Annotated in this window: 47 protein-coding genes (2 of these 47 running past the window's edge); 20 read left to right on the top strand and 27 right to left on the bottom strand. The window is 72.4% G+C overall.

The window, feature by feature from the left end:
• The 4 genes from ACIQUQ_RS05945 to sigK form a co-directional block, all read right to left on the bottom strand.
• Nucleotides 1-741, bottom strand: partial view of a TIGR03619 family F420-dependent LLM class oxidoreductase gene (locus ACIQUQ_RS05945; RefSeq protein ID WP_403971764.1) — the 5' portion only. 189 nt of this gene lie to the left of the window's left edge; only the first 741 of its 930 coding nucleotides appear in the window; it begins with the start codon at nucleotides 739-741; the stop codon falls past the left edge of the window.
• Between the two features lie 60 nt (nucleotides 742-801).
• Nucleotides 802-1,485, bottom strand: coding sequence for a hemerythrin domain-containing protein (locus tag ACIQUQ_RS05940; protein WP_403971761.1), 684 nt, complete (start codon nucleotides 1,483-1,485; stop codon nucleotides 802-804).
• 227 nt (nucleotides 1,486-1,712) lie between these two features.
• Nucleotides 1,713-2,462 (bottom strand): anti-sigma factor domain-containing protein, encoded by a 750-nt coding sequence (locus tag ACIQUQ_RS05935; RefSeq protein ID WP_403971759.1) that lies wholly within the window; start codon nucleotides 2,460-2,462, stop codon nucleotides 1,713-1,715.
• Nucleotides 2,459-3,046 carry an ECF RNA polymerase sigma factor SigK gene (gene sigK, locus ACIQUQ_RS05930; RefSeq protein ID WP_403971757.1) on the bottom strand — a complete coding sequence of 196 codons (588 nt, stop codon included), beginning with the start codon at nucleotides 3,044-3,046 and terminating at the stop codon, nucleotides 2,459-2,461. The genes ACIQUQ_RS05935 and sigK overlap by 4 nt, the downstream gene beginning before the upstream one ends.
• A gap of 312 nt (nucleotides 3,047-3,358) precedes the next feature.
• Between sigK and ACIQUQ_RS05925 the strand changes: the two genes are divergently transcribed.
• From ACIQUQ_RS05925 to ACIQUQ_RS05900, 6 genes are all read left to right on the top strand, one after another.
• Complete coding sequence (locus tag ACIQUQ_RS05925) at nucleotides 3,359-5,059, top strand: molybdopterin-dependent oxidoreductase (RefSeq protein WP_403971755.1); 1,701 nt, start codon at nucleotides 3,359-3,361, stop codon at nucleotides 5,057-5,059.
• The gene (locus ACIQUQ_RS05920; protein WP_403971753.1) at nucleotides 5,056-5,703 is read left to right on the top strand and encodes a fasciclin domain-containing protein; all 648 of its coding nucleotides are present in this window, start codon (nucleotides 5,056-5,058) and stop codon (nucleotides 5,701-5,703) included. Before ACIQUQ_RS05925 ends, ACIQUQ_RS05920 begins: the two co-directional genes overlap by 4 nt.
• A 263-nt stretch (nucleotides 5,704-5,966) precedes the next feature.
• The gene (locus ACIQUQ_RS05915; RefSeq protein ID WP_403971751.1) at nucleotides 5,967-7,223 is read left to right on the top strand and encodes an NAD(P)/FAD-dependent oxidoreductase; all 1,257 of its coding nucleotides are present in this window, start codon (nucleotides 5,967-5,969) and stop codon (nucleotides 7,221-7,223) included.
• Nucleotides 7,220-7,990, top strand: coding sequence for a DUF1365 domain-containing protein (locus ACIQUQ_RS05910; RefSeq protein ID WP_403971749.1), 771 nt, complete (start codon nucleotides 7,220-7,222; stop codon nucleotides 7,988-7,990). The genes ACIQUQ_RS05915 and ACIQUQ_RS05910 overlap by 4 nt, the downstream gene beginning before the upstream one ends.
• Nucleotides 7,987-9,300, top strand: a complete 1,314-nt coding sequence (locus ACIQUQ_RS05905) for a class I SAM-dependent methyltransferase (protein WP_403971747.1) — start codon at nucleotides 7,987-7,989, stop codon at nucleotides 9,298-9,300. The genes ACIQUQ_RS05910 and ACIQUQ_RS05905 overlap by 4 nt, the downstream gene beginning before the upstream one ends.
• Nucleotides 9,301-9,331: 31 nt before the next feature.
• Nucleotides 9,332-10,156, top strand: a complete 825-nt coding sequence (locus ACIQUQ_RS05900; RefSeq protein WP_403971745.1) for a DUF1295 domain-containing protein — start codon at nucleotides 9,332-9,334, stop codon at nucleotides 10,154-10,156.
• A 22-nt stretch (nucleotides 10,157-10,178) separates the two neighbouring features.
• On the opposite strand, the gene ACIQUQ_RS05895 is transcribed toward ACIQUQ_RS05900, so the two are convergent.
• From ACIQUQ_RS05895 to ACIQUQ_RS05880, 4 genes are all read right to left on the bottom strand, one after another.
• A complete protein-coding gene (locus tag ACIQUQ_RS05895) occupies nucleotides 10,179-11,240 on the bottom strand; it encodes a MerR family transcriptional regulator (protein WP_403971743.1) in 1,062 nt (353 codons plus the stop codon).
• A gap of 81 nt (nucleotides 11,241-11,321) precedes the next feature.
• Complete coding sequence (locus tag ACIQUQ_RS05890) at nucleotides 11,322-11,501, bottom strand: DUF6480 family protein (RefSeq protein WP_403971741.1); 180 nt, start codon at nucleotides 11,499-11,501, stop codon at nucleotides 11,322-11,324.
• Between the two features lie 17 nt (nucleotides 11,502-11,518).
• On the bottom strand, nucleotides 11,519-12,070 hold the full coding sequence (locus tag ACIQUQ_RS05885; RefSeq protein WP_403971739.1) for a DUF4383 domain-containing protein: 552 nt from the start codon (nucleotides 12,068-12,070) through the stop codon (nucleotides 11,519-11,521).
• Between the two features lie 174 nt (nucleotides 12,071-12,244).
• On the bottom strand, nucleotides 12,245-12,424 hold the full coding sequence (locus ACIQUQ_RS05880; protein ID WP_403971737.1) for a hypothetical protein: 180 nt from the start codon (nucleotides 12,422-12,424) through the stop codon (nucleotides 12,245-12,247).
• Between the two features lie 307 nt (nucleotides 12,425-12,731).
• Here ACIQUQ_RS05880 and ACIQUQ_RS05875 point away from each other — a divergent pair, with 307 nt between their 5' ends.
• From ACIQUQ_RS05875 to ACIQUQ_RS05850, 6 genes are all read left to right on the top strand, one after another.
• On the top strand, nucleotides 12,732-13,688 hold the full coding sequence (locus ACIQUQ_RS05875) for an ABC transporter substrate-binding protein (RefSeq protein ID WP_403971735.1): 957 nt from the start codon (nucleotides 12,732-12,734) through the stop codon (nucleotides 13,686-13,688).
• Complete coding sequence (locus ACIQUQ_RS05870; RefSeq protein ID WP_403971733.1) at nucleotides 13,685-14,650, top strand: amino acid ABC transporter permease; 966 nt, start codon at nucleotides 13,685-13,687, stop codon at nucleotides 14,648-14,650. Before ACIQUQ_RS05875 ends, ACIQUQ_RS05870 begins: the two co-directional genes overlap by 4 nt.
• A gap of 8 nt (nucleotides 14,651-14,658) precedes the next feature.
• Entirely contained in the window at nucleotides 14,659-15,411 is a 753-nt protein-coding gene (locus ACIQUQ_RS05865; RefSeq protein ID WP_403971814.1) for an amino acid ABC transporter ATP-binding protein, read from the top strand.
• Nucleotides 15,408-16,622 carry a M20 family metallopeptidase gene (locus ACIQUQ_RS05860; RefSeq protein ID WP_403971731.1) on the top strand — a complete coding sequence of 405 codons (1,215 nt, stop codon included), beginning with the start codon at nucleotides 15,408-15,410 and terminating at the stop codon, nucleotides 16,620-16,622. Before ACIQUQ_RS05865 ends, ACIQUQ_RS05860 begins: the two co-directional genes overlap by 4 nt.
• Nucleotides 16,623-16,663: 41 nt before the next feature.
• The gene (locus ACIQUQ_RS05855) at nucleotides 16,664-17,917 is read left to right on the top strand and encodes a cyanophycinase (protein ID WP_403971729.1); all 1,254 of its coding nucleotides are present in this window, start codon (nucleotides 16,664-16,666) and stop codon (nucleotides 17,915-17,917) included.
• A gap of 100 nt (nucleotides 17,918-18,017) precedes the next feature.
• The gene (locus tag ACIQUQ_RS05850) at nucleotides 18,018-18,887 is read left to right on the top strand and encodes a MurR/RpiR family transcriptional regulator (RefSeq protein WP_403971727.1); all 870 of its coding nucleotides are present in this window, start codon (nucleotides 18,018-18,020) and stop codon (nucleotides 18,885-18,887) included.
• A 158-nt stretch (nucleotides 18,888-19,045) separates the two neighbouring features.
• Here the strand turns inward: ACIQUQ_RS05850 and ACIQUQ_RS05845 are convergent, their stop codons facing one another.
• From ACIQUQ_RS05845 to ACIQUQ_RS05810, 8 genes are all read right to left on the bottom strand, one after another.
• The gene (locus ACIQUQ_RS05845; RefSeq protein WP_403971725.1) at nucleotides 19,046-19,936 is read right to left on the bottom strand and encodes an ABC transporter ATP-binding protein; all 891 of its coding nucleotides are present in this window, start codon (nucleotides 19,934-19,936) and stop codon (nucleotides 19,046-19,048) included.
• Complete coding sequence (locus ACIQUQ_RS05840; RefSeq protein ID WP_403971812.1) at nucleotides 19,936-20,964, bottom strand: FecCD family ABC transporter permease; 1,029 nt, start codon at nucleotides 20,962-20,964, stop codon at nucleotides 19,936-19,938. Before ACIQUQ_RS05840 ends, ACIQUQ_RS05845 begins: the two co-directional genes overlap by 1 nt.
• An 82-nt stretch (nucleotides 20,965-21,046) precedes the next feature.
• Nucleotides 21,047-22,054 carry an ABC transporter substrate-binding protein gene (locus tag ACIQUQ_RS05835; protein WP_403971723.1) on the bottom strand — a complete coding sequence of 336 codons (1,008 nt, stop codon included), beginning with the start codon at nucleotides 22,052-22,054 and terminating at the stop codon, nucleotides 21,047-21,049.
• A 104-nt stretch (nucleotides 22,055-22,158) separates the two neighbouring features.
• Complete coding sequence (locus ACIQUQ_RS05830; RefSeq protein WP_403971721.1) at nucleotides 22,159-23,142, bottom strand: PLP-dependent cysteine synthase family protein; 984 nt, start codon at nucleotides 23,140-23,142, stop codon at nucleotides 22,159-22,161.
• Entirely contained in the window at nucleotides 23,139-24,281 is a 1,143-nt protein-coding gene (gene hisC, locus ACIQUQ_RS05825; RefSeq protein WP_403971717.1) for a histidinol-phosphate transaminase, read from the bottom strand. The genes ACIQUQ_RS05830 and hisC overlap by 4 nt, the downstream gene beginning before the upstream one ends.
• The gene (locus tag ACIQUQ_RS05820; RefSeq protein WP_403971715.1) at nucleotides 24,278-25,717 is read right to left on the bottom strand and encodes an MATE family efflux transporter; all 1,440 of its coding nucleotides are present in this window, start codon (nucleotides 25,715-25,717) and stop codon (nucleotides 24,278-24,280) included. The genes hisC and ACIQUQ_RS05820 overlap by 4 nt, the downstream gene beginning before the upstream one ends.
• Nucleotides 25,717-26,697: an ornithine cyclodeaminase gene (locus tag ACIQUQ_RS05815; protein WP_403971713.1), complete on the bottom strand. Its 981-nt coding sequence runs from the start codon at nucleotides 26,695-26,697 to the stop codon at nucleotides 25,717-25,719. Before ACIQUQ_RS05815 ends, ACIQUQ_RS05820 begins: the two co-directional genes overlap by 1 nt.
• A 50-nt stretch (nucleotides 26,698-26,747) precedes the next feature.
• A complete protein-coding gene (locus ACIQUQ_RS05810; RefSeq protein WP_403971711.1) occupies nucleotides 26,748-28,142 on the bottom strand; it encodes an alanine racemase in 1,395 nt (464 codons plus the stop codon).
• 326 nt (nucleotides 28,143-28,468) lie between these two features.
• Here ACIQUQ_RS05810 and ACIQUQ_RS05805 point away from each other — a divergent pair, with 326 nt between their 5' ends.
• The 3 genes from ACIQUQ_RS05805 (at nucleotide 28,469) to ACIQUQ_RS05795 (ending at nucleotide 31,834) form a co-directional block, all read left to right on the top strand.
• A complete protein-coding gene (locus tag ACIQUQ_RS05805; protein ID WP_403971709.1) occupies nucleotides 28,469-29,968 on the top strand; it encodes a cytochrome ubiquinol oxidase subunit I in 1,500 nt (499 codons plus the stop codon).
• Nucleotides 29,965-31,032 carry a cytochrome d ubiquinol oxidase subunit II gene (locus tag ACIQUQ_RS05800; RefSeq protein ID WP_403971707.1) on the top strand — a complete coding sequence of 356 codons (1,068 nt, stop codon included), beginning with the start codon at nucleotides 29,965-29,967 and terminating at the stop codon, nucleotides 31,030-31,032. Before ACIQUQ_RS05805 ends, ACIQUQ_RS05800 begins: the two co-directional genes overlap by 4 nt.
• 193 nt (nucleotides 31,033-31,225) lie before the next feature.
• Nucleotides 31,226-31,834, top strand: coding sequence for a VanZ family protein (locus ACIQUQ_RS05795; RefSeq protein ID WP_403971705.1), 609 nt, complete (start codon nucleotides 31,226-31,228; stop codon nucleotides 31,832-31,834).
• An 88-nt stretch (nucleotides 31,835-31,922) separates the two neighbouring features.
• Here ACIQUQ_RS05795 and ACIQUQ_RS05790 read toward each other — a convergent pair whose 3' ends face one another.
• Complete coding sequence (locus ACIQUQ_RS05790; RefSeq protein ID WP_403971703.1) at nucleotides 31,923-32,204, bottom strand: WhiB family transcriptional regulator; 282 nt, start codon at nucleotides 32,202-32,204, stop codon at nucleotides 31,923-31,925.
• Between the two features lie 541 nt (nucleotides 32,205-32,745).
• Nucleotides 32,746-35,412 (bottom strand): rifamycin-inactivating phosphotransferase, encoded by a 2,667-nt coding sequence (gene rph, locus ACIQUQ_RS05785; protein WP_403971701.1) that lies wholly within the window; start codon nucleotides 35,410-35,412, stop codon nucleotides 32,746-32,748.
• A 423-nt stretch (nucleotides 35,413-35,835) separates the two neighbouring features.
• Here rph and ACIQUQ_RS05780 point away from each other — a divergent pair, with 423 nt between their 5' ends.
• Both ACIQUQ_RS05780 and ACIQUQ_RS05775 read left to right on the top strand, forming a co-directional pair.
• Nucleotides 35,836-36,849, top strand: coding sequence for an SPFH domain-containing protein (locus tag ACIQUQ_RS05780; RefSeq protein WP_403971699.1), 1,014 nt, complete (start codon nucleotides 35,836-35,838; stop codon nucleotides 36,847-36,849).
• Nucleotides 36,846-37,742, top strand: coding sequence for a hypothetical protein (locus ACIQUQ_RS05775; RefSeq protein ID WP_403971697.1), 897 nt, complete (start codon nucleotides 36,846-36,848; stop codon nucleotides 37,740-37,742). Before ACIQUQ_RS05780 ends, ACIQUQ_RS05775 begins: the two co-directional genes overlap by 4 nt.
• Nucleotides 37,743-37,758: 16 nt before the next feature.
• On the opposite strand, the gene ACIQUQ_RS05770 is transcribed toward ACIQUQ_RS05775, so the two are convergent.
• Complete coding sequence (locus tag ACIQUQ_RS05770; protein ID WP_403971695.1) at nucleotides 37,759-39,321, bottom strand: hypothetical protein; 1,563 nt, start codon at nucleotides 39,319-39,321, stop codon at nucleotides 37,759-37,761.
• Between the two features lie 115 nt (nucleotides 39,322-39,436).
• On the opposite strand from ACIQUQ_RS05770, the gene ACIQUQ_RS05765 reads away from it, so the two are divergent.
• Together ACIQUQ_RS05765 and ACIQUQ_RS05760 are read left to right on the top strand one after the other, a co-directional pair.
• Entirely contained in the window at nucleotides 39,437-40,615 is a 1,179-nt protein-coding gene (locus ACIQUQ_RS05765) for a sensor histidine kinase (protein WP_403971693.1), read from the top strand.
• Nucleotides 40,612-41,283, top strand: a complete 672-nt coding sequence (locus tag ACIQUQ_RS05760) for a response regulator transcription factor (protein ID WP_403971691.1) — start codon at nucleotides 40,612-40,614, stop codon at nucleotides 41,281-41,283. Before ACIQUQ_RS05765 ends, ACIQUQ_RS05760 begins: the two co-directional genes overlap by 4 nt.
• A gap of 36 nt (nucleotides 41,284-41,319) precedes the next feature.
• Here ACIQUQ_RS05760 and ACIQUQ_RS05755 read toward each other — a convergent pair whose 3' ends face one another.
• From ACIQUQ_RS05755 to ACIQUQ_RS05730, 6 genes are all read right to left on the bottom strand, one after another.
• Complete coding sequence (locus ACIQUQ_RS05755) at nucleotides 41,320-42,831, bottom strand: serine/threonine-protein kinase (RefSeq protein WP_403971689.1); 1,512 nt, start codon at nucleotides 42,829-42,831, stop codon at nucleotides 41,320-41,322.
• A gap of 80 nt (nucleotides 42,832-42,911) precedes the next feature.
• Nucleotides 42,912-43,652 (bottom strand): VOC family protein, encoded by a 741-nt coding sequence (locus ACIQUQ_RS05750; protein ID WP_403971687.1) that lies wholly within the window; start codon nucleotides 43,650-43,652, stop codon nucleotides 42,912-42,914.
• Between the two features lie 48 nt (nucleotides 43,653-43,700).
• Nucleotides 43,701-45,008, bottom strand: a complete 1,308-nt coding sequence (locus ACIQUQ_RS05745; protein ID WP_403971685.1) for a lipase — start codon at nucleotides 45,006-45,008, stop codon at nucleotides 43,701-43,703.
• Nucleotides 45,009-45,112: 104 nt separating this feature from the next.
• Nucleotides 45,113-45,718 carry a Fic family protein gene (locus ACIQUQ_RS05740; RefSeq protein WP_403971683.1) on the bottom strand — a complete coding sequence of 202 codons (606 nt, stop codon included), beginning with the start codon at nucleotides 45,716-45,718 and terminating at the stop codon, nucleotides 45,113-45,115.
• Nucleotides 45,705-46,427, bottom strand: a complete 723-nt coding sequence (locus tag ACIQUQ_RS05735) for a hypothetical protein (RefSeq protein WP_403971681.1) — start codon at nucleotides 46,425-46,427, stop codon at nucleotides 45,705-45,707. Before ACIQUQ_RS05735 ends, ACIQUQ_RS05740 begins: the two co-directional genes overlap by 14 nt.
• 218 nt (nucleotides 46,428-46,645) lie before the next feature.
• Nucleotides 46,646-48,115 (bottom strand): phosphatidylinositol-specific phospholipase C domain-containing protein, encoded by a 1,470-nt coding sequence (locus tag ACIQUQ_RS05730; protein ID WP_403971679.1) that lies wholly within the window; start codon nucleotides 48,113-48,115, stop codon nucleotides 46,646-46,648.
• Between the two features lie 354 nt (nucleotides 48,116-48,469).
• Between ACIQUQ_RS05730 and ACIQUQ_RS05725 the strand changes: the two genes are divergently transcribed.
• Entirely contained in the window at nucleotides 48,470-50,875 is a 2,406-nt protein-coding gene (locus ACIQUQ_RS05725) for an ATP-binding protein (protein WP_403971677.1), read from the top strand.
• A 141-nt stretch (nucleotides 50,876-51,016) separates the two neighbouring features.
• On the opposite strand, the gene ACIQUQ_RS05720 is transcribed toward ACIQUQ_RS05725, so the two are convergent.
• Nucleotides 51,017-51,541 carry an RDD family protein gene (locus tag ACIQUQ_RS05720; protein ID WP_403971675.1) on the bottom strand — a complete coding sequence of 175 codons (525 nt, stop codon included), beginning with the start codon at nucleotides 51,539-51,541 and terminating at the stop codon, nucleotides 51,017-51,019.
• Nucleotides 51,542-51,711: 170 nt separating this feature from the next.
• Nucleotides 51,712-56,977, bottom strand: the 3' portion of a protein-coding gene (locus tag ACIQUQ_RS05715; protein WP_403971810.1) for a DNRLRE domain-containing protein. 3,275 nt of this gene lie beyond the right edge of the window; only the last 5,266 of its 8,541 coding nucleotides appear in the window; its start codon lies off the right edge, out of view; it ends in the stop codon at nucleotides 51,712-51,714.

Below are 56,977 nucleotides of genomic sequence, written 5' to 3'. Positions count from 1 at the left end.
TGCCTCGGCGGTGGTGACCTGGGGATTCACCCGGAACACCCGGCGCAGGGCGGCCGGGTCCCGGCCCGCCGACTCGGCGGCCTCGACGGCGACCGACCACAGCGCCTGGAAGTAGGGCAGCGGCATCGAGGCCGCCAGCCAGCCGTCGGCACGCCGGCCGACCCGCTCCAACGCGTACGGGGTGAAGCCGCCCAGCAGGACGGGCGGCCTCGGGCCCTGGCGGGGTTTGGGCAGGACGGTCGACTCGGCGATCGTCCACAGGGAGCCGGTGTGCACGACCGGGTCGCGGCGCCACACGGCGTCGAGGACGTCGAGGGTCTCCTCCAGCCGGGCGCCGCGGCCCTGCCAGGGCACCCCGACGGCCTCGTACTCCTCCCGCATCCAGCCCAGCCCGATGCCGACGTCCAGGCGCCCGTGGCTGATCAGGTCGAGGGTGGTGAGTGCCCGGGCGAGCACGAGGGGCGGCTGCCACAGGGCGTTGAGCGTGCTGCTGCCGAGCCGGACCCGCTCGGTCGCGGTGGCCGCCACGGCCAGGGCGAGCAGCGGGTCGAGGTGGGTGCCGTACCGGACGGGCATCCGCCCTCCGCCGGCGTAGCCGTCGGGCGGGTCGAGCGGGGACAGCAGCCGGTCACCCACCCAGAGGCTGTGGCAGCCCAGGCCTTCCAGCGCCGCGCACATCCCGGCAGCGCGGTCGGGGTCGGCGAACGGACCGAACTGGGGGACGGAGAATCCAATGCGCATCGGGTGGAGTTCCTCGATCGGGACGGGACGGGGGCGGGGACGGGGGGCGGGGACGGCACGTCAGGCGGTGGCACGCCGGCCACGGACGCGGGCGGTTTCTCGGCGGTACTGCCGCTGCCCGAGGAGCTTCCACAGGACCCGGGCGGGGAGGGGCAGCCGGGCGAGGAACTCCTCGCGCTCCTCGGGCGAGGCGTCCTCCAGGATCGCGCCCAGAGCGATCATCAACCGGTCGCGGGGCGTCTCGGCGAGGCCGCGCTCTCCCACCGCGTGCCACTCCTCCGCGCTCACGTGGAGCGCGACCAGCGGCATCACCTCCCGTTCCTCCTCGTCGAGGTGGGCGCACAGCTGCCGGTGGTGCGTGCGCAGCGCCTCGGCGAGTTCGTCACGGTCCTCGGGCAGGGCCCGGGCCTGCCACCGGTCCATGAGCCGCTGGACCTCGGCGATCCCTTCGGTGAGGGCGTGGTGCTGGGTCTCCATCGCCAGAACCTGTTCGGCATCGAGGTCCAGGTGGGGCAGCAGCGCCGGCCACAGCATCTCGTCCTCGCCGGTGTGGTGGGTGTGCAGGCCGACGGAGTACAGCCGCCAGTGTTCGGCGAGGACCCGGGCGCGGGCGGTGTCGGCGGGGCGGACGTCCTGGACGAGTTCGGCCAGCAGGCGCGACTCGCGGCGGAACACCCGGTGGATCATTGCCATCTCGCGGGTGTAGGGATGGACGGTGGTGTCGGAAGGGTTGCTCGCGTTCATGGCTCCCAGTCTCCGGAGCCCGGTTGCAGGCCACTTGCAGTTGACTTGCCACCGTCTCCCCCTGCCTGACCGGCCCGCGTCCCCGCCGACCGGCGCGTGACGTACGTCCGCCGCCCCCGCCCCGCGCGGCCCCGACCCGTCACCGGACGGGACGGCGGGGGCGGGGCGCGGGCGCAGGGTGCTGCGACGCTCTTCCGTGCGGGCTCGACGGCCTGGGCGGGTGCCGGTCAGGTGGGAAGGGTCATCAGCAGCAGGGGGTCGGTGGTGGGCTGGGGCGAGCCCCCCGCGGGTTCGAGGGTGAGGCCGACCGCGCCCGCGTCGGCCGGGTTTCCGGTCAGCAGGACGGTGCCGTCGTGGTCGACGAAGCCGGCCGGGCGCATCGTGCCGTCGTGGTCGAGCCACAGCTGGTACGTCTTGCCCGTGCCGGGTGTGGGCAGGTTGGCGGCGGCGAAGACGGCCCGGTTCTGGCGGGCGGAGGTGACGACGGTGGTCAACGCGCCGTTGGCGGCGCGTCCGTGAACGGTGCGGGCGTCCGGCGCGGCGAGGACGGCGGTGACCGCGTCGAGCTGCTGCTGGGCCTGGCGGGCCTCCTGCGAGAGGTCACGGCTGTGGTACGCCTGCCACACCGTGACGCCGCCCAGCACGGCGACGGCCGCGCTGGCGGCCAGGGCCAGCGGCAGCGCCGCGCGGCGCAGCCGGCCGACGGCGGCGGGTGCGGACGGGGGGACCGGGATCCGCGGCGGGAGTTGACGCACCCCGTCGATGGCGGCCATGACCTGGTGCTTGGCCGACGCGGGCGGCGGCTCGGAAACCGCTGCGGCGAGCCGCGCCGCGGTCGCCTCGAGCTCCGCGGCTTCCTGCCGGCAGGCCTCGCACGCCCGCAGGTGGGCTTCGAAGGCGTCGCGTTCCCCCGCTTCGAGTGCGCCGAGGACGTAGGCGGCCGCGAGGGTGTGGACATCGGATGCGTGGTGTTTCACGTGGTCACCCCCATGCAGTCGCGGAGCCGGATGAGCCCGTCGCGCATGCGTGTCTTGATGGTGGGAAGCGGTGTGCGCAGGGCTTCGGCGACTTCACGGTAGGTCAGTCCCCGGTAGTAGGCCAGGGTCACCGCCTGCCGCTGGAGTTCGGTCAGGCCGCGCAGGCAGCGCCGGACCTGCTCCGACTCCAGGCGGGTCTCGACCTGTTCGGCGACCTCGTCGAAGGCGGTGGTGTGTTCGCGGGCGGCCTGGGCCTGTTCACGGTCGGAGGCGGCCTGGGCGGAGCGGACCCGGTCCACGGCCCGCCGGTGGGCGATGGTGGCGGCCCAGGTGGTCACCGCGCCGGCGTCCGGACGGTAGCGGGCGGCCTGCCGCCACAGGTCGATCATGACCTCCTGGGCCACCTCCTCGGACTGCGCCCGGTCGCGTACGACCTTCACCACGATCCCGAACACCAGGGGCGCGAGCGCGTCGTAGAGAGTGGAGAAGGCCTGTTTGTCGCCACGGGCGACCTTCTGCATGATCTCGGCGAGGTCGGCCCGGCCTGTGGCGGGTCCGCCGCGGAAGGGGAGTGGTTGGTTCACGTGCGGGTCTCCGGCCGTGGCGAGACGGCGAAGGCGCGGCCGGGCGGGGCCGTCGGGGGGCGGGGTGTCCATCGCATGCCGGTCCTTGGCTTCCTGGGGCTCGCGGGCGCGGTCCGGACCGCCGTGGCGGTCGGTCCGTTCACCGGAGCGGGTGGACGTCTCAGGAGTTCTTCGTAGCGGACGGGCATCCGGATGGGGGCGCATTTCGCCGCTCGCGCCGTCCGGCCGCTCCTGCTGCGGCGGGGAGCGGCAACAGGGATGACCGGTTCACTCTTTCGAGGGCGCACCAATCCACCGGGCGGGTGCCGGCGAATGACGGGTGTGAGCAGCTTCCGCAGCATCCTCTCCCGCGCCGGGTCGGGCGCCCTGGCCGGAGTTCTGGCCGCTTTCACCGCGCTCGGCGTGGCCGAGCTGGTCGCCGGCCTGGTGCGGCCCGCCGCGAGCCCGGTGACGGTGGTGGGCGGAGCGGCGATCGACCGCACTCCGGCCGCAGTGAAGGACTTCGCGATCCGGACGTTCGGGGAGAGCGACAAGGCCGTCCTGCAACTCGGGATCCTCGTGGTGCTCGCGGTCGCCGCCGTCGCCCTGGGCCTGCTCGGCCTGCGGCACCGGCTCTACGGCATCGCCGGCGTGCTGGCGTTCGGGATCCTCGGAGCCGCCGCAGCCCTCAGCCGTCCCGACTCCACCGGCATCGGTGACGCACTCCCCTCGGTCGCCGGTGCCTGCGCAGGGGCCTGCGTCCTTCACCTCCTGGTGTCGGCGGCAACTCCCGTACCCACCCGGGCGGATGGCGGGAGCGACGGCTCCGCATCCCGGTGGAGCAGGCGCGGGTTCCTGACCGCGGCGGCCGTGACCGCCTCGGCGGCGACCGCCGCGGCCGTCTCGGGGCGCTTCCTCTCCCGCCGCCACGGCCGGGCGGCGCTCGCCTCCCGGGAGGGCCTGGTCCTCCCCGCGCCCGCCTCCCCCGCGCCGCCCGTCCCGGCCGGTGCCCGGCTGCCCGTGCCCGGCATCACCCCGTTCACCACGCCCAGCCGGGAGTTCTACCGCGTCGACACCGCACTGAGCGTGCCCAGGGTCGACGCCGGAACGTGGCGGCTGCTCATCGGGGGCAAGGGCGTCACGCGGCCTCGTACCCACACCTTCGACCAGCTCCTCGCACGCCCGCTCATTCAACGCGACATCACCCTGACCTGTGTGTCCAACGAGGTCGGCGGGCCCTACGTCGGCAACGCCCGCTGGCTCGGCGTCCCGCTGGCGGACCTCCTGCGCGAGGCCGGCGTCCGTCCGCCGTCGCAGGGCGGCGAGGCCGACCAGTTGGTGGCCCGCTCGACCGACGGCATGACCCTGGGCTGCCCGGTCGAGGACGTGATGGACGGACGCGACGCCCTCCTCGCGGTCGGCATGAACGGCGAGCCGCTGCCCTTCGAGCACGGCTTCCCGGTCCGCATGCTCGTCCCGGGCCTGTACGGCTACGTCGGGGCCTGCAAGTGGATCGCGGAGCTCGAACTCACCACCTTCGATGCGTACGACGCCTACTGGGTCAGGCGCAAGTGGGCCCGTACGGCCCCGGTCAAGACCCAGGCCCGAATCGACACCCCCAGGCCCTTCGCACGCCCCGCGGCCGGGACCGTCACCGTCGCCGGCGTGGCCTGGGCCCAGCGCCGTGGCATCCGCCGCGTCGAAGTGCGCGTCGACGACGGGCCCTGGCAGGAGGCCGACCTGGCCGCGCAGGACACCGTCGACACCTGGCGCCAGTGGTCCTACCGCTGGCAGGCCACCCCCGGCGGGCACACGATCGCCGTCCGCGCCACCGACGGCACCGGCCGGGTGCAGACGGAACGGCGCACCCGGACCATCCCCGACGGAGCGAGCGGCCGGCACAGCGTCTTCGTCACCGTCCCCCAGACCCCCGGGCCGCCCCCACGGGGCGGATCCGGCAACACCACCGCATCACGCACCACGCATCCCACATCACGAATCACGCATCACAGCGCAAGGAGCACACGACCATGAACAGCATCACGATCCGCCGCACCGCCATCGCCGTCGCCGCGGCAGCCCTGCTCCCCCTCTCCCTGGCCGCGTGCTCCGACTCCGGCAGCGAGACCAAGGCCGCGCCCACCGCTGCCGGCGCCGCCGCGGGGACCGGGGAGAGCAGCCCCGCCGGCGACACGACGACCGGTGACGAGCCGTTCGGACCGGCCTGTGCCGGTGTTCCGAAGGAAGGCGCGGGCTCCTTCGACGGCATGGCCAAGGACCCGGTCGCGACCGCCGCGTCCAACAACCCGGCCCTGTCCACCCTGGTCGCCGCGGTCAAGCAGGCGGGGCTGGTCGACACGCTGAACAACGCGAAGGACATCACGGTCTTCGCCCCGACCAACGAGGCCTTCGCGAAGATCCCCAAGGCCGACCTCGACAAGGTCCTCGCCGACAAGGCCGCCCTCACCAACATCCTCACGTACCACGTGGTGGGGCAGCGGCTCACCCCGCAGCAGCTGGAGAACGGCACGTTCGAGACCCTGCAGAAGGGCATGATCACCACCGCCGGCTCCGGCGAGTCCTACACGGTCAACGACACCGCCAAGGTGGTCTGCGGCAACGTCAAGACCGCCAACGCCAACGTCTACATCATCGACACCGTGCTGATGCCGAAGTAGCCGGCCCGCCCGGGGCGGGCGCGTACGGCGGCCCTGCCGCCCTTCCGCGGAGGGAGGAGCACAGGGCCGCCGCTCGTGACGTTCCGGTTTTCGCTGCGCAAACGCTGCGAGTTGTTCCGGGCGGTGCGCCGCGCGGAATCTGACCACGTCGCGTCCCCGTCCGGCAGCGGCGCGGCGCCGAAGAACCGGTGCGGAACCAGCAGTGAAGGCCCGGGCCTCGGGAGGACCTCTTCCCGGCCCGTCGAGATCAGGGGGTAGAGGGCATGGGCAGCAAGAGCATCGCCGTCGTGGGTGCGGGAATTTCCGGGCTCACGGCCGCCCATGTCCTGTCGCGCACCCACGAGGTGGTGCTCTACGAGGCCGACGAGCGCCTCGGAGGGCACGCGCACACCCACCAGGTGCCGACGGCCGGGGGCGGGACGGTCGGCGTCGACACCGGGTTCATCGTCCACAACGAGCGGACCTACCCCCACCTCCTGCGGCTCTTCCGTGAACTGGGCGTGACCACGCAGGACTCCGAGATGAGCATGTCGGTCCGGTGCGACGGCTGCGGCCTGGAGTACGCGGGTGCCCGCGGCCCGCGCGGGCTGCTGGGCGGGGGCAACCTGCTGCGCGGCCGCCACCTGCTCATGCTGGCCGACGTACCGCGGTTCCACCGCGCCGCCCGCCGGCTCCTCGCGGACGGCGACACCACCCGCACCTTCGGTGACTTCCTCCGCGACCACCGCTTCCCGGCGTACTTCGTCAGCCACTTCGCCCTGCCCCTGGTCGCGGCCGTCTGGTCCTGCGCCCCGGACACCGCCCTGCAGTACCCGGCCGGCTACCTCTTCCGCTTCCTCGACCACCACGGACTGCTCTCGGTCACCGGATCCCCGCAGTGGAAGACCGTCACCGGAGGGTCCGCGGCCTACGTCGAGAAGGCAGCCAAGTCCGCGTCCCGCGTCCAGACCTCCACGCCCGTCCGCAGGATCGTGCGCGGCGCCGGCCACGTGCGCATCCTCACCGACGACGGGGAGACGGCCGAGCACGCCGCCGTCGTCATCGCCGTCCACCCCCACCAGGCGCTGCGCCTGCTGGACGGCCCCACCGACCTGGAGCGGCGCGTTCTGGGTGCCTTCACCTACTCGCGCAACCCGACGGTGCTGCACCGGGACACCTCGCAGCTGCCGCGCGGCGGCCACGCCCGGGCCTCCTGGAACTACCGGCTCCCCTCCTGCTCCGCCCGCCCCGGGTCCGTCCAGGTCAGCTACGACATGAACCGGCTGCAACGCCTGCCCGCCCACGAGCCGCACATCGTCACGCTCAACCCCGGTGACCGCATCGACGAGACGATGGTGCTGGCCCGGATGGAGTACGAGCACCCGGTCTACACGACCGCCTCGGTCGCGGCGCAGCGCCTGCTGCCCGCCCTGAACGACCGCGTGACCGCGTACGCCGGCGCCTACCACGGGTGGGGGTTCCACGAGGACGGCTGCCGCTCGGGCGCAGAGGCGGCCAGAGCGCTGGGAGCGACCTGGTGAGCGCGACAGCAGCCCCGCCGACGGCCCCCCACGTCCCCGCCCTGTACGCGACGGAGGTGCGGCACGTGCGGACGGCGCCCTTCGGGTACGGGCTCCGGCACCGCACGTACATGTGGCTGGTGGACCTGGACGACCTGCCCGTCCTCCCCCGGCCGCTGCGGCCGTTCGCGCGCTTCGAGGCCCGGGACCACTTCGCGGGGAAGGCGCCCAGCCTGCGCGCCGGGCTCGACGCGTACCTCGCGGCCCAGGGCGCGCAGCGGCCGGAGGGACGGGTCCTGATGCTCGCCCACGCCCGCGTCCTGGGGCACGTGTTCAATCCCCTGACCCTGTACTGGTGCCACGACGGGTCCGGGCGCCTGGACTGCGTCGTCGCCGAGGTGCACAACACCTACGGCGAACGCCACTGCTACCTCCTGCGCCCGGACGCCGAAGGCCGTGCCGAGGTGGCCAAGGACTTCTACGTCTCCCCCTTCTTCGGGGTCGAGGGCGACTACCGGATGAGGCTGCCGCTGCCCGGGGACCGCCTCGACCTCACCGTCCAGCTCCGTCACGGCGACGGTTCCCGCCCCCTGACCGCCACCGTCCGCGGTATGCACCGCCCGGCGGGCGGCCGGGCTCTGCTGGCCGCCCTCCTGCGCAACCCGTGGTCGACGGCAGGGGTGTCCCTCGGCATCCGCCGGCACGGAATACGCCTGTACCTGAAACGCCTCCCCGTCCAGCCCCGGCCCACCCACCCGGGCCCCGTCGCCCAGGAAGACACACCGTGACGCTCACCCTTCCCCCTGCTCCCCACGACGAGACCGGCGCCGGCCGCCACCTCGTGGACGCCGCACGCTGGCCCGACGTCGCCCGTCTGCCCCCGGCCTCGGCCCTGCGCACCTCCATAGCGCGCCGGATCGTCGAGCGCGCCTTCCGGCGGCTGCCGCTGCGGGTACGCACCGGCGGGGCCACGGCGCCCCTCCCCCACCAGCCGCAGGGCGGAGCCGCCCGGCTGCCGGTCCTGACGCTGCGCGACCCGGACGCGTTCCACCGGAGGATCGGCGCGGACGGGCTGATCGGCTTCGGCGAGGCGTACATGGCCGGCGAATGGGACAGCGACGACCTGGTCGAGGTCCTCACCGTCCTGGCCGGCCACGTGGACGAGCTGGTGCCCGGGCCGCTGCGCGGCCTGCGCCGCGCGTGGGTCCGCCGCAGGCCCCCGTCGGACCTGAACACCGTCGAGGGGGCACGCGAGAACATCCACCGCCACTACGACCTGTCGAACGACCTGTTCGCCACGTTCCTCGACCCCACCCTCACCTACTCCTCGGCCGTCTTCGCCTCCCTCCCGGCCGATGCCGGGGACCTCCCCGCGGCACAGCACCGCAAGATCGACCGCCTCCTGGACCTGGCCGGGACGGGACCGGGCACCAGCCTGGTGGAGATCGGGACCGGCTGGGGCGAACTCGCCATCCGGGCCGCCCTGCGCGGTGCCCGCGTCCACACCGTCACCCTCTCCCGGGAACAGCGGGAACTGGCTCTCCGTCGCATCGCGGACGCCGGGGTCGCCGACCGGGTCACGGTGGAGCTGTGCGACTACCGGCGCCTGGAGGGCACGTACGACGCCGTCGTGAGCGTCGAGATGATCGAAGCCGTGGGAGCGGCCTACTGGCCCGCCTACTTCGGTGCCGTGCGCCGCCTGCTGGCTCCGGGCGGCCGGGCCGCACTCCAGGCCATCACCATGCCGCACGAGCAGGTCCTGAACACCGCACGCACCCACACCTGGATCAGCAAGTACGTCTTCCCCGGGGGCCTGATCCCCTCGCGGGAGGCCATCGCCCGGGAGAGCGCGGCCGCCGGACTGCGGGTCGTGCACGACACCGGCTACGGCGACCACTACGCGGAGACGCTGCGGCTGTGGCGCGAGGAGTTCGTACGCCGGTCCGCCGAGGTGACCGCCCTGGGCTTCGACCACGCCTTCCTGCGCATGTGGGAGCTCTACCTCGCCTACTCCGAGGCCGGATTCCGCTCGGGCTACCTCGACGTGCGGCAGGTCGTGCTCACCGGCGGCGAGCGGCCCGGCGAGGACGCCCGATGACCGCGGCACCGCGTGCGAAGGGGACCCGCACGTGAGCACCGTCGACGTCTCGGCCCTCGGCACCGTCCTCGCCGCGTCGGCGGGCACCGCGCTCGTCGTCATGCTCGGCGCGTTCGCGGTCGGCACGGTCAAGGGCGTACACCGGATCGTCGACATCGCCTGGGGGCTGGCCTTCGCCGCCGTGGCGGTCGTCGGGTGGTTCCTCTCGGCCGGGCACGGCGACCCCGCGCGACGCACCGTCGTCGCGCTGGCCACCGTCGTGTGGGGGCTGCGTCTGGCGGCGCACATCGCCTGGCGCGCCCGCGGGCACGGCGAGGACCCGCGGTACGCGCGCATGCTGGCCCGGGCTCCCGGGAGCAGGTCGCTGTACGCCCTGCGGACCGTCTACCTGCTCCAGGGCGCCCTGGTCTGGCTGATCTCCCTGCCCGTGCAGACGGACCTGCTGCTGCCCCGGCCCCTGGACGTCACGGCCGCGCTCGGGCTCGCCCTGTGGGCCGCCGGACTCTTCTTCGAAGCGGTGGGGGACCACCAGCTCGCGCGCTTCAAGTCCGACCCGGCGAACAAGGGCCGCATCATGGACCGCGGGCTGTGGGCCTGGACCCGGCACCCCAACTACTTCGGCGACTTCCTCGTCTGGTGGGGTCTGTACCTGACGGCCTGTGCGACCTGGCCCGCCGCGGCGGCCACCGTCGTCTCGCCACTGGTGATGAGCGCCCTGCTCATCAAGGGCAGCGGCAAACGCCTGCTGGAGGCGCACATGGCCGGCCGGCCGGGGTACGCCGCCTACCAGGCCCGCACCAGCGGCTTCTTCCCCCGGCCGCCGCGCCCGCCACGAGACGCCCGGCATCCGCTGTAGGAGCGACGCCGGGAGTGGGCCGTCACGGCGGGGAGCTCTCCCCGCCGGGCGGCCCTGGCGGCTCTCCGTCGTCTGCCGGACCTGCGGCCCGCGCCGTGTAGAGCGCGCCGATCGCGTCCAGGGCCTGTCGCAGCCCGCCGGGGCGCCGCATGCCCGCCGTGGCGGCCTGTGGGGGCCAGCCCGGGCCCGCCAGCAGGACCAGGGGGGCCTTCCGTGCGCCCCTGACACCGAAGGCGGTGGAGGCGACCTGCCGGGCCAGGGTGCTGTCGGCCGTGGAACGGGACTGCGACCACAGCACCACGGCCGGCGGCCCCAGTCGGCGCACCGCTGCCAGCAGGGCCTCCGCGGGCACGGCCGCGCCGAACATCCGGGCCGGCAGCGCACGTTCGGCCAGACCTGCGGCCAGAGCCTCCAACGGGAGGGTGTACTGTTCGCCGGGCAGGCACGCCATGACCACCGGTGCCGCTCGGCCCGGGGCCGGGGCGGCGGCCGCCGCCCGTCGCAGGACGGTCGAGACGTGCCACGACAGCAGGTGCTCCACCTCGACGTAGCGGTCGTCCGCGGCCTCCCACTTGCGGCCTGCCGCGTGCAGCGTCGGCGCCATCACCTCTTCCCATGCGGTCACCAGGCCGTGGATCCGCATGGCTTCGTGCAGCAGGCTCTCCATGGCCGGGCCGTCGAGCCGCAGCGCGGCCCGCGCCAGCCCCCGGCACTCCTGGCGCACCCGGCCCAGGGGCAGCCCGCCGCCCGCACCGCCGTGAGCGGACCGCGGCGGGACGTCCGCCGGCCCGTCGGCGTCCTGGGGCGGACGCGCCGACGGCTCGACGGGGGCATCCCCGTCGAGCTGTCGGCGCAGCGCCACGGCCGCGCGGGCGGCCTCCGCCGGAGGGATCCCCGACGAGGTGAGCCGGCACATCTCCTCCAGCATCGCGACATCGGCGGGCATCCACCGCCGGTGCCGGTTGCCCTCCCGGACGGCCGGCCCCATGCCGTACCGCTGCTCCCAGGACCGCACCGTGGTCGGCGACACGCCCAGTCGCCGTGCCACCGCGCCCGTGGAGACTCCGGGACTTCCTTCGGTCATGCCGCCACCATCCGATGCGGGGTCAATGCGAGTCGGCCGGGGCAGGGTGGTGCGGACGCCGTGGCCGCGGACGCCGTGGCTTCACCAGCCGGCGATGCGGACGACGAAGAACGCGGCCACCATGAGCGCCCCGACCGCGATGAGGCTCAGGAAGGCCCAGGGGTGTTCCCACACCCCTCCGTCCGGTCGCTCCTGGTGTGCGGCCGCTGTCGAGGCCTCCGCCTCGGGTGTCTCTTCTGGGGGCACCTTGGGTGTGGACATGATTCCTCCCGGATGGCTCAAGCGGGTTCGTGCTGGTGCTCGGGAATGGCGGCCGGGTCCGCGGACGGCAGGGCGCGACGACGGGCGGCGGCCTTCTCGCGCGCGGCCTGCCGGGGGTGACGCCGTTGCCAGTACGGGTTGTCGTGGGGCAGACCGCCGCTGACCCGGCCGTACATCCCGAAGGTCATGATCAGCAGCCCCATGAGGAAGCTGAAGACGACGTTCGACAGCCCGAAGTCGAGGATGTTGCCCGGGCGGCCGATGAGGAACAGGTGGACGAAGCCGCTCGCGACGAAGAGGACTCCGACGACGATGTTGACCGTCGAGGCGAAGTTGCCGCCGATCACCGCGGCGACGATCAGCAGGACCCCGAAGAGCACCGAGATCGAACTGAGCAGGCCGTTGGTGGACAGCCCGGCGATCCGCTGCCCCTCGGTGCTGAAGAAGGACAGGCTGTCGGCGAAGCCGAGGGAGCCGAAGACGAGGAGCAGCAGGCCGCACAGGCCGGCGCCGATGCCGTAGACGCGGTGGAGTCGGTGGTCCACGGGCAGTTCCTCTTTCAGACGCATGGTCCCTCCCAGAGGGGTGGAATGGGCCGGTCCCCGAGGGCTTCAGCTTGATGAACGCGGCGATGGCGGGAAACTCGCAGTGCTTCTGCGTCGTTTTCGGCCCGGCGGGGACGTCCCGATGGATGTCGTCGAGGGCGCGGCTCATGGAGCCCGGGACGACGGCGCCGGCGCCGTTCATGACGTGAGCGGGGCCTTGCCAGGAGGGGCGGAGGCGTCCGTGGCGCTGCCCAGGCGGATTCTCGATGCCGCGGCGTGGGCCGGTTCGGCGGCCAGGAGCGTGCCGGGCAGGGTCAGCAGGGCGGCGGTGGCCGCGGCGGCGAGCACGGGTCGGGCTCGGCGGTGGGTTCGTTGCATGGCGGTGCCCTCGCTCTGGGGGTGGGGAGGATGCGACCGGTGCCACATTCGAGTAGTAGCGGAAGATACAAGCTGGCTGTTTCCTCGCACAGATGTAATGACGAGATCGACTTCCCGTGATCCCAAACCAGCCCCAGAAGCCGCACATTGCAGCGAAAACGGGATGTCCCGCCTCGGCCTGGCGCACTTCCTACGTGCGTAACGCGCGGTACATCTAGTCAAACTGCGCGCGGATCTGTAACTTCCGGTGTGGCTCGCCGATGGCAGCCGTCCCCGTGTGTCCACTCCCTTGTGAACGAGGTCCCACATGCACGCACGCACACGATCCGTCCGCTTCCTGTCGGCAGCGGCTGTGGCGCTCGCCGGCTCCGCCGCCCTGTCGGCGTGCGGGAACAGTGCCCCCGCGCCCGGCACGGCCGCCCCTGCCTTCTCCGAGGTCGCCGGCGTCCAGGTCCGCAAGGACGCGGGCCTGTACGACTCCCTGCCCGACGCGGTCCGGTCGTCCGGCACCGTCCGCGTGGCGACCGATGTGCCGTACGCGCCGTTCGAGATGTTCGTCAAGGAGGGGGAGAGCCGGCTGACCGGCCTCGACTACGACCTGGGCCAGGCCCTGGGAGCCAAGCTGGGGGTCAAGTTCGCCTTCACGCCGCAGAAGTTCGACGGCCTCATCCCGGCGATCCAGGCGGGCAAGTACGACGTGGCGATCTCCGCCATCACCGACACCAAGGAGCGCCGGCAGGTCGTCGACTTCGTCGACTACTCCCAGTCCGGCTCCGGTCTGCTGGTCGCCGAGGGCAACCCGGCCGGGATCACCACGCTGGACGACCTGTGCGGGCACCCCGTCGGGGTGCAGGCCGCCACCAACCAGGCGGACCTGCTCAAGGCCCATCAGGCGCGCTGTACCGAACTGGGCAGGAAGCCCGTCGACGTCCAGACCTTCCCCAAGGACTCCGACGCCCAGCTCGCCCTGCGCGCGGGGAAGGTCGTCGCGGACGTCCTGACGAAGCCGGCCGCCGGCTGGACGGCCAAGACCGCCGAGGACGGCAAGGCCTTCGACTCGGTGGAGGACCCGGCGGCGCAGGGCGGCTACCAGGCCTCGCCGAACGGGATCGCGGTGTCGAAGAAGCTGCCGCAGCTCACCGACGCGATCCAGAAGGCGCTGCAGCAGCTCATCGACGACGGCACCCTGACCAGGATCTGCGACAAGTACGGGGTCGCCTCCATCGCGGTCAAGGAAGCCACGAAGAACGCGGGCGCCCAGTGAGCGACACCACCGCACCGACCGCACTCCCACCCGCAGCCACAACCGGCGGCGAGGCACCCGACGTCGTGCCGGTACGCCACTACGGGCGCTGGGCCGCCGCTGTGGTGGCCGTGGCCGCGCTGATCGGCCTGGCCGGGTCACTCGCCAGGAACGACAACCTCCACTGGGACGTCGTCGGCGACTACCTCTTCGCCGGCCTGATCTTCGACGGGATGGCCACCACGTTGTGGCTGACCGCCGCCGCGATGGCGCTCGGCCTGGTGCTGGGGACCGTCATCGCGGTCATGCGGCTGTCCGACAGCCCCGTGCTGTACGGGCTGTCGTCGCTGTTCGTGTGGGCCTTCCGGGGCACGCCGCTGCTGGTGCAGATCATCTTCTGGGGCTACGCCGCGGCGCTGTACTCCCAGATCAAGATCGGTATCCCGTTCACGGGCATCACGTTCGTCTCCTGGGACACCAACGCCGTCCTGACCCCCGCGGTGGCCGCCCTGCTGGCCCTGGGCCTCAACGAAGCCGCGTACGCCTCCGAGATCGTCCGCGCGGGCATCCAGTCCGTCGACCCCGGGCAGGCCGAGGCCGCGCACTCGCTGGGCATGCGCCCCGGCCTGACCATGCGGCGGATCGTCCTGCCGCAGGCGATGCGGGTCATCATCCCGCCCATGGGCAACGAGACCATCAACATGCTCAAGATGACCGCGCTGGTCTCCGTGATCGCCGCCCACGACCTGATGTCCAACGTCCAGGAGGTGTACGCGCAGAACTACCAGGTCATCCCCCTGCTGGTGGTGGCCAGTTGCTGGTACCTGGCGCTGGTCTCGCTGCTGAGCGTCCCGCAGGCCTGGCTCGAGCGCCGGTACGGCCGGGGCACGGCCCGCAGCAAGAGCACTCCGGCCCTCCAGCGGATGCTCGGCAGCGCAGGCACCGTGTGGCTGCCTCGTACGAAGAAGGAGGCCGGGCGATGACCCAGCCCATGGTCCAGGCCCGTGGAGTGAACAAGAACTACGGCAGCCTGAAGGTACTGCGCGGCATCGACCTCACGGTCGAACGCGGTCAGGTCTGCTGCCTGCTGGGCCCCTCGGGGTCGGGCAAATCCACCTTCCTGCGGTGCATCAACCACCTCGAGCGCATCGACGGTGGAACCCTGGCCGTCGACGGCGACCTCGTCGGCTACCGCCACCAGGCGGGCAGGCTGCACGAGCTGCGCGAGCGGGAGGTCGCCGCACGCCGCCGCGACATCGGCATGGTCTTCCAGCGCTTCAATCTCTTCCCGCACATGACCGCACTGGAAAACATCTGCGAGGCGCCGGTGAAGGTCGCCGGCGTCTCGAAGCCGGAAGCCGAGGCCGAAGGGCGCCGGCTCCTGCAGCAGGTCGGGCTCGCCGACCGGGCCGGTCACTATCCCGCGCAGCTCTCCGGCGGCCAGCAGCAGCGCGTCGCCATCGCCCGCGCGCTGGCGATGAAGCCGAAGCTGATGCTCTTCGACGAGCCCACCTCCGCCCTGGACCCGGAACTGGTGGGCGACGTGCTGGACGTGATGCGGCGCCTGGCCGCGGCCGGCATGACCATGGTCGTCGTCACCCACGAGATCGGGTTCGCCCGTGAAGTGGCCGACACGGCCGTCTTCATGGACGAGGGCGTCGTCGTCGAAGCCGGGGACCCGCACCAGGTCCTGACCGAACCGTCCCAGGAGCGCACCCGTGCGTTCCTCTCCAAGGTCCTGTGAGCGCCGCCACCCGGCCCCAGCCGTCCACGCGGACACTGCGGGCCCGGGCCGCAGCCCGCCACAGCGAGTACCTCGCCGACCTTGCCGCGCTGGTGGCCATCGACTCCGGCTCCTACAGCCCCGACGGCGTCAACCGCGTCGCGGCCTGGCTCGCCGACCGCCTCGAACGCTGCGGCGCCACCACGCAGACCGTCCCCGTAGGCCGCTACCGGGGGCGAGCCCTGGGCAACGCACTCGTCGCGCGCAAGAAGGGCTCCCGCAGCGCAGCGGACGGCGGGCGGCGAATCCTGCTCGCGGGCCACATGGACACCGTGTTCGAGGACGGGACCGCTGAAGAGCGGCCCTTCAGCCTCGACGGCGCCCTGGCCCGCGGCCCCGGTGTCAGCGACGACAAGGGCGGTCTGCTGGCTGGTCTGAGCGCGCTGGAGATCCTGACGGAAGACGGCTTCGACGACTACGACGAGATCATCTTCTGGGCCACGCCGGACGAGGAGATCGGCTCACCCGGCAGCTCCGCACTGACCCGCGCCCTGGCCGCCGAGGCGGACTTCGCACTCGCTTTGGAGTGCGCGCGGGAGAACGGCGACGTGGTCATCGCCCGCAAGGGCGTCGCCGAATACGTGATCACCGTCGAAGGCCGGGCAGCACACGCCGGCATCGAGCCCGAACGCGGCGCGCACGCCGCCCTGGCCGCCGCCCACCTCACCATCGCCCTGCAGGCCCTCAACAGCCGGGAAACGGATGCCACGATCAACGTCGGCATCCTGCAGGCAGGAACCCGCCCGAACATCGTGCCCGACAAGGCCGAACTCCACGTCGAAGTGCGGGCAACTGCCGCTGCCTGCCTCGACCGCATCGGCCACGCCCTCGTGGAGGCGGCCGCGCGCCTGGCCGTCCCCGGCACCACGGCCACCGTGCGGCAGCTGGACCTGTGCCCGCCGATGGAGGCCACCAACGCCGGCCGCCACATGCTGGCCCTCGCCCACAGCGCCGCCGCAGGGCTGGGCTTGACCTTCGGAGCCGCTCACACCGGAGGAGTCGGCGACGCCAACACCGTCGCCGCCGCCGGCACCCCGGTCCTCGACGGGCTCGGGCCGGTCGGCGGAGCCGACCACTCCCCCGAGGAGTGGCTCGACACCGCCACGATCACCGACCGCGTCACCCTTTTGGCCCTGCTGATCGCCCGCCTCTGCCACACCACCGCCCCCTGAACGGAGCCTCCATGCCCGGCACCCGCTCACGGCGCAGCCTCATGGCTGCCACCACCACTGCGCTGCTCGCAGCCCTGACCCTCCCCGCCGCTGCCGCCCCCTCACCCCGCCCTGCCGTCGCCGGCTCCCTGGTCCTGGTCGGCGGCGGACTCAAGGCCGACAACAAGGCCGTCTACGGTGAGATCATCACCCGCGCCGGCGCGCACAATGCCCGCATCGGAGTCCTCACGGCCGCCTCCGTTCCCGCCAGCCAGGACCCCCACGCCGAGGACCCGGACCGGTGCAGCAACTCCGCCTGCAACGGCGCCTACTACGCCTCCCTGTTCACCCAGCACGGCGCCGCGGACGCGCAGTGGATACCCATCGACCTCGACCACATCGCCAACGCCGACTCCGACGCCGTCGTCGCCCAGGTCAACTCCATGACCGGCTTCTTCTTCGGCGGCGGCGACCAGTACCGGTACATCACCACCCTCCTGCACGGCGACGCTCACACCGACACCAAGGTCCTGGCCGCCATCCGCGCCAAGCTCGCCGCCGGCGCGGTCGTCGCCGGCTCCTCCGCCGGCGCCCAGATCATGGCCGGCCGCGACATGGTCACCGGCGGCGAGTCCTACCAGGGGCTGCGCGACGGCAGCGCCCCCGGCTACTTCGACGACCCCGCCCGCCTGGGCTACGTGCCGGCCGGCGGCTTCGGATTCCTCAACTCCGGCCTCCTCGACACCCACACCGGCGCCTACGGCCGTGAAGGGCGGGCCCTGCGCCTGGCCGCCGACACCGGACACGACCGTGTCTACGGCCTCGAAGAGGACACCGCCCTGATCATCGACCGGCTCGGCACGCCCGCCGAGACCGCCACCGTCAAGGGCACCCGCGGCCTGACCGTCCTGGACCTGCGCCACGCCCGCACGCGCACCACGACCGCCGGCTGGTCGCTCAGCGGAGCCCGCTACACCCACCTCACCGACGGCGACCGCTACCTCCCGCAGGCCTGGCAGGCGCTGCCCGCGCCCGGCAAACGCCCCGCCGCCGGGGCCGGCGACGCCCCGGTGCCCGCCAACGACGACGTCTTCCACTCCCCGGACAACACCGGTGGCCGGCCCTACTCCCTCCTGAGTACCGCCCGGGCCCTGGCATCCGCCCGCGCCCAGCACACCGCGACAGCCTCCACCTTCGAGACGAACCCGCGCTTCACCGTGACGCTGTCCAAACCTGCCGGCCCCGGCGCCTGGGCTGCCGGCCCGTCAGGGCCTGTCACGCTCACCGGACTCACCCTCGGCATCACCCCCCACTGACCGGACAGCCGCCACAGCCCCCCGGACGGCCGCGTCCGCCGAGCATGGCACTAGGCTCGGCGGACGCGGCACGAACCACCCGAAAGGAAACCACCCGACGATGAGCGGCACCCTGGCCGACCGCATCCGCGCCGACCTCGGCGAACTCAGCCCCGCTGAACGCAAGGTCGCCCGCACGCTGCTGGCCGGATACCCCGCAGCGGTCTTCGAGACCGTCGCCGTCATCGCCGACCGCGCCGCCGTCTCCGCCCCCACCGTCCTGCGTTTCGCCGCACGCATGGGCTACCGCGGCTTCCCCGACCTCCAAGCCGCCGTTCGCACGGAACTCGACGCCCGCAACGCCTCCCCCATCGCCCTCTACGAAGCCGCCGGGCTGGGCACCCTTCCCCAGGACGAGACCAACACGGCCGGCCTCCTCGAGCAGGCCGACGCAGCCTTCAATCCCGCACTGACCCGGACCTTCGCCGAAATCCCCCCACACGACTTCCAACGCGCGGTGGAACTGCTCGCCGACCGCAAACGCCGCATCACCCTCGCCGGCGGCCGCTTCACCCACCTGCTGGCCCAGTACCTGGGCCTTCACCTGATGCAACTGCGCGAGGACGTCCGCTTCCTGCCCGACCGGCCGGTGGAGCGCACCGCAGCCCTGGCTCAGCTGAGCCGACGTGACGTGGTTGTCGTGTTCGACTACCGCCGGTACGAAGACGACAAGACCGCGATCGCCCAGCTCACACGCGAGGCCGGCGGCAAGGCCATCGTCTTCACCGACCCCTGGCTCTCCCCCGCCGCCACCCACGCAGACGTCGTCCTGCCCAGCCAGGTCGGCACCATGGCCCCCTACGACAGCCTCGTCCCCACCCTCGCCGTCATCGAAGTCCTCATCGCCGGCGTCATCACCGCCCTCGGCCCCCAGGCACACCGGCAACTGCACCACAACGAACAGATCGCCCGCCGGACGGGCCTGCTCTGAACAGTCTCCCGGGGATCTGCCACCGCCGGAGGGCGGAACAAACGGTCGGTCCTGCCACCTCCGCCGGGCTCACCGGCCGTTGGTGCCCGCAGCGCCTTTGAAGGGTCCGGTGATTTCGTCCGTGATCCAGCCCCCGTAGAAGCCACCCGCCCGGGGCCTCACGCGCACCCCTCCGGCCAGGCAGAGATCGACTCGCCCCGCGAAGAAGCAGAGGTGGTGGGCGATGCTGCGGTATCCCGGCCGGGGGGTCGCATCCCCTCCTTGTCCGTCCTGCGCGTGGCGGTGGCGGCCAGGTAGGTGATGCGGAGGGTGCCGGTGGTGCGTTCGCGGTCGACGAGCACGTTGACGCCGTAGACCGCCTTGACCAGGTCCGGTGTCAGCACGGCCTCCGGGGTGCCCGCGGCGGCCACCTGTCCGCGGTCGAGTACGACGATGTGGTCGCAGTAGCGGGCGGCGAGGTTGAGGTCGTGCAGGGCGACGACGCAGGTCACCTCCAGGGACGTGAGCAGGTCGAGGAGTTCGAGCTGGTGGCGGATGTCGAGGTGGTTGGTGGGTTCGTCCAGGAGGATCTCCCGGGGCTCCTGGGCGAGGGCGCGGGCGAGTTGGGTGCGTTGCTTCTCGCCGCCGGAGAGGCTGTGCCAGCTCCGGTGCTGCTTGTCCGCGATGTCGGTCCGTTCCAGTGCCGCGTCCACGATCCGCCGGTCGTGCTCGTTCAGGGAGTCGAAGCGGCCGCGGAACGGGGTGCGGCCCAGTTGCACGACCTGGCGGACGGTGACGTGGTGGTGGGCGGACACGTCCTGTTCGACGACGGCGAGCCGACGGGCCAGCACCCGGCGGTGCAGGTCGTCCAGGCGCGTGTCGTCGTAGCGGACGGTTCCTGTCGCGGGGCGGCGCAGCCCGGCGAGCAGGCGCAGCAGTGTCGACTTTCCCGAGCCGTTGGGCCCGAGGAGGCCGACGGTCTTCCCGTCGTGTGCCGCCATGTCGATGCCGTCCAGCAGCCGGTGGCCTTTCACCGCCCACGAGAGTCGGGTGGTGGTGATGCTGCCCATCAGGACTCCAGACGGTTCAGGACCAGCGCGAAGGCGGGCGCTCCGAGGAGCGCGGTGATGACGCCGGCGGGCAGTTCGTGGGGCGAGAACGCGGTCCGTGCGAACGCATCCACCCAGATGAGGAAGACGGCACCGGCGATCGCGGACAGGGGCAGCAAGGTACGGTGCATCGGCCCGGCCAGGGCGCGGACCGCATGCGGGATGAGCAACCCGATGAAGCCGATCGCGCCGGCGGCCGCCACGGCGGCCGCCGTCATGACGGAGGTCAGCACCATCAGCCAGACGCGGGCCGCGGTGACGTTGATGCCCAGGGCGGCGGCGGAGTCCCATCCGAAGGTGAAGGCGTCGAGGGCGGGTGCGAAGACCTGGACGGCGATCACCCCGATGAGGATGATCACGACGGTGACGGTCACCCCTTCCCACCGGGCGCCGCCGAGGGTGCCGAGCAGCCAGTACGTGAAGCCGCGGGTGGAGTTCGCGTCGCCGCTGACCATGAGGATGACCGAGGTGACCGCGGCGAAGAACTGGGACACGAGTACGCCGGTGAGCACCACGCGGGCCGGGCCGGCGACACGTCCCCCGCCGAGCAGGACCAGCAGCAGGCCGAAGGAGACCAGGCCGCCCGCGAAGGCGCCGGTCGAGAGGGAGATGCTGCCGCCGATGCCCAGCAGGAGCACGGCGACCGCGCCGGTGGAGGCGCCGGAGGAGACTCCCAGCAGGTAGGGGTCGGCCAGGGGGTTCCTGGTGACCGCCTGCAGTACCGCGCCCGAGACGGCCAGGGCCATGCCGACGGCGGCGGCCAGCAGGACCCGGGGGAAGCGCGACTCCCATATGAGGGCGTCCAGCAGCCCGGGCAGGGGTGGAGTGGGGGCGACGTCGCCCAGACCGACGTGCCGCAGGATCGTGGAGAGGACTTCCAGCGGCCGGATGTCCGCGCTCCCGAGCAGCGAGGCGGCGAGGACCGACACCAGGAGCCCGGCCACGGCCAGGAGGAAGAGCGCGACCGTCGTGGCGCGTCGCGGGCCCAGCGGAACCGTTTCACGGCCGGTGACCGGAATTCCGGTGGCCTCGGCAGTCCTGTTCGAACTCGTCATCATGCCGGTCGTCCGTTCAGTTGAACTCGTTGAGGCGGTCGACCAGCGCGGGAACCACTGACGCGCTGCCGTAGGCGGGATCCATGTGCGCGCCGGGGAGGGAGATGAACCGGTCACCCTTCACCGCGGCGAGCTTGTTGGTGAGGGGGTCCTTCTTGAGCAGGTCGATCTTCTCCTTCGCGGTGTCGTCGGGTTCGCCTCGGGTCAGGTCGGCCAGGATGATGACGTCGGGATCGCGGGCGGCGACCTCGTCCCAGCTGACTTCCGCCCACTTGGTCTTCGCGTCGGCGAAGATGTTCTCGACGCCGACGATGTCCGAGATGTGCTGCGGCAGACCGCCGGGGCCCGCGGCCCACGGGGTGCCCTCGTAGGTGGAGTAGAACCACATCACCTTCAGCGGGGTGTCGCGCTTCCTGACGGCTTTCAGCGCCCCGTCCACGACGGCCCGCTGTTCGGCGGCCAGCTTCTCTCCGGCGGCGGGCACGCCCATGATCCTGCCGAGCCGGCGGTACTCGTCGTACATCATGTCGAAGTTCGCGCCGGCCACGCTCTCGTGGGACGAGCAGTCGAATTCGGTCAGGTAGGTCGGCACGCCCAGGTCGTGGAGCTGCTTCCGGTCGCCGGACTGCTCCGCGGTGAACATGCTCGCGAAGGAGCCGTAGACGAAGTCCGGCTGCGCTTCCAGGAGCTTCTCGTGCTTGATCTCCTGCCCGTGCGCGGACAGGAGCGGGATCTTCTCGTACTGCTCGGCGATCGCGTCCGGCGTCTTTTCGATCTCGTAGCCCGATCCGGCGATCCTGTCACCCACTCCGAGGTGGATCAGGATCTCGGCGGCGGTCTGGTTCAGGGTGACGACCCTCTTCGGAGCGGCCTCGTACGTCACGCGGGTGCCGCAGTTGTCGAGGGTGAACGGGTAGGTCGTCGTGGGGCGCGGCCCCGCCGTCGCCGCCCGCTCGACGGCACCGGGGTCCGGGGCTGCCGTGCACCCCGCAACCGCGAGCACCGCCAGCCCGGCAACCGTCATGGTAATCATTTTCGAATTCATGGCCTGTGAAGCACCTGTTCGTTGGGGAGGAAGGAGTCCTGGCAGCCCAGGCGGACCACCTGGTGGAGCGTTCGGGGCGGGCGCTACCGCAGCATCGCGGCCAGCCGGTGGGCGACCTGCTCGTCGAACAAGCCGTGGGCCGCCATCCAGTCGTCGTTGAACACGGTGTCCAGGTACTTGTCACCGCCGTCGCAGACCAGCACGACGATGGTGGTCCCGGGTCCCGCGCCCTGCGCCTGCTCCAGCGCCTTGTAGACGACGCCGCCCGCCGAGCCGCCGATCAGGATGCCGAAGTTCCTGGCCAGGTGGCGGCACGTCTCGAAGGCTTGCGCGTCACTGGCCTTGACCCCCTCGTCGATCAGCTCGTAGTCGACGACCCCGCCGATCTCCGAGCCCTCGGGAGTACCGGTGCCGGACTGGTGGTACGGCGCGCCCTTGCCGCCGAAGACCACGGAGCCCACGGGCTCGACACCGATGATCTTCAGGTGCGGGATACGCTCGCGCAGGACACGGCCGGTGCCGCAGAGCGAGCCACCTGTGCCGACGGCCCCGTAGAGGTAGTGGATCCCGTCGCCCAGGTCGTCGTGCAGTTCGTGGGCGAGCGGCCGGTAGCCGTTGGGGTTGCCCTGGTTGCGGTGCTGCGCGGTCCAGTAGGCGCCGTGTTCGGCTGCCAGCCGTTCGGCCACCGCGTCCCGTTCCGCGGTGGCCAGGCCGTCCGCGCCCCCGGCGACGTTGAGGATGTCCGCGCCGTAGGCACGCATGCCGCGCAGCTTGTCCGTACTGGAGTGGTTGTCCACCACGGCGGTGAACTTGTATCCGCGTTCGGCGGCAATGAGGGCCAGGCCGAGCCCGGTGTTGCCGGAGGTGGACTCGACCAGCCATCCGCCCGGCGTGAGCAGCCCCGCCGCCTCCGCCTCGTCCACCATGTTCCTGGCCATCCGGATCTTGGCGGTGCCGGTGGGGTTGTACTGCTCCATCTTCAGCAGAACGGTCGCCGAACCGTCCGCAACCGGCAGGTCGAGCAGCGGCGTTCGCCCGATGAGGTCGGATATCTTGCTCTTGATCACTGGTTGTCCTTTGCGCAGATCTCCGTCAGGCACCGCACGAAGACGTCGTTGTCCTCCGGTGTCGACAGTGAGGCTCGGATGTGGTTCTCGTATCCCGGCTCGCGCCACGCCTTGACGATGATTCCGGCGCGGTGCAGCTCCTGGGCGACCCGGTCCGAGCGGCAGCCGGTGTCGATGAAGAGGAAGTTGGCCGAGGAGGGGACCACGCGCAGTCCCGCGCGACGCAGTCGGTCGGTGACCCTGGCGATCTCCGCAGCGGTCCGGCGGACCGTGTTCGCCAGGTGCGCGCCGTCGCCCAGCGCGGCGATGGCGGCGTCCTGGGCCGGCTGGTTGACGTTGTACGGAGTACGGACCCGGTCCAGGGCCTGGACCAGGGCGGAGTCGGAGGCGATGCCGTACCCCACCCGGACGCCCGCCAGGCCGTAGGCCTTGGAGAAGGTGCGCAGCACCATCCACGGCCGGTCCCGGCCCCGCAGGGCCTCCAGCCCGTCGGGGTACTCCGGGTCGGGCCGGGCGAACTCGCCGTACGCCTCGTCGAGCACCAGCAGGGCCGATGGGGGTGTCGCGGCGATGACTTGCTCCAGTTGGCCGGAGCTGAGCACCGCACCGGTGGGGTTGCACGGGTTGGCGAGGAAGACGAGTTTCGGGCCGGCTGCCAGCGCCTCGCGCCAGGCCTCCGCGTCGAAGGCGAACCCGGCGGTGACCGGGACCTTCTCGACCTGGGCGCCCATGACGCGGGGGAAGATCTCGTGCAGGCTGAACCCGGGCGCCTGGGTGACCACGAGGTCACCGGGATCGAGTACGGCCTGGCACAGCAGCTCCAGGATGTTCTCCGAGCCGTTGCCGAGCACGAGGCGCCCGGCCGGTACGCCGAGGCTCTTCCCGATGGCGTCGGTCAGTCGTCTGCCGGTGGGGTCGGGGTAGCGGGAGACGCCCTCGGCCAGGCCCTGGCGTACGGCCTCGGCGACCGCCGGGGAAGCGGCGAACGGGCTCTCGTTGTTGGAGAGTTTGATCACGCGGTGCGTTCCGCTGAGGGCGGCCACCACGTCCGGGTCTGCGCCGGGGTCGTAGCGGGGCAGGCCCGCCACCTCCTTGCGGATCAAGGCGGCTGATGCGGCGGGTGCGAGGGAATGGTTCACGACATCTCCGGTTCCGGAACGGGGGTGCTGGACGTCTCGCGGTGCAGGCGGCCGACTCGGCGCAGGAAGGCGGCCAGCAGGACGGCGGCGGTGGCCGCGAGGCCGACGGTCTGCCCGATCCACACGCCCTCGACGCCCCGGTCGGCGGTCACCCCGAGCAGGTAGCTCGCGGGCAGCCCGATCAGCCAGTACCCGACGAGGGAGATCCGGAAGGGACCTGCGGTGTCGCCGATGCCGCGCAGGATGCCGTTGCCGATGTTCTGCGTCGCGTCGAAGACCTGCAGGAGGGCGGCGATCAGCAGCCCGGTCACGGTCAGCGCGATGATGTCCGCGTTGCCGGCGTGCTCGGCCGAGATGAACAACGACACGATCGGCTCCGGTATCGCCACGTACACGGCGGCGACCACCAGCGTCGCGATCACGCCCCAGGCCGTGCCGAGGAGCCCCATGCGGCGGGCTGTCACGTAGTCGTTGCCGCTGCCGGCCTCACTGATGTGGATCGACGCCGCGTGCGACAGACCTGCGGAGATCATGAAGACGATGTAGACGATCTGGTTCAGAACCGTCTGCGCGGCCAGGGCCTCGGCGCCCAAGGAGCCGATGAGCAGGGTGAGCACGCTGAAGAACCCGGCCTCCGAGGCGTAGGTTCCCGCGATGGGCAGGCCGAGTCGCCAGACGGACCGCACCGCGTCCCCGTTCCAGCGCCGCGCGCAGGGTGAGGTGAGGTACGGGCGCAGGACGCCGTCGCGCAGGACCACCAGGGTGAACGCCAGGAAGGACAGCAGGAACACCGTGACGGTGGCGACGGCGACGCCGGCGGACCCGAGGGCGGGGAGACCGAACGTGCCGTGGATGAGTGCGTGGTTCAGGGCTGCGGTGACGCCGATCGAAGCCAGCGTGATGGCCAGGAGCGGGCCGGGGCGCTTGAGCCCGGTGGTGAAGTGCCGCAGGTTCTGGAACCACAGGCAGGGCAGCATGCCCGGTGCCATGATCAGCAGGAACTCGCCCGTCTTGTCGACGACCGCCGGGTCCTGACCCAGCAGGAGCAGCAGCGGGCCGGTCATCAGCAGTGCCGCGCAGAACACCACACCGCACACGGTCGACCAGAAGAATCCCGCGAACAGCAGCGCGCCGGTCCGTTCCCGGTCACCCCGTACGCGCGCCTCGGCGACCAGGTTGCCGACTCCGGTGACCAGGCCGGTCCCGGTGGTGCGCAACTGGTTGAACAGCGCGATGGCCAGGCCGGCTGCGGCGATCTCGACCGCGCCGAGCCTGCCCAGCATCACGATGTCCACGGTGGTCAGCGCGACGTAGGCGAAGTTCGTCAGGATCAGCGGGAACGCGAGCCTGAGCAGCGCCCGTGAACCCCCGGCCCACCAGCCGGCGCCGGTCCGTGCTGCCGCGGTCGCGGCGGTGGTCTCGGTCCTGTCGGTCATCACCAGAAGTCGACCCGTCCCCCGCGCCCGCCCGCCAGCGCGAGATCGGCCACGTACCGGCCCAGCGCGGCGTCGGTGACCGCCATGCCGCTGTTGTAGGCGAAGACCACGTCGTCCGGGTGTCGTCGGGCGGGTGCCCGGCCGAGCAGGATGTCCGGCAGCTGGGCGTCCACCGACGGCAGGCTGCCGTCCTCGCCCCGCAGGTCTTCGCAGGTGGCGTGCATCTGGGCGGTATCGGTGGCGATCCGGTAGTCCGCGCCGTGGCACACGTCGGCGTGCAGTCCGTATCCGAGGAGCACCGCAACCGAGCCCGGCCTCATCCAGTCACGCCGGACCTCCTCGCTGACGGAGAGGCCCGCGGCTCCGATCACGATGTCCGCCTCTCCGGCTGCCGCCCGGAGATCCTCGACGATCTCGACCTCGCGGCCCTCCACACCGTCCTGGACGGCGCGCAGACCTTCCGCGTAGGTGCCGAACACCTGCAGCCGTTCCAGCTTCGGCAAGGCCTCGGTCAGCATCGGCAGTGCCGCCTGCCCCTGGACGCCGGTGCCGACGACCAGGGCGCTCCGTGCGTCGGGGCGGGCCGCGCGGGCGAACAGCGCGGTGGTGGCCGACGACCGCAAGGGGCCGAGCTTCGCCACGTCCATCAGCGCGATGGGCGCTCCGGTGGTGTCGTCGACGAGGAAGACGAACGAGTGGAACCGGTAGCTGTCGCGGTTGCGGCGTGGGTCGAACTCGTAGACGGCCTTGAAGCAGACGGTGCCGCTGCCGGCGTCCCTGGCCACCATCGAGTAGCTGAGGGAGTGGTGTCCGGGATCGTCGATGATCGTCTTGACCGGGTTGTCCGAACCGCCTTCGCGCAACGCGCGGTAGGCCTGCTCGACGACCGCGATCACCTGTCGGCGGTCGAGGTCCAGTCCCTCCTGCTGGGACTGCGGCAAGAGCCACAGTTGCCCGGGTGGGGCGTAACTCTGGGACATGCGGGGCTTCTCCTTCGTTGACAGTGGCATGGGACGGGTTCGAAGCCGCATCAGACTCCGTCGAGGCGCCAGCGGGGTGGGGCCCCTTCGTCGCCGAGCCGGATCACGGCCTTCAACGGCAGTGCGGCGTCATGGAACGGGGACTCGTTGGAATCCATCTGGTAGCCGGCGGTGTTGAGGTAGACCAGTTGGTCACCGCGCCGGACGGGCCGCGGGAAGCCGATCTTCCGCCAGGTCACCAGGTCGCTCTCCAGGCAGGTCGAACCTGCGACGCAGGCCGGGAACACCTCGTCGGCGGCGGGCTGAGCCGACACCAGCAGCGGGTCGGGCAGATAGTCACTGCCGAACCACTGCTCGGAGAGACTGAAGCTGCTGCCCGCGACGGTGACGATCGCGTACCCGTCGGTGTCCCGTCGGTCGTCCACCTGCTGTACGCGGTACAGGGTGAATCCGGCCTGGTCCAACAGGGCCCGGCCGGGCTCGACGACGAACCGGAGCCCGTTGCGTGCCGCCTTCGCCGACAGGCTCTCCCCACCGTCGACCGGGTGCGCCATGATCGCGCGAACTGCCTGGGCCGGCGGCTGCCCGCCGTACGGATAGAAGTCCGTGAAGTCCTTGGCCGCGTGGTAGTGAGCCGGCTGGTTCTGCCGGAGGAACGCCTTCCAGAGCCGCGGCTCGACATAGCGGACCGGCAGCCCGCCGCCGATGTCGATCAGTTCCGCGGAGAGCGAGCCGCGCCGCCTGGCGTCGAGGCAGTGCTCGATCATTTCGTTCGCCGCCCGCGCGCGTTCCGCCGTCGAGTAGCCGTTCAGGTGGAAGGAGAACCCCCGGAGACCGACGTGGGCCGAGAGCTCCCCGCACAGACCGACGGCCGCGTCACGCTCGGCGGCGGACAGCCCGAAGCGGCTTCCGGGTTGGCCGTCCGTGCGGGTCCGCAGCAACACACGTGCCTGTTGCCTCGCGAGCCGCGCGGTCGCCGCCAGACGGCGGAGTTCGCTGATCGAGTCGACGGCGACCAGGCAGCCGTGCCGGACGGCGAGAGCGTGCAGCGTGTCGTTCTTCTCCGGACCGGAAATCCCGATCCGGTGCCCGGGAACTCCGCCGGCCAGGGCCTTGACCAGTTCGGGGGCGCTGGCGACGTCGATCCCGACACCCAGGGCGGCGGCCGACGCGACGTAACAGTCGGCCTTGTTCGCCTTCTTGGCGAACCAGATGTCGGCAGTGGCGCCCGCCTCGGCGAACGCCTGCCGGAGCGTGACGACGTTCTCCTCGAAGATCTCGGGCAGCACGACGTGCAGCGGTGACCCCAGGCCGTCCAACAGGTCGGCCAGCAGGGCGCGGTGATCCGCCAGGAGCGTGGCGACCGCGGGATGCAGAAGTGAGGTGAGAGCGAAGGGCCGGGCTCCGGCCGGTGGGCGCTCGAGCACCTGTTGCGAGATGAGCACCCCGTACTTCTATACGATTATGACAGTCATTTTCAATACGGGCTTCGGGTGGCCCGTCGGGGACGGGGGGCGAACACGCATGATCGGGGCGAATCGGTCCGGGCTGTCCACGAGCCGTACTGCGTACGGAGTCGGATCGGCCGGGTTCGGTGCATCGGCGCGGTGACCGGGTGAGCCGCGGTGGACCATACGACTGTTCTGTCGGGGGCGCCGACCGGGGGAAGGTGATCGGCCTAACGGACTAGCGGGGGTTCCCGGTTCGCCGGTGCGAGGGGTGCCGGTGGTTGCGTGGTCCTCCCGGACTGTCACCAACGGCGAAGGCCCGTATGCCCACCTCGTTCCACCTGCTGGCGGATGCCCCGGCCCAGCTGCTCCCGGCCAGGGAACTCATGGCCTTCACCCTCGCGTCGCACATCATCCTCGTGCCGCTGGGCGTCGCCTTCCCGTTCATCACCCTGGTGATGCACTACCGGGGGCTGCGCCGCAAGGACCCCGCGGCCCTGCTGCTCGCCCGGCGGTGGTCGGCCGTGATGGCGGTGCAGTTCGCGCTCGGCATCGTGACCGGCACCGTCCTCTCCTTCGAGTTCGGCCTGCTCTGGCCCGGTCTGATGGGCCGGTGGGGCGATGTGTTCGGCATCGGGTTCGGTGTCGAGGCGTGGGCGTTCTTCCTGGAGGCCGTGCTGATCGCGATCTACCTGTACGGGTGGCGGCGGCTGAAGCCCCGTACGCACTTCCTGCTCGGGCTGCCGCTCCCGGCCGCCGCACTGCTCGGCGCGTTCGGCATCCTCGCCGCCAACTCGTGGATGAACACTCCTCAGGGGTTCACGCTCGACGCGCAGGGCGACCCCGTCGACGTGAACGTCTGGAAGGCGATCTTCACGCCGATGCTCGGGCCGCAGTACTGGCACTTCGTGGTGGCGATGGTCCTCACCGCGGGCTTCGTGGTGTCCGGCGTCTACGCGACGGGCTGGCTGCGGGGGCGGCGCGACCACTACCACCGGCTGGGTTTCGCCGTGCCGTTCACGATCGCCGCCGTGGCGACCCCCGTGCAGTTCGTCCTCGGCGACTCGCTCGCCCGGTCGGTGTTCCACGAGCAGCCGGTGAAGTTCGCCGCCATGGAGATCGTCTGGGAGACCGACACCCGGGTGCCGGAGTACATCTTCGGGCGGCTCCAGGAGGACGGGAGCGTCAAGGGCGGCATCCGCATCCCGATGCTCGATTCGCTGATGGCGGGGTTCAGCGTCGACACCGAGGTGCGGGGCCTGTCGTCCGTACCCGCCGATCAGCGGCCGACGGCCACCCAGGCGACCATCGCGCACTGGGCGTTCGACGTCATGGTGCTGGTCGGGTCGGCGCTGGTGGTGCTCGCCCTCTGGTACGGCCTGATCTGGCTCCGGCACCGGCGGCTGCCCGCGTCGAAGTGGTTCTACCGCTGCGCGGCCTGCGCCGGCGTCGCCGCCGTCGTGACCGTGGAGGCCGGCTGGGTCGCCGCCGAGGTGGGACGGCAGCCCTGGATCGTGTACGGGAACATGCGGGTGGCGGAGGCCGTGACCTCGACCCGCTCCACCACCCTGTGGGTCATGTTCGGCCTCGTGGTCGTCGTCTACGTGTTCCTCTTCGGCTCGTTCCTGGCCATTCTGCTGGGCATGCGGAAGCGCTGGCGGCTCGCGGACGCGCAGCACGCCGGCGGGCCGTCCGCCGCGCCGGAGGCGGACGCCCCGTACGGGCCGCGCGGGCCGCTGCCCGTGGGGGACGGGCGGCCGGGGCCGGCCGCCGATGACGGGCCGCCGGCCGGGTCGGGCCGGGCCGGGGAGGGGCGCCCGTGACCGCCGATCTGATCGCCGTGGTGCTGCTGCTCGCCGTCGCCGCGTACGCCTGCGCGGGCGGCACCGACTACGGGGCCGGCTTCTGGGACCTGACGGCCGGCGGGGCGCGGCGCGGCAGGCGTGCCCGATGGCTCGTCGACCATGCGATGGCTCCCGTGTGGGAGGTGAACAACGTGTGGCTGGTCTTCGTCCTGGTCATCATGTGGACCGGGTTCCCCGTGCTGTTCCAGGCCGTGTTCTCCGCGATGTGGGTGCCGCTGGCGCTGGCAGTCGTCGGCATGGTCCTGCGCGGGGCCGGTTTCGCGTTCCGCAAGCCGTCCCGGCGGCTGGCCGGCCGCCGGCTGTACGGCGCGGTGTTCGCCGTGGCCTCGGTGGTGACGCCGTTCTTCCTCGGGGCCGCGGTGGGCGGCGTGGCGTCGGGGCGGGTGGCGCCCGGCACCGAGGCGTCGGCGTACGCCTGGGCCGGCCCGACCCCGCTCGTGTTCGGTCTGGGGGCCATCACGACCACGGCGTTCCTCGGCGCGGTGTTCCTCACCGGGGACGCCCGCCGGTTCGACGCGCCCGATCTGGTCGGGTACTTCAGGCGGCGGGCACTGGGCAGTCTCGGTGTGCTCGCCGTCCTGGCGGTGGTCACGGCGTTCGTCCTCCACGACGACTCCCCCTACGTGTGGCGCGGGCTGACCCGCGGGCTGGGGCTGTTCTTCGTCGCGGTGGCGGTGGTGTCGGCCGTGGCGACGGGCGCGCTGCTCCTGCGGGCGCCGGGGGTGTGGGTCCGCGTGACGGCGGTCGGGGCGGTCGCGTCCTCCGTGCTCGCGTGGGGCATGGCGCAGCGTCCCTACCTGCTCCCCACCTCGCTGACGGTGGCGGACGCGGCGGGCGCACCCGCCACCCTGACGTGGCTGGCGTTCGTGACGCTCGTGGCCCTGCTGCTCGTCGTACCGGCGGTGGCCCTCCTGTACTGGCTGGACACGCACGGGGAACTGGAGGAACTCACCGACGCCGAACTGCGCAGGGGGAGCGGCCCGGGCACCGCGGACGGTGAGGGCCCGGCTCCCGGCGGCTGACGGGCCGGGGGCCGGCGCGAAGTCGGTCCTGCATGGCCTGCGGGGACGAGCACGGTACGCGCACCTGGGCGCCCGGCGGCGCGGGCCGGGTGCCCGGAGCCGCGCCGAGGCCGGTTCGCCAGTGCGCCGGCCCGTCAGCTCGCGGCACCAACTCCGCCGCATTCGGGCGCGGTTCGCGGGTAAGCGCGCTCGCATGACCTGGACACTGGCGCGGATCGGCAAACGGTTCACCTCGGGTACCCGGCACACGGAGACGGCGGGGAAATCACCTCCGCGGTCCGCGGGAAGGGAAGCCGCGGCGCCCCGGCGGGCGCACCCCGCGGTCCGGGCGCTCGCCATGGTGACGGCGTTCGCCGCGACGGTGGCGTTCAGCGTGCTGCTGGCCCGCCTGACGCTGGAGCCCTCCGCGTCCTCGGCGGCACTGGTGCACAGCAACGTCCACCCCGGGCGCTCGATCAGGCTGTACCTGGGCGACGCCCCCGCCCGCGACGCGGTGCGGCAGCTGGGCGGCAACCTGCTCCTCGGCGTGCCGCTCGGCGTGCTGCTGCCGGTGCTGGTACCCCCGGCCCGCGGGTTCCTGCGGGTGGGGGTGGTGACGGCCGCCCTGATGACGCTCGTCGAACTCATCCAGGGCGCCCTCGTCACCGGGCGGGCCTTCGACGTCGACGACGTCATCCTCAACACCGCGGGCGCGCTCCTCGGCTACCTGCTCCTCGGCCGGCGGCTGGGGCGGGCGGTGCACCGCCCGCGCCGGCACTGGTGGCACCGTCGGACCGCACGTGGCGCGGCACCGCCCGACTAGCGGGCGGGGAGCCGGCCGTCGCGGTACGGGCCCGGCCCCGGCCGCCGTGGGTGGCGTCGGGGCCGGGCCCGTACCGGTGCCGTGGCGCTCAGCCCGGGGTGTGCACGTAGAGGGCCCGTCGTTCCTCCTCGGTCAGGCCGCCCCACACTCCGTACGGCTCCCGGGAACGCAGCGCGTGCCTGCGGCACTCGACCCGCACCGGGCAGTCCGCGCAGACCTTCCGTGCCGCCTCCTCCCGGGCGGACCGCTCCCGGCTGCTCTCGCACTCGGGCCGGAAGAACCCCTCCGTGCCGAGACCCCGGCACGCAGCGCGGTCCGGCCACGCCCGGCGGTCCTCGGCTCGGTCCAGCAGCGGCCACACGTTCGCCATCGGTCGACTCCTCTCGCGCGGGGACCGGTGTCCCCCCGCAGCTCAGTCCTCGTCTGGCCCGGTGGCGCGTTCCGAAACGTCCGCTCTCGCCGTGACGCCGGCGGGCGCGGTCCGTGCGCGGTGCCGGGGTCGGGGGGACGTGGGAGGGCGGCCCGGGGCGCGGGACGCCTGCCGGCGTGGCCCGGGGCGGGCGGGGCGGGCGTGGCGAGGGCGTGGCGCAGGCCGGGACCGGCGCCCGAGGAGGAGCTCCTCGTAACGGCCCAGTGCCAGCAGGACGCACAGCATCACGGCGGGCATCGCCACGGCGGCGATCGCCATCGCGGGGTCACCGGGGCCGGGCATCACGGAACGGGGCGGTCGAGTCGGCTACGGCGGCGGGAGCCCGCACCGGCGGGGTCCCGCTCCGTACGGCTGACGAAGTGATGTGAAGGGGGCACCCGCCGCTGCTGCCCCGGTGAGGAGCACGCATGCGGCGGATCGGGCGGGCCGTCGCCTCGTCGGCGCCGGGCGTCGGCGGGCCGGGCCGGGCGTCGCGTCCGGTTCAGGAGAGGATCTCCACGTACCCGTCGGTGCCGTGCACGCGGATGCGCTGCCCGTCGCGGATCAGCCGGGTGGCCCGGTCCACGCCCACGACCGCCGGCAGGCCGTACTCGCGGGCGATCACCGCCCCGTGGGTCATCAGACCGCCGACCTCGGTCACCAGGGCCGCGGCGCCGACGAAGAGGGGGGACCAGCTGGGGTCGGTGAAGGTCGTCACGAGGATGTCGCCCGCCTCCAGGTCGGCGTCCGCGATGTCGAGGACGACACGGGCCCGCCCCTCCACGGTGCCCGTCGAGACCGGGAGGCCGGTCAGCGCTCCGGGAGGCACGTCGTCGCGCCGGTAGGACCCGGTGAGGGCTTCGCCCTCCGAGGTGAGCACGCGGGGCGGGGTGAGCGCCTCGTACGACCTGAACGTCTCCTTCCGCTGCCGGATCAGCTCGCCGAGCCGGCCGGCCGTCGCGGACCGGTCGGCGGCGCCGGACCGGTACGGGTCGCCGCGGACGATGTCGCGGAACTCCTGGAAGGTCAGGTAGAAGACGTCGTCCCGCTCGGGCAGCACGCCGGCTTGCACGAGGCGCGCGGCCTCCCCGAGCAGGGCCTGCTTGTAGAGGAAGTAGCGGCTGACGATGCCGTACTTCGGATACTCGCGGTACCCGATGAAGGCGCGGACCGTGTCGATCATGCGCTTGGTCTCGTCGGCCTTGCGGTCCCCGTCCGGCAGGGCGCGCAGGCGCGCCAGTACGTCCTGCGCCTTGGCGTGCGCCTTTCTGCGGCCCTCTTCGAAGCGGTGTGCGGCGGCGCCGGGCCCGAAGTTCCTGACGTTGTCGAGGATGACGGGTACGAGGGCCCCGGGGCGCTCGTGCCAGCGCGGCCTGGTGATGTCGATCTCGCCGACGCAGCGCATGCCGTACCGGGCCAGGTAGTCCTCGATGGCCTTCCGGGTGCCGGACCCGCCGGGGAGTTCGGCGAGTCCGTCCAGGAAGCCGCCGTCCTCGACACCCCGGTCGTGGACGTCCTGGAGGAACGCGACCACTTCCGGGAGCGGGCGGACCGTGTCCGCGACGGCGAGCAGGTCCAGCCCCATCTCCGAGGTGATGTTGTCGGGGGCGGACAGGGTGAGGGTGTCGGCGGCCTTCTTCTCCCCCAGCCATTCCTGCAGCCTGTCGTTGAGCCACCAGGTGGCCTCCATGCCCGCCATGATCGCCCGCATGTTCAGCGGGTCGCCCACCACCCGCTTGTGCTCCTCGAAGGCCTCCTCCAGGCAGGCGAACAGCTCGGGTCCGCTCTTGGTCCGGATCTCGCGCTCCAGCGCCGCGATGGACGCCCGGCTGCGCTCGATCAGCTCCCCGACCACGGCGGGATCGGTCTCGGCCGCGCCGGGCGCACCGCTCCGCCCGCCTGCGGCCGCCGGAACGCCGCCGGCTTCCGCGTCCGGGAGCAACGGGACGAAGCCCCGGTCGAGGACGGTTTCCAGGGCGTCCCTGACCAGGGGATCGCCCTTCCCGAGGGCGTCCAGGAGGCCGGCGCGGGTCGCGGGTGCGGCGAGGCGCGCGGTGACGTCGACGAACAGCCGTCCGCCGGCCTCGTGCATCGGCACCAGGGCGGTCAGCTGCCACATGGAGTGGCCCAGGGGCTTCATGGCGTCGGTCATCATCTGTCCGTGGCCGACCGAGACGTAGACGTGGTTCTCCCGGTCGTCCGCCGCGGGGACGGGGAAGAGCGTCGTGATCGGGCGGCTCTGGACGATCCGGAAGCCACCGTCGGCGTCCAGGCACCATTCGATGTCCTGCGGGCGGCCGAAGTGCGCCTCGATGCGCCGTCCGAGCCGCACGAGTTCGACGGCCTGGGCGTCCGTCAGGGCGGGCTGCTCCTGCTCCTCGGGGCCGACCGCGACTTGTTCGGTCCCGCCGCCCGGCAGCGGCCGGACGGCGCGCAGCTTGGCGGCGATCGTCCGGGAGACGACCCGGCCGTCGCGCACCGTGAAGACGTCCGGGTTGACCAGGCCGGAGACCAGGGCCTCGCCGAGGCCGAAGCCGGCGTCCACGGTGGCGACCTCCCGGTTGCCCGAGACGGGGTCGGCGGTGAACAGGATCCCGGAGGCCCGGGGGAACACCATCCGCTGTACGACGACGGCCATGTGGACCGTGCGGTCGTCGATTCCGTTGCGCCGGCGGTAGGTGACGGCCCGTTCGGTGAACAGCGAGGCCCAGCACCGGCTGATGTGCCGGAGGACCTCCGCCGGCCCCACGATGTTCAGGTACGTGTCCTGCTGCCCCGCGAAGGAGGCCGTCGGGAGGTCCTCCGCGGTCGCGCTGGAACGGACGGCGCAGGGCACGTCCGCGCCGAGCCCGGCCAGCCCGCGGGTGACCGCCGCCGCGAGGTCTTCCGGGAGCTCGATGTTCTCGACGGTCCGGCGGATCTGCGCGCTGAGCGTGCGGACCCCGTCCCGGTCGTCCGGGCCGAGGCCGGCCAGCCGGTCGAGCAGACCCGCGAGCGACGGCGCTCCCGCCACGAGGTGCCGGAAGGCGTCCGTCGTCACGCAGAAGCCGTCCGGCACGCTGATGCCCTCGATCCGGGACAGGCCGCCCAGGTGCGCGCCCTTCCCGCCGGCACGCGCGATGTGCGTCCCGTCGATCTCGTGCAGGTCCACCACGTACTGCTCGATCACTCGCTATCCACCTCTGGCTGAGAAGACGACTGGGAGGACGACCCGCCTCGCGCGCCGCGCCGCATCTGCGCAGGCGGTGGCGTGGTGGCCTCAGGCCGACGATTGTGCGTCGTGGGCGGGGGCTTGCCGCAAGACCCCCCGTGCGCTATACGTTGAAGAGGGCAAGGAGATCATCTCCTTGCCCTTCGCGTTTCCCGGGCCCTGCGTGTCTCCCGGGCCCTTCAGACGTCCCGGCGGGTCACCGCGGAACGCGAGCCCCGGGTGGCACGTTCTCGGCCAACGGCACGCCCCCCTCGCCGCGTTCGCCACCGCGTGCCCAGCCGTTCCCGCCCGCACCGAGCGGCACTCCCCTCTTTTTTCGTCCCCTTGACGATATGAGTGACTGCGATTATCGTCAGGTCGACGAAATAGAGGGGGTCCACCATGGCCGACATCACCCGGCGCTTCGGCTGGCGTCACCTGCGCTCCGCGCCCACCGCCCACATCCGCCACCACAAGCGCGGCCAGCTCGTCCACGACGGCCGAGGGCTCAGCTTCTGGTACCGGTCGCTGTCGGCGGCACTGTCCGAAGTGCCCGTCGACGACCGGGAGCTGGCCATGGCCTTCCACGCCCGTACGGCCGACTTCCAGGACGTCACGGTGCAGGCCACCGTCACCTACCGGATCAGCGACCCGGCCGAGGCGGCGGACAGGCTCGACTTCTCCGTCGACCCGGACACCGGCAGCTGGCGCGGCGCGCCGCTGGAGCAGATCTCCACCCTCCTCACCGAGACCGCGCAGCAGCACGCCCTGGACGTGCTGGCCCGGACCCCGCTGGCCGTCGCCCTGGTGGACGGCGTCGCCTCGGTCCGCCAGAGCGTCGCCGCGGGTCTCGCCGCCGAACCCCGGCTCCCGGCCACCGGCATCGACGTGGTGGCCGTGCGCGTCGTGGCGATCCGCCCCGAGGCCGAGGTGGAACGCGCCCTGCGCACACCGGCCCGCGAGCAGATCCAGCAGGAGGCGGACCGGGCCACCTACGAGCGGCGCGCCGTCGCCGTCGAACGCGAGCGCGCGATCGCCGAGAACGAGCTGGCCAGCCAGATCGAACTGGCACGGCGCGAGGAGCAGTTGGTGGAGCAGCGCGGCATCAACGCCCGGCGCGAGGCGGAGGAGAAGGCGGCGGCCGACAGCGTGCGGACCGAGGCCGAGGCGGCCCGCAAGGTCCGCCTGGCCCGCGCGGACGCCGAGGCGGCACGCGCGACGGGCTCGGCGCGGGCCGAGGCCCAGGCCGCCTGGCTGCACGTGCACGACGAGGCCGGCCCGGGCACCCTGTACGCCCTGGCGGCGACCCGGCTGGCGGAGAACCTGCCCCGGGTGGAGAGCATCACGCTCTCCCCCGACGTCCTCACCGGCCTGCTCAGCAAGCTCGGGCGCCCGGAGTCCGGGGCGGACGCGTGAGCCTGGCGCCGCGCGCGGTGCTCGTGCACCGCAGGACCGAGTACGAGGAGCTGCTCGACCGGCACGGGACCCACGGGCAGGCGGCGTTCTTCCTCTCCAGCCGGGGCCGCTCGATCGGCGAGGTGGTCGAGCGGCACGGCCGGACCCGGCAGGCGCTGCGGGAGGTGGCGGCGGCGGTACCCCTCACCTGGCGCAGCTCCCAGGTGGAGCGGGCGGACCTGGACCGCTTCCTGTTCGCGCCGGAGGACGTGGTGGTCGTGGTCGGGCAGGACGGTCTGGTCGCCAACACCGCGAAGTACCTCACCGGGCAGCCGGTGATCGGCATCGACACCGACCCGGGACGCAACCCCGGCGTCCTGGTCCGGCACCGCTGCGCCGACACGGCCGCCCTCCTGCGCGCCGCGACCGCCGGGGGGCGGACGGACGACCTGACCATGGTCGAGGCCGTCGCCGACGACACCCAGCGGCTGCTGGCTCTCAACGAGATCTACCTGGGCCCGCCCGGGCACCAGACGGCCCGGTACCGTCTGGGCCCCGACGGCGAGGAGGACCCGGGCGAGGCCCAGGCGTCTTCCGGTGTGCTCGTGGGCACCGGCACCGGATCCACCGGCTGGCTGCGCTCCCTGTGGCTGGAACGCGGCAGCACCGAACGCCTCCCCGGTCCGTGCGAGCGTCGGCTCATGTGGTTCGTGCGCGAGGCCTGGCCGTCGCCCGCCACCGGAACGTCGAGGGTGGCAGGGCAGTTGTCACACGGCCAGGGGCTGCGGCTGACCGTGGAGTCGGACCGGATCGTGGTCTTCGGCGACGGGATGGAGGCCGACTCCCTGCAGCTGACCTGGGGCCAGAGCGTCCGACTGGGCATCGCGGCGACCTCGCTGCGCCTGCTGGCGTAGGCGCAGCGACCGGTCATCAGCGCTGCCGAAGCGGTGCGCGGCCGAGCCGGGCCTCCGGGAGCGCGGAGGCGGGCCCTGCCGTCGTCGGTTGCTGCAGGCGCCGCGCGGCGAGCCACAGCAGGAGCGCCGTCCAGGCGCACAGCACGCCGAGCCCGGCCCACCACGGCAGCGGGAAGTAGCCGGCGGAGGGGGCGTAGTGGGCGAGGACCTGCGGATGTTCCACGAGGGTCTGCTGCGCGGCGAAGCCGGCGGCCGGCGTGAGCCGGAGCAGCCACTGTGCCGGGCCGTCGGCGATCAGCGGGAAGGACGTCACGGCGTACGGGAGCGCGACCGCCAGGAGCGCGACGGGCACGGCGAGGCGGGCGCGCCGCAGCAGCGTGCCGAGCGCGAACGCGAGCACCGCGGCGAGGGCGAGCGCGGCGGCCGTGCCGACGACGACCCGGGACCCGGTGAGTGCGGACACCTCTATGACGGTGATCCCGTTGCCCTCGAGGACCGATGCGCCGGCCGGGACGACGATTCCGACGGCGAGGAGCCCGGTGGCGAACGCGGCGGATCCGACGACGGCGGCCCGCACCGCGAGCGCCCGGCGGGTGCCGGGTGCGCCGGGTGCGCCGGGTGCGCCGGAGACGGCGAACCTCACCGCCGCCACGAGCACCAGGAGGAGGGCGACGTGCAGACCTCCGAGGGTGCTCTCCACGGGGCGCGCGCCGTCCTCGGCGCCGGCCGGGCCGATGTCTCCGACGCCGGTGACGGTGACGGTGCCGCCCTTCTCCACGGCCCCGGACGGCTGGTGGTACTTCTCCCAGTCGGTGCGGTTCATTTCGCCGAGCGTGTCCGTCCGCCAGCCTCCGGCGGTGGCCGCGCCCTGCAGGGTGATCCGGTCGAAGACCCCGGAGGCCTGTGTGAAGCGCACTTGCTCCTTGACCCCGCCACCGAAGCCGACGGGCTGTAGCGACAGGTCGCCGGGTGACGTCGCGAACAGACCGGCCTGCGCGGTCGCCGGCAGCCCCGGCAGCCGCGCCGTTCCGACCTTCGTCCAGCGCTCGCCGTCGGCGGACTCGTAGCCCGTGACGGTGTCGCCCGACCGCGTCAGCCGCAGCCAGCGTGGGGACTCGGCCGAGACCCCTCCGGCGCGGCCCGCGATGTCGTGGCGGTAGTCGTACTGCATGCGCACCCCGTGGGCGCCGGTGAGCATCAGCGCCGCGTACGAGGAACCCGGGCGGACACCGTCCTTGACGATGATCCCGGCCTTCGCCCAGGGCACCAGGCCCGGAAGGATCTGGTCGTGGTGCGGTGGCGGGTAGGTGATCGTGCCGGTCATGGACGTCATCCGGACCGTGATGCTGCCGTTCTCGCCCAGGTCGCGGTGGGCGAAGGCGAACTGGTCGTTGACGAGGGAGCCGTTGGGGCCGGCCGGGTCGAGCGGGCACGGTCCGCCGCAGGAGGCGTGGTTGCCGAAGGCGTAGAGCAGGCCGAAGGCGACCACGGCCAGGGCCGCGGCCGCCAGTGCGACCAGCCGGCCCGGTCGCCGGAATCGGGTCCACTCCCGCCGGAGGGATTCTGTGATCGTAGGCATGGGACGGTTCTACGGTCCGGCCCCTCACGCCGCCCGAACCGTCCCTGTTATGCGGCTGTTAGGCACGCTGCGGCATCCTGGGCCCGGCCGGATTCGCACGGGGGACGGGGAGAGCATGGGCATGCTGCGGGGCGGGACGGTCCGCCGGCGATTCACGATCCTCTACGCGGCGGGCTTCCTCGGCTCCGGGGCCGTCCTGCTCGCCCTCACCTACCTGATGGCCGGCACCCGGGTGACCAGCGTCGCTCCTGGACAGCCCCGGGACGGCGGGACGGCCCCGCCCGCCGCAGAGCAGCGGCTCCAGGACCTCCAGCGGCAACTCGCCGAACTCCCGGCGCAGCAGAACCACCGGCTGCTGGTGGGCTCGCTGATCGCGCTGCTGGTGATGGCGGGGGTCTCGCTCGTGGTCGGCCGGGTCCTCGCCAGGCGGGTGCTGCGCCCGCTGCGGCTGATCACCGCGGCGACCCGGCGGATCTCCGCGGACAACCTCCACGAGCGGCTCGCCGTCGACGGACCCGTCGACGAGGTGAAGGAGCTCGCGGACACCGTCGACGGGCTGCTGGAACGGCTGGAGGCCTCGTTCGCCGCACAGCGCCGGTTCGTCGGCAACGCCTCGCACGAACTGCGCACGCCGCTGGCGACGATGCGGGCCTCGCTGGACGTGGCCGTCGCCAAACCGGAGCCCGCGGCGCAGACCGTCGTGCTCGCCGGGCGGCTGCGGACCGAACTCGACCGGGTGGACCACCTGCTGGACGGGTTCCTCGTCCTCGCGCGGGCCCAGCACGGCGCCCTCCCCGACCGGGCGGTGGTCCCGCTGGGCGACCTGGTGGCGGAGGCACTGGACGCCCGGGCCGCCGGCATCGCGGCGAAGGCGCTGACCGTCGAGGGCGGGGGCGCGGGGTTGCCGCCGGTCTGGGTGCGGGGCAGTGCGGCGCTGCTGTCCCGGCTGGTGGAGAACGTGGTCGACAACGCCGTCGTACACAACCGGGAGGGGGGCTGGATCCGGGTCGCGACGGGCCGGGAGGACGGCGAGGCCCGCCTCGTGGTGGAGACCGGCGGCCGCGTCCTCGACCAGGGGCAGGTGGACCGGCTCGGGAGGCCTTTCGAACGGCTCGGCACGGACCGGACCGGGTCGGAGGAGGGCTCCGGCCTCGGGCTGTCCGTCGTCGCGGCGATCGTCGCGGCGCACGGCGGCCGGCTCGCCCTGCTGGCCCGTCCGGAGGGCGGACTGCGCGTCACCGTGGCGCTGCCCGGGGCCGCCGGACCGGACGGGACCGGAGGGGTGACGGCATGAGGGTGCTGGTCGTGGAGGACGCGCGGTCCCTCGCCGAGGTCGTCGCCGAGGGGCTGCGGGACCAGGGGATGGCCGTCGACGTGGCGCACGACGGCCTGGCCGCCGCTGCGCGGATCGACGTGCACGCGTACGACGTCGTTCTCCTGGACCGCGACCTGCCCGGGATCCACGGCGACGCGCTGTGCCAGATGATCACCGACCGGGAGGACCGGGCCATGGTGCTGATGCTGACCGCCGCCGGCGAGCCCGGCGACCGGGTCAGCGGTCTCACCCTCGGAGCCGACGACTACCTCGCCAAACCCTTCCACTTCCCGGAGCTCGTCCTGCGCATCCGGTCCCTGGCCCGTCGCAGGCCGGCCGCCCGGGCACGCGCGCTGCGGGCCGCCGGCCTCGAACTCGATCCGGTACGCCGGAACGTGCTGCGCGACGGCCGGCCGGTGGAGCTGTCCGTCAAGGAGTTCGGCGTCCTGGAGGCGCTGCTGCGGGCCAGCCCGGCGTACCTGAGCGCCGAGCAGCTCCTGGAACAGGTGTGGGACGAGAACGCCGACCCCTTCACGAACACGGTCACCGTCACCATCGGCCGGCTGCGCCGCAAGCTGGGCGCTCCCCCGGTCGTCACGACCATGGCCGGGGTCGGTTACCGCATCGCCGATGACGGGACGGCTTAGGGGCGGGCGCCGCCGGTCCGCGGACCCGTGGCCGGGTCATTCCTCGTTGAGCCAGCCGCACACGTAGTACTGCTGGTCCGCGGTCCGCTCGATGATCCACTGGTTGAGGACGTCGCCGGCGAGCTCCCCCGTCTCGGGGTCCCGTCGGGTGATCTTCGCTTCCACGCTGAGCTGGTCCATGCCCGGGAGGATCTCGTAGGGCTGGAGCTCCCAGCGGTCCACGTAGTAGCCGTTCAGTGCGAACCCGAGCAGGGTGGAGCGCAGTCGGGGGCAGGTTCCCCGGCGCAGCGAGGTCATGTCGTGGTCGGCGAGGCCGTTCATGTAGAGCGTGAAGACGCGCTCGACGGCCTGACGGTCGAGGGGGGTGGGGGTGGGCCGGCGCGTGGGGGTGGGACCGGGGTCGGGTGCGGTGCCGGACGGGGCGGCCGTGGTGGGCGTGGGAGGGGAAGGGGTGACGGAGTGGCGGGTGGGCGCCGGGGAGCCGGTCGCGCGGGTGCGGCCTGCGTCGTCGCCGGTGGCTGTGGATCCGGGTAACCACCAGGGCATGGCGGCCAGGGCGGCCACGACGGCCGCCGCCAGGGCGCCCAGCAGGTACGCCCGCCCCCGGGTGGAACGGACGGCAGCGGGCGTTCGTGGGGACGGGCGTCCTGCCGGGCCCGCGCCCGGTGCCGCGCCGAGGCGCAGCGTGGCCGCGGACGTCCGCGTCGGGTCGGGCCGGGAGGGCTCTGCTTCGCCCGCCGGTCCGGCGAGCAGTTCGTACGCAGCCTCGGCGGTGAGGCGCCGCGTCGGATCCTTGCGCAGCAGGCCCGTCAGGACCGGGGCGAGCTCCCCCGCGCGGACCGCGGTGGCCGGCTCCTCGGTGGCGACGGCGACGAAGACGGCCCAGGAACCGGAGCCGCTGAACGGAGGGTGCCCCTCCACAGCGGTGAACAGCGTCGCGCCCAGGGACCACAGGTCGGATTCGGCGGTCGCCGGGAGACCGCGCACCTGCTCGGGGGACATGTAGGCCGGTGTCCCCATGAGGGCCCCCGACCGGGTCAGGCCGGGCTCGCCCTCGACGGCGGCGATCCCGAAGTCGGTCAGCACCGCCCGCTCGCCTTCGAGCAGCACGTTGGCGGGCTTGATGTCGCGGTGGGTGACGCCCGTGGCGTGCACGGCGCGCAACGCGTCCAGGACCTGACGGCCGATCCCGGCCACCCGGGCCGGCGGGAGTGGACCACTCTCCTTGACCAGGTCGTCCAGGGAACGGCCGTGGACGAGTTCCATCACGATCCAGGGGCGGCCGTCGTCGCCGGATATCCGGTCGTGGACGGTGATGACGCCCGGGTGCTTGAGCCGGGCCGCCGCACGCGCCTCGCGGTCCAGGCGGCTGATCCAGGCCTCCCGCTGAGCGGGGTCGAGGTCCTCCGGGAGCCGGAGTTCCTTGAGGGCGACGTCCCGGTCGAGCTTCTCGTCGTGGGCCCGCCAGACGGTCCCCATGCCGCCCTGGCCCAGCAGTTCGGCCAGCCGGTAGCGGCCTGCCAGCAGTCGTCCGTGATCGTTGGTCACGACCGGGAACCTAACCCAGGTCTCCGGAGGTGAGAACTCCGGGCCGCGTTCGCGCCACCTGGCTGTTCTGCCCTCCTGCGTCAGGACGGGCCGAGGACGCAGAACTCGTGGCCCTCGGGGTCGGTCAGGCACGTCCACGGGCGGTCGCCCTGGCCTAGGTCGAGGTCGGTGGCGCCGAGGGCACGCAGGCGGGACACCTCGGCGTCCTTGTCGTCGCCCGGGTACGGCAGCAGGTCGAGGTGGACGCGGTCCGGGACGGCCTTGCCGCCGGGCGTGCGGAGGAACTCGAGGTACGGCCCTGCGCCCGCCGCGGACCGGAACACCGCCCGGTCGTCCGTGACTTCGTGCGCGGTCCAGTCGGTCGCCGCGCCCCAGAAGCGGGCCATGGCCCGCGGGTCCTCGGAGTCGATCACCACCGCGGCGACCGGCCCGGTGTCCCGGTAGGTCTCGCGGGGCTCCAGCACGCAGAACTCGTTGCCCTCCGGGTCGGCGAGGACCGTCCACGGCACGTCGCCCTGTCCCACGTGCGCGTGCGTCGCGCCGTGGTCCAGCAGACGTGCGACCAGCTCGGCCTGGTGGGCGGCCGACCTGGTGGCGAGGTCGAGGTGCACGCGGTTCTTCACGGCGGTCTTGGGTTCCGGAACGGGCACGACGTCGACGCCGAGGACGACCGGGTCCGGCCAGACGAGGCCGCCGGCCGGACCGACGTACGTGGTCACGCCCGGGCGGTACGCGGTCCAGCCGAGCGCCTCCGCCCAGAACCGGCCGACCGCCTCGGCGTCGACGGCCTTCAGGTTCACGTGAACGGGTCGCAGCGCCATGCGTCGATCCTACGCGCCGGTCCCGAGGCGGCTCTCGGCGCGTGGACGTCACCGCCGGTGCAGCTCACCGAACCAGCGCACGGTCGCCGATGTGGCCGCGACGTTGGAGCCGAGGTGACGGGATCCGCGATGGTCGACGGCGCCGACGTCGACGACCGGAGCGTCCACGCCGTTCCTGAGCAGAGCCGCCCGGCAGTGCTCGGTGTTGGCGGTGACGGCCTGCTCGTCCCCACCCGCCGTGTAGAGCCGGACGGGGGCGCGGGGAACCCAGTCGGTGCACACGGCATCGGTGCTGCGCAGCGCTGCCGCCAGCGGCCCCGTGGGATGCGCGAGGAGCTCGCGGCCGTGTTCCGTCAGCAGTTCGTCGAGCGTGCCCGGGGTGCCCCGCATCAGCTGCTCGCCCGTGTGGGCGCCGTCGAAGAGCGCCTCGACGGTCGCGTCGTACGGGGCTCGGAAGACCTCGTCAGGGCTGTCGTAGAGATGGTGGAGGCGGTGGAACGCGACCAGGGTGTAGGCCGCGTACACGACGCTGGACTTGGGGTCCAGCCTGCCTTCGAGCAGGGCGGGCAGCTCCGTGCCGCCGAAGTCGTACGCGCCGCTGACCGGTGCCAGCGCGCCGAGCCTGAACCAGGGGTCGTCACCCGCCTGGAGGGCCCGGCCGAGGCCGAGTGCGGCCGAGGCACCCTGCGAGAAGCCGGTGACCATGACCCTCCGTTCCAGCAGGTGGCCGGTTCGGGGGGCGAAGGCGCGGGCCGCCCGCAGCATGTCCAGGGAGGCCGTGGTCTCGGAGCCGACGTCCATCCACGGGTGCAGGCCCGGCCCCTTGCCCATGCCCAGGTAGTCGGGGGCGACCGCCGCGGCGCCCGCCGAGGCGTGCGCGACGACCGGTGCGGACACGAAGGCCGCGCGGCGCATGGAGGGCGAATCGTCCTTGTGGCTGCCGGTGCCGTGCGCGAAGGAGACCGCCTGGAGGCGCCTCTCGCCGCGGAGCGGCAGCACCAGCAGTCCGCTCGCCGTGGTGGGCCGGCGGCCGTACGGATCGACGGTCCGGTAGACCAGCCGGTAGGCGACCACGCCGTGCCGGACGGTGTCGGCTGCGAACCCGGCCGCCCTCAGTTCGGCCGCCACTGCCTGCGGGTCCGCGAGCGTGTACAGCTTCTCGGCGGAGACCAGCGTGCCCCGGCCGTGGTCGCCGTCCTGGGCTTGTGTCCGGGCGGGTGCGGCGGGCGCAGCAGCGGCGGGGGCGGCGACGGCCGGCCCGGCCAGCACCAGGCCGCAGACGGCTGCCGCTGCAGCCCGCAGGGCACCACGACAGGGCATGCCGACGGGTGAGGACGGTGAGGGGGAGATGGCCACGGGTTCCTCCAACTGTTCTTCCGGCTGGGCAGGTTCAGCCTCACGTGTCGCGAGGTGCGGGGCACTGGGGCAGGCCCCGGGTCCTGTTCCTGCCTTCCCCCTGCTCAGTGGCGGCGGTTGAGCACCCCGATGAGAGCGGCGAGGTCGGCGGCGCCGGCCGGGGCGTCCGCGTAGCGGGTGGTCTGGAGCGGGCCGACCTCGGGAAGGACGATGCCCTCCCGGGCCAGAACGTGAACCAGGGTCAGCAGCGCGGCGCGGGCGTTGCCGTCCGTGAACGGGTGGAAGAACGCCACATCGAGGTAGGCGCGGGCCGCGCGGGCGGCCAGCGGGACGTCCGGGTCGGTCGTCTCGCGCAGGCACGCGTCGAAATCGGCCCGTGTGCGAGGGGTGAGGGCGTAGCGCTCGCGGCCGCCTTTCGCGTGGGCGTCGCCCGTGCGGAACGGTGCCCCCGGCGCGCCGAGGACCTCGCGCTGCCAGCCGGCCAGCAGGGCGAAGTCCAGTGGGGCGCGGCGTACGGCGTCTTCGCGTGCCAGGGCGTGTGCGGCCAGCAGACGCCGGGCGCGGAGCGGGTCGCGCCGGCGCACCGGCCCCTCGCACCAGGACCGGAACCCGTCGCGGCCGGCCGGGACCCGCTGGAGGGCCGGTGCCTCGTGCCAGTCGGCCTCGCGGCGCACGCGCAGCCAGACCGAAAGGCTGTCAGCAGCGGTCATGGAGGTCTTCCAGAGCCGCACTCTCGCGGTGGTCCCGGTACGGGGCGTGGCCGGTGAGGCCGACGGCCAGGTCCTCGCCGACGGATTCGATCAGCGTGCGTTCGGGGGTGACCCAGCTCTCGAACCGGCCGCCGATCGCGCTCTCCACCGCTCGCGCGGCCTCGGCCCGGTCCATGCCGGTGCTGATGAGGAACCAGCCCAGGACGATCGAGGCCTGGCCGTACCAGCCGCCCTCGGCGCCCGAGTCCAGCGTGTGGGTCACGAGCCGGACGCAGGCCCGCTCCAGGTGCCAGCTGCGGTCCTCTGGTGAGGCGTCCGGGGGCGGCGCCAGCTCCGCGAAGCGCAGGGCCGTTCGCTCCAGCCACTCCCGCCACTCCAACAGCGCGGACACGACGCGTTCCGCGGTCTCGTCGGGGGTCGTCACCGAATCCGGACCACTGACCCAGCTGCCGATGGGCCCGCCGTAGCGGTAGCACCAGCTCCATCCCCAGGCCCAGGTGCCGTACCGCTCCCGGATGATCGCGTCCACCTGGCGTTCGCACCAGCGCTCGCCCGCCCACCGGCCGGCCATACCGGAGAGCACGGGTGGCACCCACGCGCGGACGAGCGAGCGGAGGCGGGCGTCCTCGTCCTCGTCCCAGGCGAAGGAGTGGCGGGCGGGGTCGAAGTTGTCCCAGTTCCGTGTGTGCCCGTGAGGGATGGGGGGCACGCGGTTCTCGGGGAGGGGCAGGGTGTCACGGTTGTACGTCAGCGCCGGCCTCTTCCTGTCGGATGTGATCGGCCGACCAGTCTCGGCTCGCAGCCCGTGAATCGCGAACGGTTTTGGGTGACGGCGGCAACGACGGGGCCGCGGGCCGTTCCGGCGCCCGGCTCGCAGGCCCGGCCGGCACCGCGTGGGGGCGGTGCCGGCCGGGTGGTCGGGGTGGGTCAGCGCTTGGGGCAGGCGGCCTGGGTGACCTTGCCGGCCTTGCCGCCGGTCGTCGCGGGGTCCAGGGTCAGGCACTTGCCGGTCCACTGGTTGACGAAGTAGTAGCCGTGCGACTTGCCGTTGCCGTCGATGTTGGTCGGCATGACCTCCCAGAGCTGGGTGGCCGACGACCAGCGGGTCTCGCACGGCCACCAGAACAGCTGCGTGCCGTCGCCGGGCGGGGTGCCGAGGTTCCACGGGATGGTGAGGCAGTAGCCGTTGTTCGCCTTGATCCAGTAGTAGCCCTTGCCGTCGTAGTTCGGCTTGGTGGCCGTCCACTGGTGGCTGCTGGGCGCGGGGTTCGCGCAGGCCCGCTGCGTGACCAGGCCGCCGGAGCCGTCGGGGAACTCGTCACCGCGGACCATGCACCGGTTGCTGTCGTAGGTGCTGACGTACTGCTTGGAGTCGCTGACGGTCCACACCGCCGGGTGCGGCTCGAAGACGTAGTTGTCGCGGTTGAGCTGCTCGACCACGGACAGCGGGGTGTGGCCCGAGTTGTCGGAGTCCTGGTAGTGGTCCACCGCGACGAAGTTCGGGTTGCGGCCCGCGGCGGGCCGGCACGACTTCTCGATGCGGCTCTTGAGCTGGGACCCGTTGTCGATCTTGGCGTAGGCCGCCGGGTCGAGGTTGTCGGAGCTGAACTGGTTCATGGTGAACAGCGGGGTGAGGCCGGACGTTCCCGGCATCGGGTTCTGGTTGAGCGGCCTGCTCTGGCCGCGCGGCTCGCAGCCGTACGGCTGGCCCTGGCCGTAGCTGTACCGGTTCTCCACGGTGTGGGTCCAGGTGTTCATCAGGGTGCCCTTGCCGACGGCGAGGTCGCCCCAGCTGTCCTGGAAGATCACGAGGCGCTGGTTGTCCGCGACCATGTCGCGCAGCCGCGGCCAGTTGTTGGTGTTGATGCCGTAGTTGTTCTGGTTGAAGAGCAGACCGCCGGCGCCCTTGGCGTCCAGCATGTCGGTGATCGTCTTGCTGAGGGTCTGCTGGCTGGCGTAGTTCTCCAGGAAGACCGTCACCACTTCCTGCTGGTTCTTCTGCAGGAAGTTCACGATGGTCAGGAGCGCGGACTTGAAGTCCTCGTAGCACAGGGCGGTACCGCCGTGGCACAGCGCGACGGGCCCGGTGCCCTTGGGGTCGTACGTGTCGAGCATCAGGCCGCGCACGCCGTTGTCGAGCTGCTCCTTGATGCTGTGCGACTGGTTGGGCGGAACGGGGAACTGGCTCCAGTCGTCGGCGTAGGAGTTGTGCGTGGTCACCCACGACCACTGGTGGTAGCGGGAGTTCCCGTACTTGCTGCCCGCCGCCATCGCGCCCGTGGGCGCCGTGAGCATCGAGGCGAGGACGAGGAGCGGGATCACCGGCACGGCGAGCAGTCGCAGCACGCGGGCCCGGTGGCCGGCACCCGGACGGGGCGCGGCACCACTGGTTCTCATGTGAATTCCCCTGGTCGGTCGAAGGCGGTCGCCGGCGTCCGCGGTCGCGGTTGCGCTGCGGCTGCGGCTGCGGCTGCGGCTGCGGACACGAAGCGGTACGGAGGCGACCGGATGTCTGGCAGTTCCCCCGAGTCCGGCGCGGGACCGCCCGCGGAGCGTGGCGGAGCGGCGGAGCCGCGACGGACCGGCCCGGAAGGGGGCTGGTCGGGCCCCCGTCCGGGTCGCCAACAGCCAACCGCCCGGCGGCGGAGGCGGACCAGGCGGTTCCACCGGTGGAAGTACGGTCCGGCATACTTCTGCCGGAAGGATTCGGCGGACCGGCCGGTCCGTGCGGCACCGGGGGACACAGCAGGCATGGGGACGGACACACCGGCCACCGGCGGGTTCGGCGAGCGCCTGCTGCGCCTGCGTACCGCCGCCGGGTTGAGCCAGGAGGCGCTGGCGCACGCCGCAGGGGTGAGCGTGCGGGCCCTGTCGGACATGGAGCGCGGCCGGTCCCGGGGGCCGCAGCGGCGCACCGTGGAGGCCCTCGCCGCGGCGCTGGAACTGGACGCGACAGGCGCCGAGGAGCTGGAGCGGGCTGCCAGCCTGGGGCGGCCGCGCTCGCGGCGGACTGCCGGACGGCCCTCGGCCGGGGCGGCCGACCGTGCCCGCCCGGAGACGGGGGCCACGAACGACGGCGTTCGGGCGTGCGCACCGCAGCCGGAGCCGGCCGGTCACCACCCGCTCGCCCTGCCCCGCGACCTCGCCGACTTCACCGCCCGGGGCCCCGCCCTGGCCAGGCTGACCGCCCTGGCCGAGCGGCCCGAACCCGGCCACCCGCCGGTGGCCGTGATCAGTGGCCAGCCGGGGCTGGGCAAGACCGCCTTCGCCGTGCACGCCGCCCACGCCCTCGCACCGCACTTCCCGGACGGGCAGTTCCACGTCGACCTGCGCGGCATGGACCCCCGGCCGACCCTGCCCCGCGACGCGCTCGCCCGGCTGCTGCACGCGCTCGGCGTCGCCGCCGGCGCGGTACCCGCCGCCACCGGGGACCGCAGCGGCCTGCTCCGGTCCGTCCTGCGCGACAAGCGCGTCTTACTCCTGCTGGACAACGCGAGCGACGAGGAGCAGGTACGCCCTCTGCTGCCCGGGCAGGGCTCCTCGCTCACCGTGGTCACCAGCCGCCAGGCCCTGGCCGGCCTCGAGGCGGTGCACCGCACCGAACTCGGCCTGCTGCGCCGCGAGGAGGCCGTGGAGCTGCTCACGCGCATCGTCGGCCCCGAGCGGGTCGGACACGAGGGCCAGGCGGCCCGCGACCTCGCCGAGCTCTGCGGCCACCTCCCCCTGGCCGTGCGGATCGCCGGGCAGCGCCTCGCCGCCCGGCCCGGCGAACGGATCGCCAAGCTCGTCGACCAGCTGGCCGAACAGGGCGGCCGGCTGGACACGCTGCGGGCCGGCTCGCTGGAGGTCCGGGCCGCCTTCGCGCTGTCCTACCGGCAGCTGAGCCCGCAGGCCCGCACCGTCTTCCGGCGCTCCTGCCTCGCCGCCGGGCCCGACTTCAGCCCCGAGACGGCCGCCCTGCTCGCCGGCCTCCCCCGCCGCCAGGCCGCCCGCTGTGCCCAGGACCTGACCGACGCCGGGCTGCTCCAGCCGCACCCCACGGCGGACCGCTACCGCTACCACGACCTGCTGGCCCTGTACGCCGCCGAGCAGTTGGCCGAGGAGGACGGGCCCGAGGAGATCGCCGCCGCCGAGGACCGGGCCGCCCGCTGGGTCCTGCGCCGGGCCACGGCCGCCGCGCTGCACTTCGACGCCGACCACCCGCCCGTGCCCCGGACCGCCGCCGACGGCGACCCCGACCCGGCCACCGCGCCCACCGGCCCGGACCGGGCCCACACCTGGCTGGAGAACGAACGGGCCCAGTGGCTCGAAGCCCTCCGCCGGGCCCAGGCGGCCGGCGACCACCGACGGGTGGTCGACGCGGCGGAGGCGATGCACTGGTTCTCCGACCGGACCATGCACTGGGAGCTGTGGGCGGAGGTGTTCCGGCGCGGCGCCGACTCGGCCCGCGCCCTGGGCAGCCGGCGTGAGGAGGCCGTCCAGCTGAACTACCTCGCCTGGGCCTACAACGTGTGCCTCTACGACCACGCCGCCGCGCTCACCACGGCCCGGGCCGCCCTCGACGTGGCCCGCGAGACCGGCGACGAGGTCCAGGTGGGCTGGGCCATGGGCTACGCGGCCGGGGCCCTGAACCGGCTGGGCCGGACGGACGAGGCCATCGAGGAGTTCCGGCGGGCGGCCGACCACCTCGCCGTCCAGTCCTGCGCCCAGAGCCGCCTGGCCGAGCTCACCGCCCTCAACCTGCTGGGCCAGCTGCTGCGTCAGGCCGGCCGCGCCGCCGAGGCGCTGGCCATCCACCGGAGGAGCGAGGCCCGCTGCCGGGCCGGCGTGCCGCGCAAGCCGCAGGAGGTGATCGGCCTGTACCTCGCCGCGAGCCGCCAGCACATCGGCAACGACCTGGCCGCGCTGGGACGGTGGCAGGAGGCGGAAGCACCGCTGTCCTACGCGCTCGCGCACTTCGAGCGGGCCAGGATGCCCGCCTGGAGCGAAGCCGCCCGGCTCGACCTCGGCATCGTCCTGCGCCACCTCGGCCGCCGCGACGAGGCCCGCGCAACGCTGACGGCCGCCCACGAGGCCCTCGTACGCCTCAACAACCCCCGGCAGCTCGAAGCCGCCGCCGAACTCCACGTCCTGGACACGGCGCACCGGTCGGCCTGAGGGTGGCGGCACGGCTCGCGTCGGCCACCCGGACGCGGCTCCGTGAGCCGCACTGGTGATCCGTCTCGGTACCTGCCCGCGGCGCCCCGGGCGCCGCACCCGCGTGTGAGCAGCCTCACGCGGCACGACGCGGGGGGGGCGTCAGCGGCGGTGGATCACTGCGCTGCCCGACGACTTGTCGTGCATGCCGCGGCGGTCCTTGCTGAGGTTGATCGCGGAGACGTTGGCGACGCACAGCACCGGGATGCCGGTGACCACCAGGTTCGTCAGGTGACGGGCGACGGCCGCGCCGTAGCCGAGGCGCGCGCCGGTCTCGAAGTGCACCACCTCGAGGCGCAGGGCGCGCTTGCCCGGGGTCGCGCCCCAGCGCGAGACGCTCAGCGGGGAGTAGAGGAGGAAGAAGGCCGCGACCCAGAGGGCGGCGGTGGTGCGCCAGATCACACCGGCGTCTCCGTCGGCGACGCCGGCGGCCGTGAGGATCCGGTCGAGACCGACGAGCGGAACGAGGATGACCGCGACGGCGACGACCAGGTCGATGGCGGTGGCGGCGCAGCGCGGCAGCAGGCCCGCGGGAGAGCCCGGACGGGCACCCGAAGCCGTCTGGAACCGGCCGAGGTCGCCACCGGAGGCCATGGAGTCGAACATGTCGTTCCTTCTTTCGTGCATCGGGGAGGGATCCTACATTCCGTTTGTACGGAGAGTTGTGCGGCGGGTGGTGCCGCGGGGGCCGCCGTGATCACGAGGTGAATTCCCGTGACCACGGCGGCGTGATCATTTCCTGGGACCGGTCAGGCGTTGACGGTCAATCCCGAATGATCATTTTCCGGAGCGGCCGGTCAGTCGTGCTTGGTCAGGCCGTCCGTCCACTCCCAGAACCCCCATTCGTCCAATTGCTCGTCGGCCATGGTTCCCAGCTCGCCGCCGACCCAGGCGCCACCCGCGGCGCCCGCCGGTACGCAGATCCAGGCCAGGGGTCCGCAGGCGAGGCCCGCTTCCGCTCCGATGGCGGCGCCCGCCGAGGTCAGACCGCCCTTGAGGAGGGCCTTTCCGCCGGCGGTGATCAGGTCCTCGCCCTCCATGAGCTCCTCGATGAAGGCACCCACGGTCTCCAGTCCGCCGGACACCTTTCCGGTCGCCTTGAACCACTTGGTGTCGGCGGCCGTCGAGACCCATTTCGCGGCCCGGGAACTCTCCATGAACGCGGTGCCGCGGTCACCGATCCGCTTCAGCGTCGGATTGCCGGACTTCTGCATTTCCTTGAAGTTCTTCCGCGCGTCGGCGAAGACCTCCAGGGTTGCCATGGTCGGCGTGACGTACTTGTTCAGCTGCTCGATGGTCGCGCTGACGTCCTGCAGACCGGCGTTCCAGGCCACGGCACGCGCCGCGTCCCGGGCGCCGAGGGTCTCGATGTAGGAATCGGCGAAGACACCGCCGCTTTCCTTCACCTCTTCCTCGTAGCGGTAGCCGTATCCGACGACCTCCGTGCCCATGTTCGTGCATTCGTACATTCCGCTCGCGCATTCCTCGAGCTGATGTCCGTCCGCCTCGATCCGGCTGACCGGGTTGCCGCCCGTGAAGGCGTACCGGTTGTTGGTGTACGGGTCGGTGCCCAGGCGCGTGTCCGCCAGCGCTCCGTTGTACATGTCCCGGGTGGTGAAGCGGTTCAGTCCCGGGCTGTAGTCGCGGAAGCCCATGTCGTACGTGCCGGAGCCGGAGTCCCAGCGCTTGGAGTTGAAGCGGTAGGGGTTGTACGCCTCCTTGGTCGGGTCGGCCACGTCCGGCTTGTCGATGCCGGTGAACTCCGCGGTGTCGTCGGCGCCGTAGGCCGTGTAGCCGTAGGTCGCCTTGGTGTCACCGCTGTTGTCGGTGAGCGTCTCGACGTCCTTGTGGCCGTTGTAGCCGTAGTAGCCGTTCTCGGTCGTGCCGTCGGAGTTGTGCTTGACCTGCGACAGGCGCTCGCCCCACGGGCTGTACTGGTACGACTTCGTCAGCTGGCCGGCGACCTTCTCGTCCAGGACCTCCTGCGAGAGGCCGAGGTACGCGAAGTCCGTCGTCTTGCCGTCCGCCGTCTTGGAGGCGGTGCGGTCCAGCGGGTCGTACGTGTACTTGGTGGACTTCAGGGCACCCTGCGCGTCCATCTTCTGCGCGTCGACCACGTGGTCGAACCCGTCGTAGACGTTGCGCTGGATGACCTGGCCCGCGCTGGTCACCGAGTCCAGCCGGCCGAACGGGTCGTAGTCGTAGCCGGCGGTCTGGCCGCCGATCGACGCGCTCAGCAGCCGGTTGCGGTCGTAGGTGAACGTCGTCGAGGTGCCCTTGACCGTCTGGCTGACGACGTTGGCGTTGTCGTCGTGCACGTAGGTCTCCGTGCCCGCGCCCGTTCCCGTCTTCACCGACTGCGCGAGCCGGTTCACCGGGTCGTAGGTGTAGTCGGTCGTCGAGGAGAGGTACGCCGCGTGGTTGTCGGCGTTCATCTTCTGGGCGACGTCCTGCGCCTTGTTGCCGTTGGCGTCGTAGGCGTAGGTGTGGGAGGAGACGAGCGTCCCGGACCCCTTCTTCTCGGTGGACGACTTCAGCGAGCCGTTGAGGTGGTAGACGTAGTCGACCGTGTTGCCGTTGGCCTTGGTCTCCTTCAGCTTCTGGCCGCGGTCGGTGTACGTGTACGAGGTGACCTTGGGCGACGCGTCGCCCGCCGTCTTGCCGACCGACACCGTCTGCACCAGTGACCGCAGGTCGTAGGTGTACCGGGAGAACTGGTCGGGGTGGGTGACCGTCTCCGGCTGGCCGTTGGCGTCGTAGGTGTAGCTGGTGGCCTTCTTCTCCTGGCCGGCCAGCGACTCGGAGACCTTCTGGATCTGGTTGAGGCCCGTGTACGTCATGGCGTATGCGTCGATCTTCGCCCCGGAGGACGTGTCGTCGATCGACGTCAGGTTGCCGTTGACGTCGTAGCCGTAGGTGAAGGTCTTCTTCTCGGCGTCGGTCTCACCGGTGGTGTCCCGGACCAGCTTGACGCCGTCGGCGACCACGGCGCCGCCGGTGTTCTGCTCCAGCTTCAGCCTGGTCGCCTCGCCGAGCTTCAGCGCGTACGAGCCGAGGCTGACCCAGGTGCCGGCGCCGGTGGCCTGGCTCTTGGTCACCGCGGGCTCGGTGGTGGTGCCGTGGGTGAGGGTGTACTTGGCCGTGGTGGCGGCGCCCGCCACCTGCGGGTACTGGACGTACGCGGTGTACGTGCCGTCCTTCGGGACGTTCAGCGTCCAGGTGAACGCGTCGGTGCCGGTGCCCGCGGCGTGGACCTGGTGGTCGTAGCCGTGCTGGCCGGTGAGGGACCCCTTCGTCCAGGTGCCCGTCGAGGTGGTGTTCTGGGTGTCGGAGTTGTCGACGACCACCACGGACCGGCCCGCCGGCACACCGTCGTCGGACTTCGACTTCAGCTTGCCGTCCGGGTAGTACGACCACGTCATGGTGCGGTCCGAGGACCCGCCGGCCGAGGTGAGCGTGCGGTTGGTCTGCCTCCCGAGCTCGTTGTAGTCGTAGGTGGTGGAGAGGGACCAGGGGTCCGTGGAGGACTTGGTCCAGCCGTTGTCGAAGTAGCTGTACGTGGTGTCGTTGCGGACCGTCTGGCCCACCGACGGCGGCAGGGAGGTCTTGACGACCCGGCCCGCCGCGTCGTAGTCCGTCCGCGTGTACACGTCCGCCTTGTTGAAGCGGGCGTCGTTGGGGTCGTACGGCTGGTACTGCTTGACCGGGCGGTTCAGCGCGTCGTACTCGGTGCGCTCGGCGAAGTCGTCGACGGTGGCCGTCTCCGTGCCCCGGGGGGTGATCACCTTGGTGGTGTTGCCGGCCTGGTCGTACTCGTACTTCGTGGTGCGGACGGTCGTACCGGAGTACGGCACCCGGACTTCGGTCTGCCGGCCGCGCTCGTCGTAGACGACGGTCGTGGTGTTGTTCTCCGCGTCCGTGGCCGAGACGAGCAGGCCGTCCTTGTCGTAGGACTTCCGGGTCGTCTTGCCCGCCGCGTCCGTGACCGCCGTCATGCGGTGGTTCAGGTCGTAGGCGATCACGGACCGGTAGTCGTCCGGGGTGGCGGTGGCGTTCTGCTTCGGGTCGACGGTCTTGACCAGGTTGCCGACGCCGTCGTACGTGTAGCCGACCTTCTCGCCCACCGCGTTGACCACGGAGGTGAGCTGGTAGATCTCGTCGTAGTTGTGCGTGGTGACGTAGTCGGTCGCGTCGGAGGTGGTGAGCGTGCCCTTCGGCTCGGTCGTCGTCCTGAGGTTGCCGACCTTGTCGTAGGTGTAGCTCGACCGGCGCTCGGCCGATGCCGGGGTGTCCTTCGGGGCGGTGGCCGAGGTGACCTGGTCCGCCGCGTCGTACACCGCGGTGGACACCGCGCCGCCGGGGCCGGTGGAGGTGGTGACGTTGTCGTTGGCGTCGTAGACCGGCGCCGGCGTCGTGATCAGAACGCCCGCGTTCTGGTCCTTCGGCACGGTGGCGACCAGCGGACGGCCGAACGTGTCGTACGTCTGCGTGCTCTTCTTGCCGAGCGGGTCCGTGACCTCGGTGACCTGGCCTCGCGCGTCGTAGACGTACGTGGTCGCCTTGGTGAGGGCGTCGGTGATCGTCGCCGGGTAGCCCGCCGGGCCGAAGCCGCTGTAGGTGGTCGGGTTGCCGTTGGCGTCGGTCGCCTTGGTCAGCCGGCCGTAGGAGTCGTACTCGTACGAGGTGGTGTAGTCCCCGGCGGTCGGCGTCGCGACGCCCTTGGGGTCGGTGACCGTCTTCAGGTTGCCGAAGGTGTCATAGCCGAACTGCCACCTGCGGCCCTCCGCGGAGGTCTTGGCGAACAGGTCGGCCGAGTAGCCGTCCAGCCGCGTCTGGTACTCGTACTTCACCGAGTTCGCCGGATAGGTGCCCGGCGCGCAGTCGCCCGCCGGAGGGACCCCGGCCTTGTTGTTCTCGGCGTCGCGCTGCCAGAGCGGGTAGCCGGTCTTCTGGTCGTAGCAGTACGCGGTCTTCGCGCCGTTGGCCTCCTCCAGGTACGTGACGTTGTTGTCCGCGTCCCAGCTCATCTTCGTGGTCTGGGACTTGGCGTTCGTCGCCTGGACCGGACGGAAGTAGTCGTCCGTGACCTGGGTCGTGACCCTGCTCTCGGCGTCGGTGACCGCGGTGTCGGTGAACTTGGTGTTGCCCGCGTTCACGGAGTACGCGAAGCCGGTGGTGCCGTTCAGACGGTCGGTGATCGTCTTGGTCCACCAGTGGTACTTCGGGTCGTCACCGGCCTGCGGGGCGTAGTAGGCGAGCTGCGTGCCGTTGCCGCGCGGGTCGGTGGCCCTCACCAGCTTGACGTTCTTGTTCCCCTGCGTGGCGTCGTAGGTGAACTTGAAGTCCTTGGGCTGGGCGGAGCCGACACCGTCGGTGAACCGGCCGAGCAGGCCCTCCGCCGTGTAGTAGAACGAGATCTTGCGGCCCGAGACGTCCGTCACGGACTTCACGTGGTCGTAGATCTTGGAGTTGTTGAGGTTGGTGCCGGAGACCTTGTTGCCGGAGGCGTCGATGTACTCGTAGGTCGCGTCCTGCTTGAGGTAGTACTCGACGGTCAGCGACTGCCGGCCGGCCGGGTCGGTGACGTACTTGAGGTAGCGGGCGGGCTTGCCGCCGTTCTTGTGCTCCTCGTAGGTGTACGTCTGGGTGTTGCCGTTCTTCTCGACCAGCGACGTCAGGTGACCGTCGCAGCCGAACAGGAACCGCGTGCCGTCGGGGCGCGTGAGCGTCCAGGCGTCCGGGACCGGGTCCTTGGTCGGCTGGCAGTCCAGGCCGGCCTTGGCGGTCAGCTTGAAGTGCACGCCGGCGGGCGCCTTCCACGAGCTCGTGGCGGAGTCCCAGCGGAACACGTGGGTGGTGCCGTCACCGTCCGGGAGGCGGATCTCGGTCGGGTTGGGCTTGGGGTGGAACTCCAGCGGCGCGCCGAGCCGCAGCGGCCCTGCGAGCTGGCCGGACCAGCCGGCGCCCAGGACGCTGTCGCTGGTGTCGAGGGAGTTGTACGAGAACCGGGCGAAGGTGTTGACGCCACGGCCCGGGTTGCTGAAGGCGTCGTAGGACCAGACG

Origin of the sequence: Streptomyces sp. NPDC101118 (assembly GCF_044759445.1) — a bacterium.
Taxonomy (GTDB): domain Bacteria; phylum Actinomycetota; class Actinomycetes; order Streptomycetales; family Streptomycetaceae; genus Streptomyces.
Note: the sequence above shows the minus strand (reverse complement) of the source record. Positions and strands in the feature narration are given on the sequence as shown.

Excerpts from the sequence above, each read along its gene's own strand:
- ACIQUQ_RS05940 (WP_403971761.1), bottom strand. The coding sequence starts at position 1,485 with ATGAACGCGAGCAACCCTTCCGACACCACCGTCCATCCCTACACCCGC.
- ACIQUQ_RS05925 (WP_403971755.1), top strand. The coding sequence starts at position 3,359 with ATGACGGGTGTGAGCAGCTTCCGCAGCATCCTCTCCCGCGCCGGGTCG.
- ACIQUQ_RS05920 (WP_403971753.1), top strand. The coding sequence starts at position 5,056 with ATGAACAGCATCACGATCCGCCGCACCGCCATCGCCGTCGCCGCGGCA.
- ACIQUQ_RS05915 (WP_403971751.1), top strand. The coding sequence starts at position 5,967 with ATGGGCAGCAAGAGCATCGCCGTCGTGGGTGCGGGAATTTCCGGGCTC.
- ACIQUQ_RS05895 (WP_403971743.1), bottom strand. The coding sequence starts at position 11,240 with ATGACCGAAGGAAGTCCCGGAGTCTCCACGGGCGCGGTGGCACGGCGA.
- ACIQUQ_RS05890 (WP_403971741.1), bottom strand. The coding sequence starts at position 11,501 with ATGTCCACACCCAAGGTGCCCCCAGAAGAGACACCCGAGGCGGAGGCC.
- ACIQUQ_RS05885 (WP_403971739.1), bottom strand. The coding sequence starts at position 12,070 with ATGCGTCTGAAAGAGGAACTGCCCGTGGACCACCGACTCCACCGCGTC.
- ACIQUQ_RS05880 (WP_403971737.1), bottom strand. The coding sequence starts at position 12,424 with ATGCAACGAACCCACCGCCGAGCCCGACCCGTGCTCGCCGCCGCGGCC.
- ACIQUQ_RS05875 (WP_403971735.1), top strand. The coding sequence starts at position 12,732 with ATGCACGCACGCACACGATCCGTCCGCTTCCTGTCGGCAGCGGCTGTG.
- ACIQUQ_RS05865 (WP_403971814.1), top strand. The coding sequence starts at position 14,659 with ATGGTCCAGGCCCGTGGAGTGAACAAGAACTACGGCAGCCTGAAGGTA.
- ACIQUQ_RS05855 (WP_403971729.1), top strand. The coding sequence starts at position 16,664 with ATGGCTGCCACCACCACTGCGCTGCTCGCAGCCCTGACCCTCCCCGCC.
- ACIQUQ_RS05850 (WP_403971727.1), top strand. The coding sequence starts at position 18,018 with ATGAGCGGCACCCTGGCCGACCGCATCCGCGCCGACCTCGGCGAACTC.
- ACIQUQ_RS05845 (WP_403971725.1), bottom strand. The coding sequence starts at position 19,936 with ATGGGCAGCATCACCACCACCCGACTCTCGTGGGCGGTGAAAGGCCAC.
- ACIQUQ_RS05835 (WP_403971723.1), bottom strand. The coding sequence starts at position 22,054 with ATGACGGTTGCCGGGCTGGCGGTGCTCGCGGTTGCGGGGTGCACGGCA.
- ACIQUQ_RS05820 (WP_403971715.1), bottom strand. The coding sequence starts at position 25,717 with ATGACCGACAGGACCGAGACCACCGCCGCGACCGCGGCAGCACGGACC.
- ACIQUQ_RS05815 (WP_403971713.1), bottom strand. The coding sequence starts at position 26,697 with ATGTCCCAGAGTTACGCCCCACCCGGGCAACTGTGGCTCTTGCCGCAG.
- ACIQUQ_RS05805 (WP_403971709.1), top strand. The coding sequence starts at position 28,469 with ATGCCCACCTCGTTCCACCTGCTGGCGGATGCCCCGGCCCAGCTGCTC.
- ACIQUQ_RS05795 (WP_403971705.1), top strand. The coding sequence starts at position 31,226 with ATGACCTGGACACTGGCGCGGATCGGCAAACGGTTCACCTCGGGTACC.
- ACIQUQ_RS05790 (WP_403971703.1), bottom strand. The coding sequence starts at position 32,204 with ATGGCGAACGTGTGGCCGCTGCTGGACCGAGCCGAGGACCGCCGGGCG.
- ACIQUQ_RS05780 (WP_403971699.1), top strand. The coding sequence starts at position 35,836 with ATGGCCGACATCACCCGGCGCTTCGGCTGGCGTCACCTGCGCTCCGCG.
- ACIQUQ_RS05770 (WP_403971695.1), bottom strand. The coding sequence starts at position 39,321 with ATGCCTACGATCACAGAATCCCTCCGGCGGGAGTGGACCCGATTCCGG.
- ACIQUQ_RS05765 (WP_403971693.1), top strand. The coding sequence starts at position 39,437 with ATGGGCATGCTGCGGGGCGGGACGGTCCGCCGGCGATTCACGATCCTC.
- ACIQUQ_RS05760 (WP_403971691.1), top strand. The coding sequence starts at position 40,612 with ATGAGGGTGCTGGTCGTGGAGGACGCGCGGTCCCTCGCCGAGGTCGTC.
- ACIQUQ_RS05750 (WP_403971687.1), bottom strand. The coding sequence starts at position 43,652 with ATGGCGCTGCGACCCGTTCACGTGAACCTGAAGGCCGTCGACGCCGAG.
- ACIQUQ_RS05740 (WP_403971683.1), bottom strand. The coding sequence starts at position 45,718 with ATGACCGCTGCTGACAGCCTTTCGGTCTGGCTGCGCGTGCGCCGCGAG.
- ACIQUQ_RS05730 (WP_403971679.1), bottom strand. The coding sequence starts at position 48,115 with ATGAGAACCAGTGGTGCCGCGCCCCGTCCGGGTGCCGGCCACCGGGCC.
- ACIQUQ_RS05725 (WP_403971677.1), top strand. The coding sequence starts at position 48,470 with ATGGGGACGGACACACCGGCCACCGGCGGGTTCGGCGAGCGCCTGCTG.
- ACIQUQ_RS05720 (WP_403971675.1), bottom strand. The coding sequence starts at position 51,541 with ATGCACGAAAGAAGGAACGACATGTTCGACTCCATGGCCTCCGGTGGC.